This is a genomic window from Marinobacter sp. OP 3.4, assembly GCF_036224885.1.
Lineage (GTDB): Bacteria > Pseudomonadota > Gammaproteobacteria > Pseudomonadales > Oleiphilaceae > Marinobacter.
The window spans coordinates 56,938-113,228 of the sequence record NZ_JAVVLT010000096.1; the positions used below are offsets into that span (position 1 = coordinate 56,938).

Here is a 56,291-nt window from a genome sequence, read left to right on the forward strand (position 1 = left end):
GGTGAGGGGGGCATCGGGCTCTCAGATCAGGTCCACGGGGACTGGCTCGGAGCGCTGGCTTTCCAGGCCATTGCTGTCCAGGGTGCTGACGGCGAACTCATAGGCACCCGGCTTGAAGTCGTCCAGCAGCAGGCTGTTTGCGTCCGGGCCTTCGACCACCAGGGAGTCGAATTCGTCCTGGTGGCGTAGCCGGTAGTAGACACGGTAACCCCTGATTTCACCGGGATACAGCTTGCTACCGTCCTCCCGGGTGAGGGGGCCGTCCCACTGCAGGGTGGGGCGCTGGGCCACCGGGTCCGGTTCTTCAGGTTCCGGTTCCGGCTCCGCGACCTCCGGATCGTCATCGGTAGCGGGTTCCTCCGGTTGAAGGCCATTGCCGCCGTCGGCGTTATCCGTTTCCGCGTCGTCCGGTACCGGCACCGGGATGGGGTCGGCAAAAATGGGATTCTCGACCACAACGCCCGGCTGGGCGATCTGCGGGGGAGCGTTGCCTTCATCGGCAACGGCCTTGTCCGACTGATTGGAACCGGCGTCGGTCTGGTCCTGCTGGTTTCGGGCCGTTCCGGAGTCCTGGGTATGGTCCTTTTCGCTGGCGGTCTGTGTCCCGGCGTCTGCCGGTTCCGCCGCGCTGGAGGTTCCCGAATCACCGCCACAGCCGGCCAGGACCAGACTGAACAGTGCCGCCAGACTCCATGACAGTATCCTGCGTTCTTCCTGAAGCGCCATGATGTTTCCTCGCACGTTGTGCCCGCACCCGATAGTCGCCAGCCTGTTAATGAGTGGGCCGGCCGGGGCGGGTTGCCGGTGCCTCGCCGAGACCAGAAGAAGGCTCAGCGCCCTGTTTCACCGGTTATGGTCGGGATGTGGGCCTCCCGGATGCCACTGCGCACGAAAATACCTTCGGATTATGGGCGACCCGAATGCGGGCTCAAGTGACCATTTGGTAAATTGCTGGCTGGTTCACCGAATTGCCGTTTGAGGATCGACGGCTGGATTAGTATGAATACTCTAACTTCCCTCCCTAAGCTATGACTGACATTGCCGGAGAGTCTGATTCCTCCGGTTCGGGTTATCAGACACAGATCAAGGGGAGTTCGATATGAGCAGACTACATAGCTGGCAGGAACAACTTCAGGGCATGGTGGACAAGGGCATCGATGCCGCCGAGAACACACAGAAGCAGATTTCTTCCAAGCCCTTCGACCTGGCGGAGCGCATTGAAACCGAAGTTCGCCAGTACCGGGTCAAGAATCTTCGCAAACGTTACAATGGCGCGAGCGGCAAGGTCTTCGACCAGCTTCGGACGTTCAATAGCCGTGTCGGTAACTTTGCCGCCGACCTGGTGGCAAAGCTGGAGAAGGAAACGGCGGATACCGCCAAGTCCGTGAGCAAGACGGCCGATGAGATTGCGGAAGACGTATCCTCCACCGCCAAGTCCGCCGCAAGCGACGTTTCCACCACGGCGCAGAAGGGAGCTAATCGGGTTTCCCGTGGTGCCCAGTCCACCGCGAAGGACGTTTCCAATGCGGCCGATTCCGCGAGCAAGGAAGTGTCCAAGGCGTCACAGAGCGCCCGCCGGACGACATCCAGCAACCGCAGTGCCCGGAGTCGTTCCGCAAGCACGAAGAGCACAAGCAAGGCCTGATTGAGGTCGGTAGACCTAGTGATGCAACAAAGGCCACCGTGACGGTGGCCTTTGTTTTGTCGGGGGAGGGGGCGGCTAGCGGTTTTCCCTGGTGGCGTCAGGATCCAGGGGCAGTGTCCTGTCCTGCTCGGTAATCACTTCCAGTCGCTCGATGTCCTCGACGTAGCTTTCGCGGATCTCCTCCATTTCCCGGTTCTGGGCGTCAATCTCCGCTTCCAGCTCCCGGATCTGCTGCTCCAGGCGGTCAATCTTGTCCAGGGTGGATTCGGGGATCTCCCGGCCGGACCGTTCCAGGTCGGCGGCCTTGGATTGCTCGGAGTCCAGTTGGGACTCGATAACCGAAATATTGCCCTGCTTGAGCTGGTTCAGCCCTTCCAGTTCATCGATCTTGCGGTGGAGGGCGCGCACCGCATCGTCCGGGTGCCGATAGCGGCGCAGCAGGGCCTTGTCCCGCTCCAACTGTTCCGCAGCCTCCTGCTGCCGGCGTTCTTCCTCGGCCCGTTGCTGCAGCTCTTCTTCCGTGGGGGCGGGAGCAATGCGATCGACCACCCGGCCCTGGCTGTTGAGGATCTCATAGCCGCGGGTGGAGGCTTCCTGGGGAACGGTATTACTGATCACCATCTGCCCGTTGTCGTCCTTGTAGCGGTACATCCTGGCATCGGCCAGGCTGGTGACCAGCAGGCAAGTGGCAGCGAGAAGGCAGGTTGTCAGTTTCGTCGGTCTCACCGGTGACACCGTTGTTGGTTAATGGCGTACATCAATATCTGTATGCAGCAAGAGCATACCAGACATGGCGAGCGTATTTCCGAGCTATGTCACAGGCCAGGAAAACCGTCTGGCTGTCCTCTCAGACTCACACGCCGTATTGTGCCCGGTAGGCGGCAATACGGTCCGCATGGCCGGAGAAATCCGGATGTCCCTCGATGTACTCCAGGACCTGCTCCAACCGGATGATGCTTATGACCGGTATGCCGTAATTCTGTTCCACCTCCTGGATGGCGGACAGGTCACCCTGGCCCCGCTCCTGGCGATCAAGGGCGATCAGCACGCCGGCGGGGGTGGCGCCCGCCGCCTCGATAATGGCCATGGATTCACGGATGGCCGTGCCGGCGGTGATGACATCGTCGATAATCAGCACCTTGCCCCGCAGCGGCGCGCCGACAATGTTGCCGCCCTCGCCATGGTCCTTGGCCTCCTTTCGGTTGAAGGCCCAGGGGCGGTTATCCCCCTGCCTTGCCAGTGCCATGGCGGTGGTGGTGGCCAAGGGAATGCCCTTATAGGCAGGGCCGAAAATAATGTCATAATCCAGCCCGCTCCGGGTGAGAGCGGCGGCGTAGGCCTCACTCAGCCGTAACAGGTCGTTGCCGTTGTTGAACAGTCCGGCATTGAAGAAATAGGGGCTGGTGCGACCTGACTTCAGGGTGAACTCACCGAAACGGAGCACCTCCCGGTGAATGGCAAACTCTATGAAATCGCGCTGGTAGTCGTGCATGACAAGGCTTCTGGCGGGGTCTGGTTCTTTCAAATACGTATAAAACCGGTATCATACACACAAACTGAATCAGGGAATACGTATGCGTGTAGTATCAATCAGCGTCAGTGGCCTGGAACAGGCGATTGACAGGGGCTTCTTTGACTGGATTGCCGACCAGGACGCCGACGTAATCTGTGTTCAGGACCATCGCATGCGGGTCTATGAGATAGAGGACCGGAACCTGATCCCCGAGGGCTACGAAGCCTACTTTATCGACGGCGAACTGGATGAGCACGGTGGCGTGGGTATCTATACCCGCCATTTCCCCAAGGCCATCATGTATGGCTTTGCCAGTGAACAGGCGGACCGGGAAGGCCGTTTCATCCAGGCGGATTTTGACCGCGTCAGCGTGGCCAGCGTGCTTGCCCCCTGTGCCCTGGGTCGTGAGGAGGAACTGCTGGGCGACGAGAACGACCTGACCGTCCTCGATCACAAGGACGAGTTCATGGACGCATTCGGCATGCACATGCAGAAGACGCTCCGTAAGCGGCGCCAGTTCATCTTCTGCGCCAACCTGCAGACCGCCCAGCATGTCACCGATGCCAGTCCCATCTACCACCAGCTCGATGTGTCCGGCTTCCTGCCCCATGAGCGTGCGTTCCTGGACCGACTGTTTGACGAACTGGGCGCCATTGACGCCTTCCGCGAGATCAACAAGCAGAGCAACCAGTTCACCTGGTGGCCGGAATGGGACGGTGGCGAGCGAAAGAATGTGGGGCTGCGTGCCGACTACCAGATGCTGACACCGGGCATCCGCAAGACCATCCGCGACGGCTGGATTGATGAGTCCACCCGTTTCTCGGACCATGCCCCGCTGATCATGGACTACGATATCGATATCGGTTTCTGACTGGTCGTCGGAAACAAAAAAGCGCGCCGGAGCAATCCGCCGCGCTTTTTTTATGATCGGCACACCAGTGTCCCGTGCGGTTATTCCGCCAGCGCCGATTTCTGGATTTCGAACAGCTGATTGATGCCCTGTTTGGCCAACGTCAGCATGCTGTCCAGCTCTCCCTGGTCGAAGGGTGCACCTTCGGCAGTGCCCTGGATTTCGATGAAACCACCCTGGTCGGTCATGATCACGTTCATGTCGGTTTCCGCCGCGGAGTCTTCCGGGTAGTCCAGGTCCACCACCGGGGTGCCCTGGTATACGCCGACGGACAGGGCGGCGACCATCTGCTTGAGGGGGGATTTGGACAGTCGTCCTTCCTTTACCAGGTGGTTCAGCGCATCCACCAGGGCCACGCAGCCACCGGTGATGGCGGCGGTGCGGGTGCCGCCATCCGCCTGGATGACATCACAGTCGATGGTGATGCTGTGTTCGCCCAGGGCTTCCAGGTCCACCGCGGCCCGCAGGGAGCGGCCGATCAGCCGTTGGATTTCCACAGTGCGTCCGCCCTGCTTGCCCCGGGCGGCCTCCCGGCCCATGCGGCTGCCGGTGGAGCGGGGCAGCATGCCGTATTCGGCGGTGATCCAGCCCTGGCCAGCGCCGCGCAGGAAGGGGGGCACCTTGTTTTCCACGGAGGCGGTACAGATAACCCGCGTGTCGCCGAATTCCACCAGTACGGAACCCTCCGCGTGACGGGTGAAGTGGCGTGTGAGCCTGACGTCTCTGGGCTGGTCGGGCTGTCGTCCGCTCGGTCGCATAGCTAGTCCTTCTGTAAAGCTGGAGAATTGATTGAGGCCGGTCAGCGAAATGGGCTGCCGGTAGCGGGGAAAAGGACGGGGAGTATAACACGAGCAGTTCTCGGGGACCCGTCCGGCGCGATTGAATGTCGCCGAGGAAAGGGCGGGATTTTCCGGTATCCGAACTGATAGACTGTTACCCAATGTAACCGACCGACCCGGAGCAACCATGATCAGAAGCATGACGGCCTTCGCCCGCCAGGAGACCCAGTCAGAATGGGGCGTGCTGACCTGCGAGATCCGCACCGTGAACCACCGTTACCTGGAACCGTCCTTCCGGCTGCCGGAAGCGCTGCGGGAGCTGGAGAACGGTTTCAGGGATCACCTGCGCAAAACCCTGGGGCGCGGCAAGGTGGATGTTGGCATGCGCCTGCAGGCCTCAGAGACCGCCGACACCGGGGTAGTGGTGAATGACCGGCTGGCGGAATCCCTCAACGAGGCCATCAACCACGTCAACCGGATGCTGGACAACCCCGCCCACATCAGTGCTATCGACGTGCTGCGCTGGCCCGGGGTGCTGGAACGGGAGGAGCCCGACCTGAGCCCGGTCAAGGCCGCGGCGGATGAGCTGTTCCGTCGTGCCGTGGAGGATCTGGTGCAGGTGCGCGAACGGGAAGGGGAGCGCCTGCGCCCGTTGTTCGATGAACGCCTGTCCGCCATGACCGCACTGGTTGGTCAGGTGCGGGAACGGATGCCGGAACTGCTAAAGGCCCAGGAGGAAACCCTGCGGGAGCGTTTCCGCGCCGCCTCGGTGGAACTGGATCCGGACCGGATCAGCCAGGAGATGGTCATGCTGGCCCAGAAATCCGACGTGGCCGAGGAACTGGACCGCCTGGACGCCCACCTGATCGAAGTCTCGGATACCCTCCAGCGCAACGACGCCATTGGTCGCCGGCTGGATTTCCTGATGCAGGAACTCAACCGCGAGGCCAATACCCTCAGCAGCAAGTCCATCGATGCGGACGTTACCCGGATTGCGGTGGATATGAAGGTCTACATCGAGCAGATGCGGGAGCAGGTGCAGAACCTGGAATAGCCCTGCCGGGCTTCATCGGGTCACGATGCATTTTCCACAGAGGCGGGCCGCCGGCCCGGTCACAGACCGGGAATTCCGGCAGGGTGGGCGAGGCGCCCCCGAATCCGTATAATTGCGCACTCTCTAACCGGGGCGCCCGAGGCGACCCCAAGTCCGTTAAGCAGCAGCGCAGCCCTATGAGTCAGCCCGTCGAGAAAGGCACACTGTACGTCATCTCCGCGCCCTCCGGTGCCGGCAAGACCAGTCTGGTGGGGGAAATGATCAAGGCGGACGACCGCCTGGGCGTCTCCATCTCCCACACCACCCGTCCCATGCGGCAGGGGGAGAAAGATGGCGTCAACTACCATTTCGTCAGCCGTGAACAGTTCGAGGCCATGATCCTGCGCAATGAGTTCCTGGAACATGCGGATGTCTTCGGCAACTACTACGGCACCTCCCAGGTGTGGGTGGAGCAGACCCTGTCCCGGGGTCAGGACGTGATCCTGGAGATCGACTGGCAGGGTGCTGCCCAGGTGCGCCGGCTGATGCCGGACTGCGTCAGCATCTTCATAGTGCCACCGTCCGCCGCCGAGCTGCGGCAACGCCTGACCGGCCGGGGCACCGACGCCGAGGACGTGGTGGAGCGACGTCTGGCGGAGGCCGCCGAGGAATGCCGCCATGCCCTGGAGTTCGACTACCTGGTGGTGAACGACGACTTTGCCCGGGCACTGGATCAGTTGCTCTCCATTGTCACCACCCAGCGGCTACGAATGGAGCGCCAGGAGGTTCGCCACGCGGCGCTGCTCTCGGAGTTGATGGCCAGTGATCAGGGCGGCCACAACTGAATCCTGCTGTGTACATTATGACCGCTTGGCAGTAAACTGTGCGGTCTGCTGGAAAAGCCCGGTAAGCCGGGCCACATCGTAATCGTTTATCTCAGTCGGGGAAGATAATGGCACGAGTTACCGTTGAAGATTGCCTGGAGAACGTGGACAACCGTTTCCAGCTTGTTATGCTGGCAACCAAGCGCGCGCGCCAGATTGCCACCAAGGGCTACGAGCCGCTGTTGCCGGAAGAGAACGACAAGCCGACCGTGATCGCCCTGCGCGAGATCGCCGAAGGCAAGGTGTCCCGCGACCTCCTGCGCGAGGAAGAAGAGGACTGAGCCCGGTCCGGTGACGGGGCCCGCGGTTGGCCGCGAAAAAGACCATTGAAATTCGCCCCGATGGATTTATAGTGGGAAAAGAGCACAGTTTTCCCGGCGGGGTACAGGAAGAACCCGAATGTTCGCATTCGGGTTTTTTTGTCCCCCGTCTCCAGAACATCCTACGGAGGCGCGGTGTCGCAAGTGGCTGCAGTAGCAGAGCATCATGAACCGACGGTCGAAGACCTGACCGTCAGGCTCAGCGATTATCTGGACAGCAGTCGCATCAATCAGGTGCGACGGGCCTACTATTATGCCGAGCAGGCCCACGAGGGCCAGATGCGCCGCAGCGGTGAGCGCTATATCACCCACCCCCTGGCGGTCGCCACCATCCTGGCGGACATGAAGCTGGACCACCAGAGCCTCATGGCCGCCATGCTCCATGACGTTATTGAAGACACCGGTATTCCCAAGGACGCCCTGATCGAACAGTTCGGCGACCCGGTGGCGGAACTGGTGGATGGCGTCTCCAAGCTTACCCAGATCGAATTCCGCTCCCGCGCCGAGGCCCAGGCCGAGAATTTCCAGAAGATGACCCTGGCCATGGCCAGGGACATTCGCGTGATCATCGTCAAGCTGGCGGACCGGCTCCACAACATGCGCACCCTGGGGCCCATGCCCTATGAAAAGCGTCAGCGCATCGCCACCGAAACCCTGGATATCTACGCCCCCATCGCCAACCGGCTCGGTATGCACCGGGTGTGTACCGAGCTGGAGGACCTGGGGTTTGCGTCCCTCTATCCCATGCGGGCCAAGTACATCTCCAAGGCGGTGTCCAACCTGCGGGGCAGTCACCGGGAGATCATCGACGATATCCGCGGCAAGCTGGAGGACAAGCTCCAGGAGCGGGGCCTGCCGGGGCGTATCCTGGGGCGGGAGAAGCACCTGAACTCCATCTACAACAAGATGAAGTTCCGCCACAAGTCGTTCCACGAGATCATGGACGTGTATGCGTTCCGGATCATCACCGACACCGAGGACGACTGCTACCGCATCCTGGGGGCCGTGCACAGCCTGTACAAGCCGCTGCCGGGCCGCTTCAAGGACTACATCGCCATGCCCAAGGCCAACGGCTACCAGTCGTTGCACACCACCCTGTTCGGCATGCATGTGAACATCGAGATCCAGATTCGCACCGAGGAAATGGAGCAGATCGCCAACGACGGCATTGCCGCCCACTGGATGTACAAGCACGAGCAGTCACCGGTGACCTCGGTGAACCAGAAGCGGGTGGACCGCTGGGTGCAGGGCCTGATGGAAATGCGGGAGCGGGCCGACGACTCCCTGGAATTCATCGAGCACGTCAAGACCGACCTGTTCCCGGATGAGATCTACGTGTTCACGCCCAAGGGCAAGATCCTGGAACTGCCCTCTGGTGCCACCCCGGTGGATTTTGCCTACTCCATCCACACCGATATTGGCAACGCCTGCGTGGCCTGCCGCATCAACCGCAACCTGGGCTCCCTGAGCCAGCCGCTGCAGAGTGGCCAGACGGTGGAAATCATCACCGCCCCCAACGCCCGGCCCAATCCGGCGTGGCTGAGCTTCGTGGTGACCGGCAAGGCCCGTAGCAGTATCCGCCATGCCCTCAAGGTGCAGCGCCGCACCGAATCCGTGGAACTGGGCAAGACCCTGCTGAAGAAATCCCTCCACGGCTTCGGCCAGAAGCTGTCGGAGCTGGGCCAGGAGCAGATCGATGCCGTGGTCCGGCACAACCAGGTGGAGGATTTCGACGACCTGCTCAGCGATATCGGCCTGGGCAACCGCATGGCCTACCTGATTGCCCGCCAGTTGGTGGCCGGCGATGTGGGGGCTGAAACCAGCTCCCTGGATGTGGGCACCGTGTCGGACAGCGGCGATCGCAACAGGCGTGGCGCGGTCACCATCCGTGGTACCGAAGGCCTGCTGGTGCGCTTTGCCAGCTGCTGCAAGCCCATCCCCGGCGACCCGGTGGTGGGGGTCATGGATTCCGGCCATGGCCTGGTGATCCACAGCGACACCTGCCGACGGCTGCCGGAAAGCTCCGAGGACCGGGCTCACCTGACCCACCTCAAGTGGGCCAAGGACATCACCGACGAGTTCTCCGTCGAGCTGAGGGTGGAACTGGAGCGTCAGCGGGGCGTGATTGCCGAGATGGCCAGCGCCGTGGCCATGGCGGATGGCAACATCGAGCGCATCAATGTGGAAGAGCAGAACGCCCGGCTCAGCATTGTCAGCCTGGTGCTGCACGTCAACGGACGCCGCCACCTGGCCCGTGTCATGCGCCGTATCCGCAATATCCGGGCGGTGACCCACATTACCCGGATCCGCCACTGACTCCCTGATCACTTTTTTGCAGTCCCGGTGTTATTGACAGTGTCATCACCCCGGCGGCAGCATGTTCTTTTAACAGCAACGCAGGATTAACCTGACATGAGCAACAAATCCATCATCCAGACCGACTCCGCCCCGGAAGCCATTGGTACCTACTCCCAGGCCGTCAAGGCGGGGGATACCGTTTACCTGTCCGGGCAGATTCCGCTGGATCCGGAAACCATGGAAGTGGTGTCCGGCGACTTCGCCGACAAGACCCGCCGGGTGTTCGATAACCTGAGGGCGATCTGCGAAGCGGCGGGCGGCGAGCTCAAGGACATCGTCAAGCTCAACATCTACATGACCGACCTGGCCAATTTCGCCACCGTCAATGAAGTCATGGCCACCTATTTCCAGGAACCGTACCCGGCCCGGGCAGCCATTGGTGTGGCGGCCCTGCCCAAGGGCGTGCCGGTGGAGATGGACGCCGTCATGGTGATCAGCTGATCACCATGACGTTCACCGCGGGCGTCTATCCTGCCCTGAGGGCCCGGATCATGGGCTGGTAGCCGGCCCGGTAGTCCGGATAGGTAAACTCGAAGCCGGTATCCAGCAGGCGCTGGTTCCGGCACCGCTTGCTTCCCCCCCGTCCGCCACGGCGCCCGTCCGGGCCCGGCGGTTGGCAGGGCACCTGCTCACGGATCCAGGCGACCACGTCATCCAGTCGTGCCGGCTCACAGTCCGTGGCCAGGTAGCAGGTGTCCAGTTCCACGCCCGCCAGCGCTTTCCCGATCAGGTGGACGCACACGGCGGCAGCGTCATCCTCGTGAATACGGTTGGTGTAGGGGCCTGGTGAATCCGGGTTCAGCTCACCGTTCCGCACCGCATCCAGGAACCGTCCCCGGCCCGGGCCGTAGATGCCGCTAAAGCGGATAACCGTGGCCGGCACGCCACTGTCCAGGGCCAGTCGCTCGCCCTCCAGCACCCGTTCGCCACTGAACCGGCGCGGCGCCACCGGACTGAGCTCGTCCACCTCGGAATCGTCGTCCTGGCCATACACGCTGGTGCTGCTGATAAAGAACAGCCGCTTCAGGTTACTGGTATCCGTCACCGCCAGCAGGTTCGCCAGTCCGTCCACATAGGCGCCACGATAACCGGCGTCGTCGTAGGTGGACGGCGTCAGGCAGTAGAGGATGATGTCCGGGGCTTCCGGTACCGCCCGGGCCAGCCCGGCCCGGTCCAGCAGGTCCGCCGGTGCCGGGTGCACGCCACGGGGGATGGCGCTGGCGGTGCGGCGGATGCCCCACACCTCGCCGATGTCCGTGAGGTCACTGGCGACGGTTCCACCGAGGGAGCCGCAGCCGGCCACCAGAATATGGGGTGGTGTATGGTCTGAAGAGATTGCCATAGTCAATTTCAATCCTTATGCTTGATTCCATAAAGAGCAATTGGAGCCTGTCATGACCCTGACCGAATTACGTTACATTGTCACGCTTGCCAGGGAAAAGCATTTCGGGCGAGCCGCCGAACGCTGTCATGTCAGCCAGCCCACGCTCAGTGTTGCGGTCAAGAAGCTGGAAGAGGAACTGGGTATCCCCCTGTTCGAGCGCAGCAAGAGCAGTATCCGTGTCACCGAGACCGGTCAGCGGATCATCGAGCAGGCCCAGCGGGTGCTGGACCAGGTCGGCGTGATCCGGGACATGGCCCAGGACGGCAAGAACCAGCTCAACTCACCCCTGCGGGTGGGGGCCATCTATACCATCGGCCCCTACCTGTTTCCCCACCTGCTGCCGGAACTGCGTCGGGCCGCCCCCGACATGCCGCTGTACATCGAGGAAAACTATACCGGGAATCTTCGCCAGAAGCTGCGGCAGTCGGAACTGGACGCGATTATTATCGCGCTGCCGTTCGAGGAGCCGGAGGTGGTGACCCTGCCGCTGTACGACGAGCCCTTCGTGATCCTGCTGCCCGGTGGCCATCCACTGGCCCGGGAAAAATCCCTGACCGCCGAGCAGCTCTCCAACGAACAGCTCCTGCTGCTGGGCCCCGGCCATTGTTTCCGCGACCAGGTGCTGGAGTCCTGCCCGCCGCTGGTGGAAGCGGTCACCGAGCGCAATGCCGGCGCCCGTGGACCGTCCCTGGTGACCGAGGGCAGTTCCCTGGAAACCATCCGCCACATGGTGGCGTCCGGCCTGGGGATTACCATACTGCCGTTGTCCGCCGCCACGTCCATGGCCTACGACGAGGACATCCTGGCGGTGCGGCCGTTTGCGCCCCCGGTGCCCTTCCGCACCGTGGCGCTGGCCTGGCGGGTGACCTTCCCGCGGCCCAAGGCGATTGATGTACTGTCCCTGGCGGCCAGCCAGTGCCGGGTAATCGAGAAGGCGGAACAGCAGCGACCGGCCCTGGTCGCCGGCGCCTGACCCGTGCCCATGGCATCACTGGAAGACCTGCCCGTCACCACGCTCAAGGGCGTGGGCGATGCCCTGGCGGGCACCCTCGCCAAACTGGGTATCCATTCGCTGCAGGATCTGCTTTTCCACCTGCCCCATCGTTATGAGGATCGTACCCGGATCATTCCCATGGGTAGCCTCCGGCTGGGGGACACCGGGGTGGTGGAAGGCACGGTGATGCGGGCGGACATGATGATGGGGCGCCGCCGCAGTCTGCAGGTGACCCTGAAGGATGACACCGGTTTCCTGGTGATGCGTTTCTTCCACTTCTCCGCAGCCCAGAAGGCGCAGCTTGCCGAAGGCGCCCGGGTGCGTTGCTATGGCGAGGTACGGCCGGGCAGGGCAGGGTTCGAGTTCTACCACCCGGAGTACCAGGTCAACCCACCGCCCATGCCGCCCCCCGGGGAAGCTACATTGACACCTGTGTATCCCCTGACCGAAGGCATCCAGCAACCCCGGGTGCGCGGTCTCTGTCGCCAGGCCCTGGGCTACCTGAAGCGTTACCCGATCCGGGACTGGTTGCCGGAAGCCCTGCTGGCGGACTACCAGCTCCCGGATATTACCTCGGCAGTCACCCTGGTCCACGCTCCGCCGGCGGATGCGCCGGTTCACCTGCTGATGGAGGGGCGACATCCTGCCCAGCAGCGTCTGGTGATGGAGGAATTGCTGGCTCACCAATTGAGCCTGCTGCTGGTGCGCCAGCAGATCCAGCAGCGCCAGGCCCTGGCCCTGTTGCCCACCGGTGACCTGGTGGACCGGTTCCTGGACCAGTTACCGTTCAGCCTGACGCCGGCCCAGGCGCGGGTGGTGTCCGATGTTCGCCAGGACCTGAGCCAGCCGGTGCCCATGTTACGGCTGGTGCAGGGGGATGTGGGGTCGGGCAAGACCGTGGTGGCGGCCCTGGCGGCTCTGCAGGCGGTGGCGGCTGGCGCCCAGGTGGCCCTGATGGCCCCCACCGAGATCCTGGCCGAGCAGCACTACCACAATTTCGTGCAGTGGCTGGACCCCCTGGGGCTTGAGGTGGTGTGGCTGTCCGGCAAGGTGAAGGGCAGGGCGCGTGCACAGGCCCTGGAACGGCTGGCGACGGGCGACGTGAGCCTGGTCATTGGTACCCATGCCCTGTTCCAGGGGGATGTGGCGTTCGACCGGTTGGGGCTGGTGATCGTGGATGAGCAGCACCGCTTTGGCGTGCACCAGCGTCTGGCCCTGAGGGACAAGGGCGCAGAGGGGGAGATGGCCCCCCACCAGCTGATCATGACGGCCACGCCCATACCCCGGACCCTGGCCATGAGTGCCTACGCCGATCTGGACACCTCGGTGATTGATGAACTGCCCCCGGGCCGTAAACCCATCGAGACCATTGTGATCCAGGATGCCCGCCGGGACGAAGTCATTGAGCGTGTCCGCAAGGCCTGCGAGTCTGGAAGACAGGCCTACTGGGTGTGCACCCTGATCGAGGAGTCCGAGGCGCTCCAGTGCCAGGCGGCGGAAGTCACCGCGGAGAACCTGAAGGAACGGTTGCCGGGGCTGGAGATCGGCCTGGTCCATGGTCGCCTCAAGGCCGCTGACAAGGCCGGGGTCATGGAACGGTTCAAGAACGGCGACCTGGACCTGCTGGTGGCCACCACCGTGATTGAGGTGGGGGTGGACGTGCCCAATGCCTCGCTGATCATTATCGAGAACCCCGAGCGGCTGGGGCTGGCCCAGCTCCACCAGTTGCGGGGACGTGTGGGCCGGGGGCATCAGGCCAGTTTCTGCGTACTCATGTACCAGGCTCCCCTGTCCCAGAATGGCCGGGCGCGGTTGCAGGCCCTGCGGGACAGCCAGGACGGGTTCGTGATTGCCGAGAAGGATCTGGAGATCCGTGGCCCGGGGGAAGTGCTGGGCACCCGGCAGACCGGCATGATGCAGTTCCGGCTGGCGGATTTTGAGCGGGACCGGGGCTGGATCGATACCGTCAGGGAGATCGCCCCGTCTATCATGGAACACCCCCGGTCAGTGGATGCGCTGGTAAGACGGTGGCTCGGTGAACGTGTACGCTATGGTGATGTCTGACCGGTGAATACCTGTCAGGGGGGCACGAAACCAACAGTCCGGGCCTGTCATCCGGCATCCTATGAGCCACAATATAAGAACAGGTAACCCACTAAACAGGTAACCCACTACAGGCGGCGGGAGAACAGCATGGATATGCCCGGTGCAATCCGGAAACTGCTTGAAGAATCTACTATTACCACCAAGCCTGAAACCATGGCAGTGCCGGCGATGGCACCCGTCCTGAGAATGGTGCTGCTGGGTGACAACCAGGGCCAGGTGCAGGTGATCAGTCGCACTGACGACCTGCTGGACCTGGCGGACCTGAACCAGCAACTGGGCCGGGACCTGCACCTGGTGTCGCAGAATGACTATGCCCGGGTGCGTAAGCAAACCGGTCTGCATGAGATCCCGGCGCTGCCCGCTTTGACCGGGTGGCCCACCATCGTGGACAGGCGGGTTCGGGAAACCGACCGCGTGGCCATCGAACCGGCGGGTGATAACGCACGTCTGGTGCTGACCCAGGCGGAGTTCCGGGAACTGGCGGGGCAGGTGGAAGAACGTGCCTTCTGTGTGCCGGTGTCGGATATCCGGGTCAACCTGGAGTCGCCCGAGCGGGACCGGGAGCAACTGTTTTCAGCCATCCAGCGTTTCACCGGCCTGCGCATCCGCCAGCGCCTGGAAGATACCCTGGAACTGCCACCGTTACCGGAATCCGCCCAGCGGATCATCCATCTGAGGGTCAACCCCAATGCCAACATGGGGGACCTGGTGGAAATTGTGGAGAGCGACCCGAGCCTGGCGGCCCAGGTGGTCAGCTGGGCCTCGTCCTCATTCTACGCCGCCGCCGGGCAGGTGCGTTCGGTGCATGATGCCGTCTCCCGCATCCTGGGCTTCGACCTGGTGATGAACCTGGCCATGGGGTTGTCTCTGGGGCGCACCCTGAACCCACCGACGGACCATCCCCGGGGCTTCGTGGGTTACTGGCAGCAGGCCATCTGGCAGGCCCAGGCGGCGGGGGTGTTGGCTTCGCTGATGCCCCGGGACCGTCGACCGGCCTTTGGTCTCGCCTATCTGGGCGGGTTGCTGCACAACTTCGGTTACCTGGTGCTGGCCCAGGTGTTCCCGCCCCATTTCCGGTTGGCCTGTCGCCACTGGGAGGTGAACCGCCATCTCGACACATCACTGGTGGAGCATCACCTGCTGGGAGTTACCCGGGAACAGCTGGCCGCCGAACTCATGGCCAACTGGGGCATGCCGGAAGAGGTAATCGTAGCCCTCCGGCACCAGAAACACCTGGATTACCGGGGGCAGCACGAGACCTACGCACAACTGCTGTGGCTGGGGCGCCAGCTCCTCAATGAGCGGGGGTTGGGCATCGGGCCCAGGGAAGTCATTCCGGATCAACTCTACACCCACCTGGGCCTGGACCAGGACGACGTGGCGGAGAAGTTTGATGACCTGGTGGCGTCCAGGGATTCCGTGGTGGCCATGGCCGGGATGATGAACAACGGTTGACGGTATTATCCGTCCCCTGTTTTCGGCGTACCGAAAAAAGCCGGCCCTAAGGCCGGCAAGCTCACCCGCTTGTTGCAGATCACGGCACGCTCGAGTCATACGTGCCGACTACACTCTGGACGCTTGGTTACGCGGCCAGGCACGAACAGGGTTTGATAATAACTGTAGACAATTGGCCAGTGTTTGCTCAGTGGAGGCGGCCCGGAGATCACCTTTCAGCTTGCTATCCGTTACAAAGCGTATAAAAGTGCTTTATTTTCAAGTGACCCGCGACGACGCCCTGTTACAAAACGTTACAAAAAGATGATACCGGGTCTCGCTAAATCGTAAAGACACGGGCCGGAAGGCTCAGTCAAAGGTGTGGTGGCGAATCGCCGTGGCGGCGCGGCGGATGGCGTCCGAGTGGTTCTTCTCAAGGGCGAAGCGTTCCTCGTCCATCTTCCGTACAAAACGGGTATCAGTTTGCTGCCGGGCCCGGTGGGTGGGCATGTGCTGGATCTGGTCGTGGATCTCGAGGAAGATCCGATAGGGTGACTGTTCCAGCAGTTCCGGCGCCACATGGTCCAGCAGGCCCTTGATCCTCAGGCAGGCCTCGGAATACTCCACCTGGTCTTCTTCCACCGCCATGGCCAGTATGCGGATGCTCTCGATCATGCTCTCACGCCGTTCCGCCTGGAATGCCTGCTGGCGTGCCTGCTTGCGGTGGTGTGACCGGAGCAGTCGCCCATGCCTGACAATAAAGACCAGCAGCAGGACAATGGCGGCCAGGCCAAGCACAATCAGACTCCATTGCAACCACTGCGACATAACAGGCTCCGGTAAACGGGAAAGGGGCGCGAATTCACCAAACGGCACGCTAGGGTAACCAATCAACCGGTGGAAACACCAGCCTGGATGCATCCGACGGTCTTTCCCGGGTGGGCGGCAAGAGAAGCCATGCCGGCGTGTGAACTCCGTCATCACGACCACGGGCAGGCAATGGTTATGATGTGGACCCGATGATACTCCGGTCAAGGACAATGCCATGACAATCGTGGACAGGGAGCTCCGGCCCAGGGACAGCTGGATGCCGGCCATTGCCATGCTGACCGTCGCCCTGCTGGGGGTGGCGGCGCTGCTCAATGGCATTGGCCCCGTCGGTGTCATGGCGGGTGCGCATTCCGGCGGTGGTCACGTTGTGACCCTGCCTGCCCTGGCACCGGAGGAACAGGTTGCCTTTGCCGGGGTGGACCAGGCCATCGAGCGCCTGCACCTGACAGACGCGGAGCGCCCGGAGCAGTTTGAAGCCTACGAAAACCTGCTGCTGGCCGTGACGGAGAGTTTGCCGGCCAAGCCGGATGAGGCAGCCCTGGCGCGGGTCCGTGAACTGCTGGACAGGAGCCTGCCGCCACCGGCGGCCCGGGACGTGGCCGGAGTACTACCGTCATTCCTGGCCTACCGGCGGGCCGAGGAAAGCCTGCTGGAGCTGACCCCCGGTGCCCCACGAACCGCCGAAGGTGCCTACCTGCACCTACAGCTCCAGGATGCCTTGCGCCGGACTTTCCTGGGGAACGACCTGACGACGAAGCTGTACAGCGCCAGTTATCGCATGATCGATACGCACCTGGTCCGGCAGATGCTAATGGAGCGGGAAGACCTGGAGGAAGCTGAGAAACGACGCCTGATACGGGAGCAGATGGAAGCGCTCAGCGTTGGCCAGAACACGGGGGATTCGGGATGAATCGACGGATCTCCCCGGTGGCGTGGCTACTGCCGCTACTGGGGGCGGTGGCCACCGGTGTCATGGTGGCCGTGCCCTATAACTACGCGGGGTTCTATCCCCTGACCTGGGTGGGGTTCGTGCCGTTGCTGCTGGCGGCCCATGGCCGTGGCTACCGGGCCCATTACCTGCTGGGGCTGGTCGCCGGCCTGGCCATGTACCTGGTGGCAACACCCTGGATGGCGGAGTTCCTGCAGCGCCTGAAGGACTATCCCCTGGCACCCGCCCTGGCCGGCGCCACCCTGTTCTGGCTGCTGACCTCACAACTGCCGGCACTACTGATGGTCAGCTACCTCTGGCTGCAACGCCGGCTGGACCACCATGCGCTATGGGCTTTCCCCATATTGCTGATGCTGTTCTATGGCTGGTTCCCGGTATTGTTTCCGCTGCAACTGGGTGAAAGCCAGAGTGCCTTCCTGCCCGCCATTCAGGGGGCGTCTCTCACTGGTGTCTACGGCCTTGATTTCATGATCGGTGTGAGCAACGCCCTGGTGGCCGCGGCGATACTGCTGCGCCTGGGGCGGGAGCCAGCACTGGCACGTCACGGCAGCGCCCTGACGGCCGGTGTCGGGGTATTGGCACTTATGGTGTGGCTGGGCTTTGGCTGGTGGTCCCTGGCGCACTGGGATGACCGTGTCGCCCAATGGCCCAGGCTGCCGGTGGGCGTGGTACAGCCCAACGAAACGCCCAGTGCCTCGGTACCGGATCCGGAGACAGGCTACGCCAGGGCCTGGCCACCGGAAATGGCGGTGAGCGAACAGCTGGTGGCCGCCGGGGCGGAGGTGGTGCTCTGGCCGGAAACCCGGTACAAGGGCTATTTCGAAGTGGAGCACCTGCCTGGCGCCTACCGGCGCAATGTGTCCGCGCTTGGGGTGCCGCTGATCTTCCATGATGCGGAGCAGCAGCGTGGGGAGGGGGACTTCCGGGAATACAACACAGCGTTGTTCCTGGGGGAGAACGGCGAGCTGGCGGCGCGGTATCGAAAGCACCGTCTGGTGGCCTTCGGGGAGACCCTGCCACTGTCCCGGGAGTTTCCCTGGCTGGTGAACTGGGCCGAGGACTATCTGGGGGATTTCTTCGCCAACCTGACCCCGGGAACGGAGCGGGTGGCCTTCCCGGTCAACGGTGCCCACCTGGTGCCGGCCATCTGTTATGAGAGCGCCTTCCCCGGTCATATCGCCCGTTCGGTGGCGGCGGCCCCGGCCAGTCCGCTGCTGGTGGTGCTGTCCAATAACGGCTGGTTCGGTGACTCGCGCCAGCCCTACCAGCACGCCGGTGCCACGGTCCTGCGGGCCGTGGAAAGCCGGGTATCCCTGGTCCATGTCATCAACAATGGCCCTTCCACCATAGTATCCCCCTCCGGCCGGATCCTGGCGGCCACGCCCTTCCGGCAACGGTCCGGCCTGGTCAGCGAAGTGCCCTATACCCCGCCGGGAGAGCGTTTCAGTTCCTGGTTCACCCACTGGCCTGAGTGGTTCGTGATGGCGGCCCTGGGGCTGCTTGTGGCGGGAAGCCTGGTCGCTCGCCTGCGCCGACGGTTCCACGGCTGACCCCGGATTGCCTGTGCTGTGAAGCAGGTCCCGTTACCCGATGGTCGGCAGGCCCCGGGCCCGTTAGGGCGGGGTATATTGCCGGTCACGTTATAGCCTCTCCAGTGGGCGCGCCCCTACACTTTTCCTGCCTGAAGCAGTAAGCAACCAGCTTCCCCACTCAGCGGTGAAGCGATACTGAGACAAAAAATACAAGCAGGAGATTCGTCGTTATGTTCAAGAACAGCGTAAAGCAGTTCGGCCTTGTGGCCGTCACCTCATGCGTGGCATTCAACGTCTGGGCGATCGGTGGCGGTGGCGGTTCCAGCGCCGACAAGATGATTATTGGTGACTCCATCTTCGCGCTGTCCGGGGATATCCACAGCTACCTGGAAGACGACCTGGACGAAAGCATTGACACCCATGCCCGCAGTGGTTGCCAGGTGAACGGTGGCAGTCTGATTTGCAGCAGCCGCTATACGATTCCCAACCAGTACGACAATGCCGACAAGGATGGCATCGAGACCGTGATTATGAACGGCGGTGGCAACGACTTCCTGCTCGGTGACGGCGCCGACTGCGAGACCCAGGCCTGTGTCGAGGAAGTGCTGACCGGCATTGAGCAGACCCTGGCGGGCCTGTTCAACGACATGCAGAACGATGGCATCCAGGAGATTATCTTCCTGGGCTATTACGATACGGACGATGAGGATAATGTCGCCATCAATACCATGTCCATGGCCTACAAGGCAGCAAACTATCCCCAGATGGGTGTTGACTTCATCGACACCCGCCCTGCCTTTGCCGGCAATGAGGGCCAGTACATCAGTTCCGATGGCATTCACCCGACGGCCGCCGGCTCCCGCGTACTGGCTGACCTGATCCTGCAGGAACTCGACTGATCTGACACCTGAAACACACAAACGCCGGTGGTCGGTAACGATCACCGGCGTTTGTGCTACTGTCCCCTGTAAACAGGTTGACCGCTCCAGAGTGAAACCAGTCCGGGATCGATCCATGCCAAAGCTATTCGCACCGGTCGTGTTGGCGGCCCTGTTATGGTCGGGCCAGGGTGCCTGTTCCGAGCTGGAACAGGTGACCAACTACCTGGGAATGACCTTCAACAAGGTGCCGGCTGGTACCTTCATGATGGGCAGTGCGCCGGATGCCCCGGGCCATGAACCGGACGAGATACGTCGTCAGGTTACCCTCACCGAGTCCTTCTACCTGCAGACCACCCCGGTTACCCGTGGCCAGTGGCTGGCGCTTGTTGATGGGGTGCCCTCCGCCTTTCCCGAGTGTGGTGACGGGTGTCCGGTGGACGGTCTCAGGCCTGAGTGGGTGGACTGGTATATCAATGCCCTGAGCGAGCAGGATCCGGAGTGGGACTACCGCCTGCCCACCGAGGCGGAGTGGGAGTACGCCGCCAGGGCCGGCACCGAGGGGCCCTACTACACCGGGAACTGCCTCACCCACCAGCAGGCCAATGTGTCCGGCAAATCCGTGCTACCGGGATGCGAGAGCTTCCCCGGCTCCGACGGACCGGGACCCGTGGCACAGTACGCCCCCAACCCCTGGGGATTCCATGACATGCTGGGCAATGCCTGGGAGCTCTGCGCGGACTGGTACGGCCCCTACGAGAAGGGGCCAGTGACGGATCCCAGGGGGCCAGAGGAGGGCCGGCACCGGGTAATCCGTGGTGGAAGCTGGCACTTCCAGGCCATCCATGCCCGGGCCGCCAACCGTTTCCGGGCCATCAGTGACATTGCGGGGTTCCGACTGGTGGCGGTGCCTGAGTAATCACTCGCGGTCGATCTCGGCCTTGAGGTACTGGGGCAACCAGTTTTGGGCGGCTTTCACCTCCTCTTCGGTGAAGTAGGTCGCCATCAATCCCTCGACCTGCTGGGCCTTCTCATCCTCTGTCAGCCCGGCGGCGAGAATGGTGTCCCGCTGTTGGGCGAACTGGTCATAGCGGTTCTGCCAGTCCTGCCGGTCACTGCCGGTCAGGTCCCGTGCGGCGACCAGCCCCAGGGTCTGCTGTTCCAGGTAGTTACGGGTGTCCTCGCTCAGCCCCATGGATTGCCAGTCCTGGCGCTCCGACCTGAGGTTCTCGACCGCGTCGGTGCCCTCACTGTTCACCAGCAGGGCACCGGAACGCAGGTCGTCCCGTAAGCGGTTGAGAGCCTCCTGGCGCTGCTCCCGGCTGAGCTCCGGGTCGGCACGGACTTCCTCCATGGCAATCAAATAGCGCTGGTGGGCATCTTCGCCGGCAAACAGCTGGCTGGCGGTGAGTGGCCCCATGTGCTCCCGGCGCAGTGCAATGGTGCGTTCCAGCTCCTCCCGGGGGCCAAGGTCCTCCAGTTCAGCCCACTCGGCCTCCGCTGCTGTCAGGGCCTTGCGGTAGTCGATATAGTCGCCCAGGATTCTTGCAGCCTGGGCCCCGGTGTCACCCGCCAGGCCCGCTTCCACATAGAGTTTCAGGTCCTCCAGGGTGTCCGGACCGGCATTCTCCAGGCCCTGGAAGGCCTGGCGCAGGGACACCAGGGCTATCTCGTCCAGTACCAGGTCGCCGTTCCCGTCAATGGCAATATTGGCGAGGGCGTGCTGGAGCCTGTCCAGACTGATTTCCGGCTCGGCGGAGTCAGCCTGTTCCGGAGCCGCCTGTGATGGCGTCGCACTCTCCGCCGGAACGCCGGCAGAGGCCACGGGCTCCTGCCACTGGCTGGCAATGGTCCGGTCGGGGCGGACGGTGTCCCCCGGCGAAGTCCAGGATGGCGTGGACCTGGGCGGATCAGGCCAGAGCATCCACACCCCCAGCAGGATCAACGGCGAAATCACGGCTGCCAGCCACCATCCATCACGGTTTCGTGCCACATCCCTCTCCCATTACTATTGTTATGTCCACTGCCCTTGTGGTGTCACGTCTGGACTGCTCGGCCCATTTTACTTCCAGATCCACGATGGTAGGAGGTCCCATACCGGGTGACTATGACATGAGTAGCAGTTAAGTCATTAAATGGGGGCAACCAACCGGCGGCTATTGCGACAGACTGGGAAAGGCTGGGACCGGAGGACCATGTTATATTGAGGCTTTTCCACACCCAGCCACTGTTAGCGAGGAGCCCAGTCAGTCCATGGCCAGCTTTCTGATTCTCAAGACCGGATCCACCTACCCGACCATCCGCCAGACGTTTGGCGATTTTGAGGACTGGTTTCTGCGACACCTGGAAGGGGTGGCGGACCTGGTGGTCAGGGATGTCACCCGGGAAGGGCCTCCGGACTCCGTGACCGACTGGCAGGGAGTTGTCGTTACCGGCTCTCCCGCCATGGTGACCGAGCGGGAGTCATGGAGTGAGCAGACCGCTGCCTGGCTGAGGGAGGCCGTTGGGCAGGACGTGCCCGTGCTTGGTGTGTGCTACGGTCACCAGCTCCTGGCCCATGCCTTTGGCGGTCGGGTGGGTTTCCGTGAGCAGGGCAGGGAATCCGGGACCTTCCAGATAGGGCTGAATACCGATGGCGAACGGGACCCATTGCTGGGCCAGTTGCCGACTGAATTTCCCGCCCACCTGACCCATGCCCAGTCGGTGCTGGAACTGCCCGCGGCAGCCAGGCTACTGGCCCGGTCGGACGGAGAGCCCCACCAGGCCTTCCGCATCGGGCAACATGCCTGGGGCGTGCAGTTTCACCCGGAGTTTGACGAGCACATCATGAAGGGCTACCTGGAAACCCAGGCCCGTGACCTGGAAGGGGAAGGGCAGGACCCTGCGGCCCTGCTGGCCAACGTCAGGCAGACCCCGCAGGCCACCAGCCTGTTGCGACGGTTTGCGGACTACGCCCGTTCCCGGGACAGCGCCTGAGGCGGCTTCCGTCCGGCCCTGGTGCGGGTGTCCGCATCGTTGTAGGTACTTATTGATCCGAAATTGGTTAGCTACGTATATTAATCACATACAGTCATTGCGGCGATCTGCATGTGATTGTTGGACGATAGTTTCTGGCCGGCTCCTTGCCGGCCTTTTTTATGGGCGGGCACCGCAGTCGAATGATGACTGTCCAAAGTAGAAGGAACCTGGCAGCTTGCCATTCCGGGAATGGTTCAAGGATATCAGCCTTGATTCCAGTAGGTGGCGGCCACGAATTCGCCCTTGGCGAGGCCCCGATCCAGCAGGATGGAACGGGCGGACAGCGCTTCGGCCTTCTCCCCGGCAAAGAACACATGACGACTGGTCTGCGGTAGCGCCATGGTCGAGAGCGCATCAAGCGGGGTTTCACCGCTGCTCCGCAGCACCCAACGGACATTGACGCCCTTGGGATGGGAGAGTGGCTGGATGTCATCCTGTTCCGGTACGAAAATCACCGCCTCCCCCTGCAATGTCTCCGGTGCTGCGGCCAGCATCCGGGCGATGGCGGGCAGGGCGGTTTCGTCCCCGATAAACGCCCGCCACTGGGCGTCTCGCTGCCCGTTCTCTCCGCCCGGCCCGGTCAGCGCAATTTCATCTCCCGGCTGCACCTTCTCCGTCCATTCAGTCACCCGGCCACCTTCATGGAGGAAGACATCAAAGCTCAGCGTTGCGGCTTCTCCCCGGCAGACAATATCCCGTGTCGTATAGACGGGGCGGTGCCAACTACCGGGGCCTCCGGGCCACTGGGTAACGCCCCGCTCATTGACCTCGGGCCATCCCGCGCCTTCCGGACCAAACAGCAACCGGAAATGCAGCCCACCATGGGCGAAACGGGCCAGATCCGGCCCATCCAGGGTAACCCGCCGGTAGGACGGGGACAGGTCCAGGATCTCCACCACCCGCGCAATGGAAAGGTTCGCCGGCTGCCGGCCAGCGGAGGCACCCTCCCACGACGGCGCGAGGCCATGGGCGGTAAGCTGCTCCGTGAGCAGATCACGAAGCATCTGCAGGTTCCCCGCATTCGCCGCTGCAACCCGAACGCTCGTGCCCGACTTCTCGGGGCCAACGCGAATCTCGCCGTGGTCAAGAGACACCAGAAGCGTTCCGCCTTCATCAGCCACCGGGAGTTCCCAGGCGGTCGCCATCTGCCGAAAAGCGGGAATGGCCTGATCTACGGGAAAGGCGAGAAAGGTGGAGGTACGGTTCATGGATGCGTCGCTATATCGGGAGGATGTTTGGAGTCCAGCGGGATCGCTTTATAACTCTGGGGATAATACGCAAGAAACAACGTAAATGAAAATCAATGCTATTGGGGGGCTGGCCGTAAGACTGCGGGTGCAGTCATGCGCATTTGACCATGGGTTTCCGAACTATAGTTTCGGAGAGGGGCTCGTCCTGAATGGTAGGTTCAGGCCGCAGTTTTATCGAACTGGCGTTTGTAGTGCCGCGTCTGGAAGGGAAGCAAGGCTTTCATAAACGGACGCAGATCGTGATCGAGGCCCCAGGATTTTGCCAGGCCATCGACACGTTCGCGAGACAAACGTTCCGGCAACTTTGCCTTGGTTTCAGCGGCAACGGTTTGCAGCCCTTTCTTCTGCTCGGCACTTAGACGGTTGAATCTGGAGAGACGATCAACCAAGTAGCCGGCCAGGCGTCGCTCCTCCGGAGGTAACCCCGAAAGTCTCGGGACATAACCCTGATGCCAGACCTCAAGAGCTGCTTTCACAACTTCTTGGTCTATCACACGGTCGAGTCCTTTATGTGCGACGTGAAGCAAGGAATTCATGAGGGATCTGCGTTGGCTATTTTGTATACGTTTTTATAACGTGGGCAATGTTTCCTGCCAATCTGTCCAGGTTGCCGGGATAGTACTTACGGGCCTCTTCAGCCCGGCATTTGAACTCATCGATGGATGGGCCATGATCAAACAGCGTGTGTATATCATCGATGTCTTGGTCGCCATAGCGCCCGAGTTTCGATACAGCCAGGTCCATTTTCTGTGGAGCCAAGGAAAGTTTGAAGTTGCCCGCAAGCCGCGCCCAAGATCACGCGGTGCTAAATTGCTGTTGGGAGGGGCCCTGAGCGTGGCTCCTGCGATGATGTGCTCTCCTTAATGGTAAAAGGACCGTTAGTGGGCTATGGTGGCGGGGAGTGTAAAAAAAGGTGTAAAATTTCACCTCACTTTGGGTACCAGCATCGCGAAAGGTAAAAAATGAAACGAATCTTGGCTCAAGCCCCTCTCGTGCACGCGGTCATACATCTGCGATTTTCTGACGTCCCGGCGCTTACGGCGGCAACTCCAGAGCTGCTTCATGAGCTGCACGTTAATATGATTGAAAAAGGCTTTTCAGAAAACATCGAGAGCCAGGCAGAGCTGGTGGATGTAATGATTGATCCTACGACCCAACAGGTTCGACAGCGAAAGCAGCAACGAAAGCGCTACCTCTACAGAGCAGCCGGTGAACAGGATATTTTCGAGATCTCTCAGAACACCATCGTTTTGAAGAGTACAAATTACTCAACTTTTGAGATGTTCAGCGGGACGTTTAAAGAGCTATTAGGTATCTGTCGTGATGTTATTCCGGGCTTGGAAAAATCACTGTTAAAAAGTATCGGGTTGAGATACGTCGATGTAATCGCACCTTCCAACGGTAGGCAATTGCGAGAATTTATCTCGGAAGATATTCTTCCTGCGCATCTCGAAGCACTTGACGGAAGAAGGCATATCCATGGATTTACAGTCAAACAAGCGGAGACTTCTCCCGGTCAAACTATAAAAGTTGGGTTTGAAGAGCTGCCGAGTAATGATGGAAAAATTCAGAAAGTGTTGCCAGATAATCTGGTGGAAGCTGATAAGAGATGTGCGTTGCTCATTAAGGGGTACCGAGAATGGCTGAATGTATCTGGTGAGACCTATGGGATTCTTGATGTTGACCATATAAAGAACTTTAGCGGTAGTCCAGTGTTCGATATAGAGAGTATTGTTGCGTCTCTTGAGCCTCTGTACGAAGATGCAAACAAAGTGTTTTGGGGCGCAATTTCCGAAGATGCTAAGGAGGCTTGGGGGTATAAGGAGGTAGAAAGTGTGGAGTAACGTTAATGGCGTCGCCACGGCGGCGGTAGCGGGAGCCTTCCTCTTCTCATCGCATGCAGCTGATTCTGAGGTGTTTCTGGATGAGCTGACCGAGCCAAGAGCTTATGTCGTAAACTTTGAGGGTGACTATTGGAGTAGTGCCAATTTTGAAGAAGGCAATAATCTTAATGAGGAAGGGGGAGGGGAAGAAGGTGCTCTAGGTATTGGCGATGTCATCCGAGCAACAAAGATCTCACTTGGTCTACCAAATAAGGATATTGCGCAAATCTTTGGTGTGACCAGACAGACACTCTATTCATACTCAAAAGGACAAGATTCGGAGCGAACTGCAAATACTCAAACTCGCCAAAGAGTCTTCCAACTGAGACCTATAATTCAGGGCTTGGCTCAGATTCTTCCCAAGAGCCCTGGAGCGATGGCTAAAAATTATTCGATAAATGGTGTTACCCTGTTTGATCTTTTAGTGCAGGAAGAGCTCGACTCTGAAGCGATTACTAATGTGGCAGCCGCCATCGGTGAGAAGCTTAATCAGATTTCAGATTACAGCTCTCGATCTTCGGTATCTGGTGACGAGTCGCTTCACGAGCTAACCCGTCATACGTAAGGAGCGCTTTGTCGTGAGTTCGATGGGGCAAAGGCTTTTGCATGAGGTTGGGCTTCGTCAGGGTACCTATTTTCGAGTTAGCGATGTAGGTCATGATGTTTGTTTGGCATGGCTGAGCTCTCTCGCCAGACCAGATCTTCGAGGGCGTGCGAAGCTGATGCCGGAAAATGCGATTTTGGCCGTAATATCTCAGGATTGCGATATTGCCTGCCGAACAGACGGCATGGATCCCTGCGTGGAGCTGTATGTGTTGCGTCCAATAAGGGATCGCGACGTTTTTCATGGTAATCAGTTTGTCCAGAGTGTCAGGAAGCTGCAGTTGAACATAGAAGGTCAGTGGTATGAGGCAAAGGCCGAAGCTGCCGTTACTGTAGACAAAGGTGAGCTATTAGAGGTTTTGAGAGGCGTCGAGCTGGCGAAAATGCCGGAGATTGATCGCCAATGCTTTGTACGATGGCGCACAAATCGTTACTCAAGGACGGCGCTACCGGATAAATTTAACGAACATTTGTTCAAGGTCCTGCCTGAAGCTCTATCACGTCTAGATGGTATAGCGAAAGTTGAGGGGGATGAGGGTAGGAGCTATATCAGGGCTTTGTATGTCTGGCTTGACCCAGTATCTGAGGCTGATTATTACGATTTTGAGCTCTTTGCTCTGCTTCGAAACGATGTCGGCGATGAAGTATTAGCTGCAATCCAAGATGCTGTTGAAGAGTTCGCCGAGAGGTTGAGCGACATTTCCGGATTTAATGACCTTAGTGAGATGTATGCTGACCGTGATGGTCAAACCGCTGTTTCTTACCTCACAAACTTTGTGAAGCTTAATGTAGATGCCGAATCGCTCAAGTCTGGTGACTTAGATACTGGCGTCGATCCAGTCTAGAGTTCTTGGCTCTCTGTTGGCCAGATTTTTCCTGTTTGCTTACAAAACAAGGTTTTAGGAGTAACAAGGCCCGCACGTTGCGGGCTAAGTCATTCAAAATAGTGGTGGGCCCAGCTGGACTCGAACCAGCGACCAAAGGATTATGAGTCCTCTGCTCTAACCAACTGAGCTATAGGCCCAAAGACGTTGTTCCAGCAGTTTAACCAACTGAGCAATAAGCTCTTTCTGGAATTTTTGCCCTGCCGGAAACAAAGCGGGCGCCATTATACCGTTGAGGCATGGCGCCCGCTACTGTGTTGGCCGGTTTAACCGTTGCCCTGGTCGTCGATAAAGCCGCGCAGGTGGTCAGACCGTGACGGGTGACGCAGTTTGCGCAGGGCCTTGGCTTCGATCTGACGGATCCGCTCCCGGGTGACGTCGAACTGCTTGCCGACTTCTTCCAGGGTGTGGTCGGTGTTCATCTCAATACCGAAGCGCATGCGCAGTACCTTGGACTCCCGGGCGGTAAGGCCGGCGAGGACGGAGCGGGTGGCTTCCCGCAGGCCTTCGGCGGTGGCGGAATCCACCGGCGAGAGGGCCTGGATGTCCTCGATGAAATCCCCCAGATGGCTGTCTTCGTCGTCGCCGATGGGGGTTTCCATGGAGATCGGCTCCTTGGCGATCTTCAGCACCTTGCGGATCTTGTCCTCGGGCATCTCCATTCGCTCGCCCAGCTCTTCCGGGGTCGGCTCGCGGCCCATCTCCTGCAGCATCTGGCGGGAGATGCGGTTGAGCTTGTTGATGGTCTCGATCATGTGCACCGGAATCCGGATGGTGCGGGCCTGGTCCGCGATGGAGCGGGTGATGGCCTGCCGGATCCACCAAGTGGCGTAGGTGGAGAACTTGTAGCCACGACGGTACTCGAACTTGTCCACCGCCTTCATCAGACCGATGTTGCCCTCCTGGATCAGGTCCAGGAACTGCAGGCCACGGTTGGTGTACTTCTTGGCAATGGAGATAACCAGACGCAGGTTGGCCTCCACCATTTCCTTCTTGGCGCGACGGGCCTTGGCCTCACCGATGGACACGCGGCGATTGATTTCCTTGATGTCCGGGATGGCCAGGTCCACTTCGCTCTGCACGTTGGCAATGCGCTTCTGCAGACGGACGATCTCGTCCAGGCGCTCGCTGATGGCGGCGGCGTAAGGCTTGCGGGAGCGGGCGATCTTCTCGGCCCAGTCCAGGTTGGTCTCGTTGCCGGGGAAGGACTTGATGAATTCCTTCCGGTCCATGCGGCACTCACGCACGCAGATCTTCATGATGGCGCGTTCATTCTCACGCACCAATTCGTTGGTGGAGCGAACGACGTTCACCAGTTCCTCAAACGCCTTGTTGCCCAGCTTGAAGGGGGCGAAGACCTGACCGAGTTCGTTCAGGGCCTCCTGGGTCTTCTTGTGGGCGCGACCGTGCTTCTCCAGATTCTTTTCGGCAACGGCCAGCTTTTCCCGCAGCAGTTCGAAGCGCAGGCGGGTTTCCTCGGGATCCGGGCCGCTTTCCTTCTCTTCTTCGGAATCGTCGTCATCGTCGTCGCTGGACGAGGTGTCATCGTCGGAGGAGGTGTCGGTGGTGTCCTCGCCCATGAAAGGCTCGGCATCGTCCGGGTCGAGGAAGCCGGATACGATGTCGCTGATGCGGCCTTCATTCTCGATAATGCGATCGTAGGCCTGGATCACGGTGCCGGCGGTGCCCGGGAAGTGGGCAATAGCGGCCATTACATCGCGGATGCCTTCCTCGATGCGCTTGGCGATAACGATCTCGCCTTCCCGGGTCAGCAGTTCCACGGTGCCCATTTCACGCATGTACATGCGCACCGGGTCGGTGGTGCGGCCGGCATCGGATTCAACGGCGGCAAGGGCAGCGGCGGCTTCGGCGGCAGCGGCTTCGTCGGCGGTGGAGTCGCCCTCGGTCATGAGCAGGGTGTCAGCGTCAGGGGTTTCCTCGCTGACCTGGATGCCCATGTCATTAATCATGCGGATAATGTCTTCTACCTGATCCGGATCCGCGATATCCTCAGGCAGGTGGTCATTGACCTCGGCGTAAGTCAGGTAACCTTGCTCCTTTCCTCGGGCAATGAGGTCTTTCAAACGGGATTTCTGAGAATTGCCTGACATAGACACCCTGTGAACTTGATGGTAAAAAGGAAAAAAGTTAAACAACCATTATAGCTGTCGCGGGAAACGACTGCCACCGGATGGTTAGATGGTGATCAGTGGTTTCGGTTTCAAGTCGTGGCCGAAAAAAATCCTTTGCTTCCAACCTTCTTTTGCCAAACCCCCTGATTTCATAAGCACTTTCTCAAGCACTGTCAGTGTTTTTGCTGATGCGCTGGAAGTATGCCTTGAACTGCTGTCGTTCTTCTTCTGATAGCTCCGAAGCTCTGACGAGATTTTTATCTCGTAATGCGCTTGAGTGCCGCTTTCTGCGGCTCTCGTCATTAGGTGAAAGCATAGATTGAGCGCTGTCTATCGCCTCGTGGCGCGATGGTATATGTTCAATGCCGTCAAACAGTGACTGAAAACGCTGTTGCTCGTCTGGCGAGCGTGCCAGCCGCTGATAAACCTGCGCCCGGGTTTTAAGTTCATTCTCTGTTAGCCAGTCAGCAAACGCGGCAGCCCGGTCGAGCTGGCGATCCTGGCGGCAAAAGTCCTTCAGTTCGCTGGCCATTTCTGGAGCTTCAAGCATGGCCGCGCACAGCATGTGGTTCTTGCTCAGGCGCACTGGTACCCGTTCCTCGGAAACGCCCCCTGCGGAAGGGCCGTTCTGCCGGTAGCCATCACGGTTACCCTTGTTGTTCTGCCATACCGGTCGGGGTGGCCGGCACAGCCGCATCATCTCCTGCCACATGGCATTGCGCAGGCTGCCCATGGGCATGCGGCTCAGCAGCGGTTCCACCCGGGAGCGCAATTCCCCCTGGTTTTCCGGCAGGCTCAGGTCGAGACCTTCCTGCATCCGGTCGAACAGATACCGGGACAGGGGTTTCGCCTGGCCGATGCGTTTTTCGAAGGCCTCGGCCCCTTCCTTGCGGATCAGGGTGTCCGGGTCTTCCTTGTCTGGCAGCATCAGGAACTGCAGGTGAATGCCGTCGGTCAGCAGCTCCAGAGCGTTCTCCATGGCCCGGTCCGCGGCCCGGTAACCAGCGGTGTCGCCGTCAAAGCAGAACACCAGGTGCCGGGTCTGCTTCAGCAGCGCGGCCAGGCTGTCCTGGTTGGTGGCGGTGCCCATGGCGGCCACCGCGTAGTGGATGCCGTACTGGGCCAGGGCGATGACATCCATGTAGCCTTCCACCACCAGCAGTTTGTCGACGCGGCGCAGTGCCTGGCGCGCCTCGAACAAGCCGTAGATCTCCCGGCTCTTGTGGAACGCGTCCGACTCCGGCGAGTTGATGTATTTGGCCTTGTCATCCCCCAGGGTGCGGCCACCGAAGGCCACCGTCCGGCCCCGGGTATTGCGGATCGGGAACATCACCCGGTTGCGGAACAGGTCCCGGGGCCGGCCATATTTGTCCGATACCGTGCCGGTCTCGATCAGCGGCTTGCGCAGTTCGTCGCTGGCGGCGTTGTACAGGGCCGTGCCGGCGCCGGGGGCAAACCCGATCTGGTACATCTCGATGACCTGCGGGTCCAGGCCCCGCTCGGTCAGGTATTCCCGGGCCAGGGAGCCTTCCGGGCTGGCCAGGCGATTGCGGTAGAACTGGTTGGCGAAGTCCAGGGCATCGGTCAGGGTCTTCGCCTGTTTGATCTGTTCGCTGGCGACCCGGTCATAGGGCACTTCCAGGCCGGCGCGGCGGGCCAGTTCCTCCACTGCGGCGGTAAAGTCCAGACCCTCGAACTCCCGCACGAAGCTGATGGCATCGCCATGGGCCCCGCACCCGAAACAGTGATAGAAGCCCTTGTCCGGCCGGACATTGAACGACGGGGTCTTCTCATCGTGGAAAGGGCAGCGGGCCTTGTAGTTGGCGCCGGCCTTCTTGAGGGTGATGCGGGAGCCAATGAGCTCGGCAAGATCCGTCCTGTCCAGCAGGTCTTCGATAAAACGCTGGGGGATCAGTCCGCTCATGCCTACTCCGTCTTGGATCTGAAAGGCTGTTGCTGTACCGGTACTTATTATCCAGAAAAGCTTATCGGGCACAGCGCAAAATGCCGTCGGAGCCATGCCCCGACGGCATTTCAATGTGCGCTCATCTCTCGGTTTTACCAGTATGGAGCCGACAGATGTGTCGCGCCATGAACGGGTTCAAAACCCTGACGTGCAGGGCCTGGACCGCTCTTAGTACAGGCGCTCGAACTTGCGCTGTTCCCGCTGAAGCTTCTTGAGATGACGCTTGACGGCAGCGGCAGCCTTGCGCTTGCGAACAGCGGTCGGCTTCTCGTAGTGCTCGCGACGACGCACTTCGGAAAGCACGCCTGCTTTCTCGCAGGAACGCTTGAAACGACGCAGCGCTACGTCAAACGGTTCATTCTCTTTCACTTTAACAGCTGGCATTAACAATCACCTACCTTGAATTCGGTTAGAAATATCGGACAAAAATCGGCCAGTCCTATTTAAGGCCGGCAATGATAGCGCCTGGACTACGCCACCGTCAATTACCTGGTGAAATTATCGGCAGGCTTTTATTGGACAGGGGAGCCTCCTGAAAGGTCCGGATCTACCGATGGATCCGGGCCGGCATTCAGGACTTTTCCGGGGGTTCCCTGCTAGAATGCCGCCAATTTCACCACCAAGTTACCCGAGGTACCGGCCCCATGCTGATTCTGGGCATCGAAACTTCCTGCGACGAGACTGGCGTGGCCCTCTATCACAGCGAGCGCGGCCTGCTGGCGGACGCGCTGTTCAGCCAGACCGACATGCACGCGGACTACGGCGGCGTGGTGCCGGAACTGGCCTCCCGGGACCATGTCCGCAAGCTGCTGCCCCTGTGCGATGAGATCCTGGGCAAGGCGGGCTGTCAGCGGCGGGACATTGCGGGAATTGCCTACACTGCCGGGCCGGGCCTGGTGGGGGCATTGATGGTGGGCGGTTCCGTGGCCCATGCCCTGGGGCTGGCCCTGGATGTGCCGGTACTGGGGGTTCACCACATGGAAGGCCATCTGCTGGCGCCGATGCTGGAGGATAACCCGCCGGCGTTCCCGTTCGTGGCCTTGCTGGTGTCCGGTGGTCATACGCAACTGGTAAAGGTGGCCGGAATCGGCGAGTACCAGTTGCTGGGGGAGTCGGTGGACGATGCCGCCGGCGAGGCCTTCGACAAGGCGGCCAAGATGCTGGAACTGGACTACCCCGGCGGCCCTCGCGTCGCCGCCCTGGCGGAACAGGGGCGGGAAGGCGTGTACCGATTCCCCCGCCCGATGACCGACCGCCCGGGCCTGGAGTTCAGCTTCAGTGGCCTGAAGACCTTTACCCTGAATACCGTTACCGCCGAGAAGAAGGCCGGTAACTGGAACGACCAGACCCGGGCCGATATCGCGCTGGCCTTCGAGAGCGCGGTGGTGGATACCCTGGTGATCAAGTGCCGACGGGCCCTGGAGGCGGCGGATTGCGACCGCCTGGTGATGGCCGGCGGCGTCAGCGCCAACCGGCGGCTACGGGCCGCCCTGGAAGCCATGGCGCGGAAGAAACAGGCGACCGTCTTTTATGCGCGCCCCGAATTCTGTACCGACAATGGCGCCATGATCGCCTATGCCGGCTGCCAGCGACTGCTGGCCGGTCAGCGGGACGGCGACCGTATCGTGGCGAAGCCCCGCTGGCCGATGGATACCCTGCCGGGGCTCGCGGAAGAGCGTTTGGAGGGTTTGAGCTAGAAGCGGCTTTCCCGCCCCTGGGCCAGGCGGATCAGGTTGTTGCGGTGGCGTATCACGATAACGATGGCCAGCAGGCCGAACATGGGCAGGGTGTCCGGTTCCAGCAGGGCGCTGATCACCGGTCCGGAGCCCAGGGCAATGATGGAGGCCAGGGCGGAAATCCGCCAGCGCCACACGATCAGCAGCCAGATCAGGGCCAGCAGGATGGTGGTGAGCGGTGCCAGCACCAGGCCGCAGCCCAGGGCCGTGGCCACGCCCTTGCCGCCCTGGAAGCGGTACCAGAGGGGTACCATGTGACCGGTGACGGCGCACAGGGCCACCATGGCCTGGGCGAACACTGAAAAGCCGAAGGTCTGGGCCAGCCATACCGGCAGGGCGCCCTTGAGGGCGTCCAGCAGCAGGGTGAGGGCCGCCGGCAGCGGACCGCCACTGCGGTAGACATTGGTGGCGCCGGGGTTGCGGGAACCAAGCACCCGCGGGTCCGTCAGCCCGGACAGCCGGCAGATGGGAATGGCAAACAGTATCGACCCCGCCAGGTAGGCGAGGGCGCAGATGGCAATAAGCAGGAGTGGCTGGTTGGCTACGTCCATGGTCTGTGGGGCTGCTGAAGTCCGAAACCCACGACCTTATCCCGTTGGCGACGGCGGTTCAATCGGATTCTGGAGAGACAAGGGTTTGACCGACAGTGTATTGATCGAAGGCCTGGCCGTGGAGACGGTGATTGGCGTCTACGACTGGGAGCGGGAGGTCCACCAGGAGCTGCGCCTCGACCTGGAGATGGCCTGGGACAATCGCCCGGCAGCAGCCTCCGATGACGTGGGGCAGGCGCTGGACTATGCTGCCGTAAGTGACCATGTGCAGCGGTTCTTCGAGCAATGCCAGCCGGCGTTGCTGGAGACCGCGGCCGAGAAACTGGCCGGCGACCTGATGGCCACCTTTGCCATCCCGGCAATCCGCCTGACCCTGTGGAAGCCGGGGGCGGTGCCCACGGCCCGTCAGGTGGGCGTACGCATCCAGCGGGGTGACTGGTGATGGGCGATACCGTGGAAGTGTTCATCGGTGTGGGCAGTAACGTGGACCGGGAGCGCCATATCCGCGCCGGCCTGGATGCCCTGGCCCGGACCTTCGGTGAGTTGCAGGTGTCGCCGGTCTACGAGAGCGAGGCGGTGGGATTCGATGGTTCGCCCTTCTTCAACCTGGTGGTGGGGCTGACAACCGACAAGACGGTGGCGGAATTGAGCCAGTGCCTCAAGGCCATCGAGTTGGACCACGGGCGCAGGCCCGATGCCAAGCGTTTCAGCCCCCGTACCCTGGACCTGGATATCCTCACCTATGGCGATCTGGATCGGCCCAGGGATGGTGTTGATATTCCCCGGGCGGAAATTCTCGAGAATGCCTTTGTACTTCGGCCCCTGGCGGAGCTGGCGGGGGATCGTATCCACCCGCTGGACGGGCGCAGCTATCGGGAGCTGTGGAACGCCTATCGCAGTGGCCAGAAACTGTGGCCAGCAGACTTCCGCTGGCGCTAGTCTCCTCTACCAACTATCCCGGAGCGGCCCTGTCATTCGCCCCGGAACAGGCGCATCAGGCCGGCGGTTGAGCTGTCCAGGCCGTTGTCGCTGATCCCGTCATTGAGCTGCTGCAGGATGGGCTTGCCCAGTTGCTTGCCAAGTTCCACCCCCCACTGGTCAAAGGAATTCAGGTTCCAGACCACCCCCTGTACAAAGGTGCGATGCTCGTAGAGGGCGACCAGGGCGCCGATGGTTTCCGGGGTGGCCCTGTCGAATACCAGGGTATTGGAGGGCTTGTTGCCGGGGATCACCTTGTGGGGCACCAGCCGCTCCACCTCCTCCGGCGGCAGCCCCTGGTCCTGCAGTTCCGCCCGGGCCTCGGCCTCGGTCTTGCCCTGCATCAGCGCCTGGCTCTGGGACAGGCAGTTGGCGAACAGGGTGGCGTGGTGGTTGGCCACCGGGTTATAGCTCTTCAGGGGGATAATGAAATCCGCTGGCGACAGCACCGTGCCCTGGTGCAGTAGCTGGTGGTAGGCGTGCTGGCCGTTGGCGCCGACACCGCCCCAGATCACCGGGCCGGTGGCGTAGTCCACGGGGTGACCGTTGCGATCCACGCGCTTGCCGTTGCTCTCCATATCCAGTTGCTGGAGGTGGCCGGGTAACTGCTTCAGGTATTCGTCGTAGGTGAGGATGGCGTGGGTATCCGCGCCCCAGAAGTTCACGTACCACACCCCCAGCAGGGCCATCACCACCGGCATGTTGTCCTCCAGCGGCGCCTGGCGGAAGTGCCGGTCCATGTCACGAGCCCCGGCCAGCAGCCGGCGGAAGGCGTCCATGCCCAGGGTCAGGGCGATGGGCAGGCCGATGGCGGACCACAGGGAGTAACGACCGCCCACCCAGTCCCACATGGGGAAGATGGCGTGCTCCTGTATGCCGAATGCCTTGGCGGCGGGGCCATTGGCGGTTACCGCCACGAAATGCTGTCCCAGGTCGGTCTCGCTGGCGCCGGCATCCAGCAGCCACTGGCGGGCCAACTGGCTGTTGGCCAGGGTCTCCTGGGTGCCGAAGGACTTGGACTGCACCAGGAACAGGGTGCTCTCCGGCCTCACCTGCCGCAGCACCTCACTGATATCGGTGCCGTCGATATTGGCCACGTAGTGGCAGCGCACGCCGTTGCGGGTGAGGGGCCTGAGGGCCTCGGTCACCATGCAGGGACCCAGGTAGGAGCCGCCGATACCGATGGACACCACGTTCGTCAGGGCATCGCCCCTGAACCCCGTCAACTGGCCCTGGTGGACCTGTTCCACAAAGGTTTCCATGCGGTCGAGGGTGGCCTGTATCTCCGGCAGGATATTCTCGCCGTTGACCCGGATATCGCTGTCAGCGTCGGCCCGCAGGGCGGTGTGCAGGGCGGGGCGGTTCTCGGTGTTGTTGATGGCAGCACCGGAGAACATGGCCTCGATCGCCTCCGGCAGGCCGCAGGCCCGGGCCAGGCCGGTCAGCAGGGGCAGGGTGTCGCCGCGGATGCGGTTCTTGGCGTAGTCCAGCCTGAGGCCAGCGGCCTCGATGGAAAAGCGCCGGAATCGCTCCGGGTCTTCCTGGAACAGTGCCCGCATATGGGTTGTCGCGAGTTCGGCCTGGTGCTCGCGAAGGGCCTGCCACTCCGGTTTACGGACCAGGGATGAACTTTCCTTTGCCATGTCGCTTCCTTTCGCTACAGGGAGTCAGCGTTCAACTGACAGGTTGTCTATCAATCGCGTGGTTCCCAGGAACGCCGCCGCCAGCACGGTAAGCTGGCGGTCTCCGGGTACTGCCGGTTTCAGGGTCAGGCTGTTGACGATATTGAAGTAATCCGGGCGGAAGCCTTCGGCGGCCAGGGTGTCGCGGGCCGAGGCTTCCAGGCCGGCAAAGTCGTCGCTGCCATCGGTCAGGGCCCTGCCAGTCTCCGAGAGGACTCGATGCAAGGCCGGTGCCACCTTCCGTTCCGCGGTGGACAGGTAGCCATTGCGGGAACTCATGGCCAAGCCATCACTCTCCCGGATGGTGGGCAGGCCAATGACGTCCACTGGAATGAACAGGTCCCTGACCAGTTTGCGGATCACCGCGAGCTGCTGGTAGTCCTTGTCACCGAACACGGCCACGTCCGGCTGCACCATGTTGAACAGCATGGTGACCACGGTGGCCACGCCATCGAAATGGCCGGGGCGGCTGGCACCACAGTGGCCTTCGCTCACCTCCGGTACCGAGACCTGGGTCTGGCGGGCGAGGCCGTCCGGGTAGACTTCCTCCACCGTCGGAGCAAACAGCAGGTTGTTGCCCTCGGCTTCCAGCCGGCGCTGGTCTTCCGCCAGGGTGCGGGGGTAGGCGTCCAGGTCCTCGCCGGCGCCGAACTGCATCGGGTTGACGAAGATGCTGGTGACCACCACATCCGAGGCCTCCAGGGCCCGGCGCACCAGGGCCAGGTGACCCTCATGGAGGTTGCCCATGGTGGGTACCAGTCCCACCCGCTTGCCCTGGGCCCGATAGCTGCGGATAACGGCCCGCAGTTCCTTGATGGTATGTACGGTACGCATTACTTGAACGTATGCTCCTCGCCGGGGAAGGTGCGTTCGCGGACGGCCTTGACGTAGGCCTGGATGGCGCCGGGAATGCTGCCGCCTTCGGCCAGGAAGTTCTTGACGAACTTGGCCTTGCGGCCTTCCGGAATGCCTAGCATGTCATGGAGAACCAGTACCTGGGCGTCGGTGTCCTTGCCTGCACCAATACCGATCACGGGCGCGGCCACCGCCTGGGTGATGCGGGCGGCCAGGGGCGCCGGAACGCACTCGAGCAGGATGATATCGGCGCCGGCCGCCACCAGATCGCTGGCGTGCTCGATCATCAGCTCGGCGTGTTTCTCGTCGCGGCCCTGGACCTTGTAACCACCGAACTTGTTGACGAACTGCGGGGTCAGGCCCAGGTGGGCACACACTGGCACACCGCGCTCGCTGAGGGCGGTGATGGTGTCCTTCATCCAGTCGGTGCCCTCGAGTTTCACCATGTGGGCGCCGGCCCGCATCAGTTCGGCGGCGTTGTCCAGGGCGTCCGGGATGGTGCCATAGGTCATGAACGGCATGTCGGCCATGATCAGGGAGCCACGGTTGCCAGCGGCGACACAGCGGGTGTGATAGCAGATTTCCTCAAGGGTAACCGGCAGGGTGCTGTCATTGCCCTGCAGCACCATGCCCAGGGAGTCGCCGATCAGGATGACGTCCACGCCAGCTTCACTGACAACCTGGGCGAACGCCGCATCGTAAGCGGTGAGGACCGCAAAAGCCTCGCCCTTGTCCTTGTAGTCACGCAGGGTATTGATGGTAACAGCCATAAAAAGACGCCTTTGCTGGAAAGTGGCGGGTTGAGCGTTCTGTTCCGGGGCCTTACGGCACGTTGCCGTGGTCCAGGGTTTTTCAGAGGCTCCCTAAGGTTAATGGCGGGGCGGGGGCGAGGCAAGGGGCGCGCCGGCCACCGGCTCCAGTCGCTGCAGATGGTTATCGGTGCAGTCGTCAAGCAGTTGCTGGCAGCGGCGACCATCGGGCAGGGTGGCATTGTGGTCGATGTCCAGCATCGGGCGCAGCACAAAGTCCCGCTCGGTGATGCCGGGGTGGGGCACTGTGAGGCGGTCGGTGGTGATCACCTCGTCGCCATAGAGCAGCAGGTCCAGGTCCAGGGTCCGGGGGCCCCAGTGGCGCAGGCGTACCCGGCCGTGGTCCTGTTCCAGGCGTTGCAGGTGATCCAGCAGGTCATGGGGGGGCAGGCTGGTCTGCAGGAGCGCCACGCCGTTGACGAAATCCGGCTGGTCCTGGGGGCCCATGGGCCGGCTGCGATAGAAAGGAGACTGGTCGAGCAGAGTGGACCGGGGCAGGGTGGCCAGCCCGGTCACGGCCCGGGCCAGTTGCTGCAGCGGGTCTTCCAGGTTGCTGCCCAGGCCGACCCAGGCCCTGACCCCGTCGTTCATCCGTCCTGCCTCTGGGGGGCGGGCTTGCGGCGCCGGCGGCGCTTGCGGGGCCCCTGTTGCCCCAACTGGCTGAGCATGCGCTCTCGCTCGCGGTCGTCCGCCGCCTGGAAATCGGTCCACCACTGGCCCAGGCCGGGTTCGATCTCGCCGGCGGCCTCGCGGACCAGCAGGAAATCATAGGCGGCCCGGAACCGGGGGTGCTCCATCAGGGTATAGGCACGTTTGCCCTGGCGCCGGGGCAGGCGCATCTGCAGTTCCCAGATTTCCTTCATGGGGCCGGAAAATCGCTTGGGAATGGAGGTGGCCTGCACCTGTCGGCCAATCACCTTGCTGATGGACTGGTGCAGGGCCGGCTGTACCGGCTCGCCATTATCCTGGCGGCGCTGCCATTCCGACTGCAATGCCGGCCACAGCATGGCGGCATACATGAAGTAGGGCGTAACCGACTTGCCTCGGCGGAGCCTGTCGTCGGTGTTCTGCAGGGCCTTGAGGATCAGCATATCCGGCTGGCCCTCATCAATGGCCCGGACGGTTTCCGGGAACAGCGGCGCCAGCAGGTCATACTGTTGCAGCAGGTACCAGGTGGCCTCGCCGTAACCGGCGGAGAACAGCTTGAGGACTTCCTCGAACAGCCGGGCCGGGGGGATGTGGGTCAGCAGCGGTGCCAGCTCGCGGATGGGGGCCTCGGTGACCGGTTCGATGGTGAAGCCCAGCTTGGCGGCGAATCGTACCGCCCGCAGCATGCGCACCGGATCTTCCCGGTAGCGGGTTTCCGGATCGCCGATCAGCCGCAACTGGCGATTGTTCAGGTCGTCCATGCCGCCGGCATAGTCGATGACGGTGAAGTCGCGGATGCAGTAGTAGAGGGCGTTGACGGTAAAGTCCCGCCGCAGGGCATCCTCCTCCTGGTTGCCGTAGACGTTGTCCCGCAGCAGCAGGCCATGCTCGTTGGTCCGGCGATCGTCATCATCGTCGGCGTCGTCTGTATTGGCATTGCCACGGAAGGTGGTGACCTCGATGACTTCGCGCCCGAACAGCACATGAACGATGCGGAAGCGCCGGCCAATCAGGCGGGAGTTGCGAAACAGCTCGTGTACTTCCTCGGGCGTGGCATCGGTGGCGATGTCGAAATCCTTGGGCTGTTCCCCCAGCAGGATGTCGCGGACACCGCCGCCCACCAGGTAGGCTTCATAGCCGGCCTTGTTGAGCCGGTTGAGCACTTTCTTGGCGGGCTCGCTGATCATTGAGCGCGAGACGTTGTGCTGGTCCCGGGGAATTTCGCGGCGCTCGTAAACCGGCTCCATCGAGGCTTTGGGAGCAAGCAGGGCGCGAACTTTTTTCTGTATGTTTCTCAGCATTGAAATCCATGAACGGCGTATCGGCAGCCCGGATCCGGGGCGTGCCTTGGTTTGACGTTGCCTGGGCTGGTGCCGGTTTGTGGCGGCCACCATCCACGCAGGAGGGAGAGTTTAACGGTTTGCGCAGGATTTGCCCATGTTGGTGTCCGTTTCGCGGGGGAGCGGGGCAATGGCAGACAACGAAAGGCCAGATAATCAAAAGGCGGGAACGCTTGCGCGAACCCGCCTTGGAAGAGTAGACGATCTGCATTGTTTTTGTTGTTTGCGGTTTTTGTTATTGGCAGGCCAGTTGCCTGCTATGACCTCAGGTGAGGCCCGAATCCTGTAAACGGAACGCTTTGAATACAGAGAGCGGTAGTGACTATATGATCACCTTTGGCAGCGGCAGCGACGTCTGGAAGACGTTTCTTCTCTACTACTGCGGCTCTCATAAAGCCAAGGCACCACTAAAAAGCTCAGCACCCAAAACACTCAGTTCACTCACGCCCTGTGCTTGTTTTTGTTACCGGGCGCTTTTTCTGCAGCTTTTTGTTCTTGTTGTTGGCGCTGCCCTGTCACATTGTTTTTGTTGTTGTGCGCTCTAGTTAATGCAGTGCGTGTGCCAGTTTCATGAAATCCTTTAAAAACAAATAGTTAAAATTTTCTAATGGGTTTTAGGAATAAAAAAATGCCGCTTAGTGTTACTCACGTCTCGGTTATCCATTATGTCGTGTTTCGTGCGGTAACACCGGGTAACACCTCGGGTGTTACCGGCGGGGTAACACTCGGGCAATAGAGGGGTAACATCGGGGTAACCGTGCAGGGCCCTGGCGAACAGGGAGGGAGCTAACGTGGGGTGGTGGCAGGAGGGGCCGGTCAGCTTTTCTTGCGGGGAATGCCCAGGCGCTGTCGGCGTTCCCACAGCGACTTGCGGCTGATGCCCAGCTTCTGGGCCAGCTCGGTCTCGCTCATGCGGTCCTGGTTCTCCAGCACGAAATGCTGGAAGTAGTCCTCCAGGGACAGGTCGCTGCCGCCATCGGACTCCCGGGAAGGCGGCGGTGTCTGCTCGTTGTCACCCTCCACCAGGCTGCTGGGGATGGCGTAGTCATCGCCGGTTTCAATGTCCAGGTCGAGTTGGTCCGGGGTAATGACATCGCCGTCTGCCAGGATGGAGGCCCGCTCGATGGCATTCTCGAGTTCCCGCACGTTACCTGGCCAGCGATGCCGCTCCATGGCCTTCATGGCTTCCGGGCTCAGGCTGAGGCCGGGCTTGTTCATCCTGTCCGCCTGCCGTGCCAGGAATCGCCTGGACAGCCCCAGCACATCCCCCTGGCGTTCCCGTAGCGGCGGAATGCGAATCTGCATGACGTTCAGGCGGTAATAGAGATCTTCCCGGAACTCGCCGGTGCGGGTCATGGCCTTCAGGTTACGGTGGGTGGCGGCGATCATCCGCACGTCAACCTGGCGGCTCTGGGTGGAACCCACCTTGCGGATCTCACCCTCCTGAAGCACCCGCAGCAGCCGGGCCTGGGCTTCCGGGGGCAGTTCGCCAATCTCGTCCAGGAACAGGCTGCCACCATCGGCGGCTTCGATCAGACCGGTACGGCCGGATACGGCGCCGGTGAAGGCGCCCTTTTCATGGCCGAACAGTTCCGATTCGATCAGGCTCTCGGGGATGGCGGCGCAGTTCACCGAGATCAGCGGATGGTTGGCCCTCGGCGACAGCAGGTGCAGGGCGCGGGCGGCCAGTTCCTTGCCGGTGCCGGACTCGCCCTGGATCAGCACCGTGGTTTCCGTGGGAGCGACCTTGCGGATCAGGGTGAATACCCGCTCCATGGCGGAGCATTCACCGTACATGATCTCCGCCGGATCACCGCTGTTGACGCCGGATTCGCCTGCATCGGCGGTATCGCTGTCCGGCTGGCCGATGTTTTGCGCGAGGATGCCTTCCACCGCGGACAGCATCTCGTCGTGGTCGAAGGGTTTGGCAATGTATTCCACCGCCCCCTTCTTCATGGAGTCCACCGCCGAACGCAGGCTGGCGTAACTGGTCATGATCAGCACCGGGACGCCGGGCGCGTGGCCGATCAGGCTGGTGCCGGCCTCACCGGGCAGGCGCAGGTCGGAGATGATCAGGTCGAAGGCGTTCAGGTCGTATTCGCCGGTGGCGCCTTCCACCGACTCGGCCACGGCCACCTCGTAGCCATTGTGCTGGAGCAGCTTGCGCAGGGCAGCGCGGATAATCTCTTCGTCTTCTACAATCAGTATGCGGTGCATCGTATCTGTCATGACCCTTGGTAGTCCCCCTCACTGCCGTTGTCGATTTCGGGCTCGTAGGCGGGCAGTTTCAGCCGCACCAGAGTACCACGCCCGCTCTCCCTGTCGGCGGGACTTTCCACATTAATGGTGCCGTAGTGTTCCTCGACAATGCTGTACACCAGTGACAGGCCAAGGCCGGTGCCCTGGCTGGCGCCCTTGGTGGTATAGAAGGGCTCGAAGATATGATCGAGCTGTTCAGGAGGTATGCCTGACCCTTCGTCGGCGATTTCGATAATAGCGGAGTATTCGTCACGGTTTCCACTGACCCGGATCCGGCCGCCCTCCGGCGAGGCATCCCGGGCGTTGGCCAGCAGGTTGACGAAGACCTGCACCAGCCTCTGCTCGTCGCCCAGGACCAGCAGATCCTCCGGGCACTGGTTGATGTAGTCAAGCCCGCGCCCCCTGTCACTCAGGGACAGCAGGTTGACGGATTCGTCCACACAGCGGCGGATGCCTACCGGTTCGTAGCGGTTGGCCTGGGCGTGGTTGCCGGTGCGGGCGAAGTTCATCAGCGACTGCAGGATATTGGAGATGCGCCGGGTCTGTTGCTGGATCTGATCCGCGGTCTCCAGGATGTCGGGATTGTCGGTTTCCAGCTTCAGGTTCTGGGCCAGGGACGAGATGCCGGTGACCGGGTTGCCCACCTCGTGGGCCACCCCCGCAGCCAGCCGGCCCACGGACGCCAGCCGTTCACTGTGCATCAGTTCGTCTTCCAGCAGCCGGGTTTCGGTCTGGTCCTCCACCAGGATAATGCTGCCCCCCTCCGGGTGGTCCGGTCCCGCCAGGGCGGCCTTGTGCAGGTTCAGCCAGTGGGGGCGGCCCCTCAGGTCCAGGCGGTGTTTGTAGCGTCGCAGGTCCGGGCCGTGGACGAACTCTTCCATCAGGTCCCGCCAGTGGGGGGGCAATGCCTGCAGGCGGGCGCCGACCACCTCGTCGGCGGAAATGCCAGTAAGTTCCGCGATGGCCTGGTTCCACATCAGGATCTCGCCGTCGTCCCCCACCGAGCAGGCGGGAATGGGCAGGTTCTGCAGGGTCTGCCGGTAGTGCCGGCGCAGGTTGTCCAGTTCCCCGGCGAGTCCGGTCAGGCGGTTCTCGTATTCCCCCAGGGCCCGCTCCACGTACTGGATGTCCTGGGCGGTGCGGCTGCTGGCCATGGGTTTGAAACCCAGGTGGCGCTGCACCAGATCCTGGGCCACCGACGGGCCCATCAGCCCGGACAGGTTGATCTCGATCTGGTCCCTGAGCCGGCGGAGCTGGTAGGGGCGGTATTCCACCGGGGGAAGTTCCAGCTGTTCCTGGGCCCGGACCACTTCCCGCTTGGCCACGTTGTACCCCAGGGGTTCGGCCAGGTGTCGCACGAATTCCGACGACGAGGTGGCGATCAGTTCCCGCCGCTGTGGCCGGGACAGGGCCCCGAGGGAGCAGGCCTGGGCCGCGCTGATTTCTTCCGGGCTGGTCCGGCTGACAATGGAGACCAGGGCAAAGGTGACGATGTTCACGCCCAGGCTGATAAAGGTGAAGATGGGCCAGTTGTCGTATTCCAGGGTGACCGGCAGCACCGTGATCCAGTCCAGCGGATCAGTGGCCCGGGACAGCGGCAGTACCAGGGTGGTGGCCCACAGGGTGAGTCCGGCGACCAGTCCGCTGATCAGGCCCTTGCGGTTGCCCTCGGGCCAGTAGATCACCCCCAGGGCACCGGGCAGCAGTTGCAACACCCCCGACAGCGACAGGATGCCCAGGGTGGACAGGTCCAGTTCACGTCCCAGCAGTTCATGGAACAGCAGGGCCGCGAAGATGATGACGGCGATCAGGAAACGCTTGGTCCAGCGCAGCCAGCGGTAGATGTCGTCCTGGTCCCGGGGCGTGCGCAGGGGTAGTACCAGGTGGTTCAGCACCATGCCGGCCAGTGCCAGGGTGCTGACGATCATCAGGCCGCTGGCGGCGGACAGGCCGGCCACGTACATCAGGATGGTCAGCCACGGGCTCCCCAGGGCCTGGGCGGTGGTAATGGCGAACATGGCGGGCCCGTCGGTCACCGGCATGGCCATGCCACCCCAGAGGATCAGGGGTACCGGCAGGCCCAGCAGTAACAGGTACAGCGGCAGCCCCCAACTGGCCCGGGACAGGGCACGGGGGCTGGGGTTCTCGCTGAAGATCATGTGGTACATGTGGGGCAGTACCAGGGCGCCGGCGAAGGACATCAGCATCAGGGCCCGCCAGCTGCCGTCCTCGATCTTCAGGGTGAGGGCGCTGACCCCGGTGGAGGGCAGCGCCAGCCATTCTTCCAGACCGCCAAGGCCGTCGAACACCGAGAACAGGATGGTGCCCCCCAGCAACAGCATGGCCCCCAGCTTGACCAGTGAGTCGAAGGCGATGGCCACCACCAGGCCCTGATGGCTGCCGGAGGTCTGGTCCCGGCGGGAGCCGAACAGCATGGCGAACAGCACCACGATCAGGCTGAACAGGATGCTGATGGCGTTGGGCGACGCGTTGGGGGTGAGCAGGCCGGCACTGTCGGACACCGCCTTGATCTGCATGCTGAGCAGGGCCATCAGCGACATGCCGGAGGTGATGGTCACCAGGGTGCCGGCCCACTGGCTGCGGTAGCGGAAGGCGAACAGGTCCGCCAGGGAGGTAAGCTGGTAGGCCCGCCCGATGCGCATGATCGGGTTGAGCAGCACCGGCGCCAGCAGGAAGGCGCCACTGATGCCCAGGTAGTAGGCCAGGAAACCATAACCATACTCGGCGGCGACCCCCACCGCACCGTACACGGCCCAGGTGCCGGCATAAACGCCCAGGCTCAGGGTGTACACCAGCGGGTGGCGGACCCAGCGACCGGGCAGCCGGCCACGTTCGGTGGCATGGGCAATACCGAACAGTGTCAGCAGGTAGGCCAGGCTGATCAGCAGCAATACCGGCAGGCTAAAACTCATTGGGGTCCCGTTGCCATTCCAGCCACACGCCGACGGCGATCAGGCTGCTCCAGAAAAGGTAGGGGGAGTACCAGGCGTTGTCCGGCGAAACCCACCAGTCCAGGATGTTGGGTGAAAAGATGTAAACAGCCAGAACCAGTAGAAAAACCAGGCGATAGATATACATCAGATGTTTATCCGGGCCGTTGATCTCCGGGGTTATACCATGGGCCGGGGGGCACTGTCAGGTTGGTTGCCACTCCCGCGCAGACTCCCGGGATCACGGTTCCCGGCTGTGTTCCAGGGGGATGGCATCCAGTGACCAGTGCTCCGTGGCCCAGGCCAGCACCTGCGAGGGAGTATCGGCCGCCAGTGCCCGGGGTGGCCGCTGGCCCAGTGACGCCAGGGCGTGCCAGAGGTTGCGGGCCGGCTGGCTGTCATCAACCGCCGGGGCATGGTTCTGTTTGCTCAGCTTCTGGCCTTGCTGGTTGAGCACCACGGGAATATGGGCCCAGCCGGGAACGGTGCCTGCCAGGGCCCGGAAGATCTGGCGTTGCTGGGCGGTGGTTTCCAGCAGGTCGGAACCACGGACCACATCGGTCACGCCCTGGTCGATATCGTCCACCACCACCGCAAGCTGGTAGGCCACGAACCCTTCCTTGCGGATGATCACCGGGTCGTCCACTTCGGCGCGCACGGACTGGTGCTGCCCGCCCAGGATACGGTCGTGCCATTGGGCCTGTTCGTCGTCCAGGGCAAAACGGATGGCCAGGGGACGCTCGCCCGGGGTGTTGCCTCCGTCACGGCAGTGGTAGGGGTGGCGACCGTCGTTGGCTTTCAGTTCCTTGCGGGAACAGCCGCAATAGTAGGCCCTGCCCCGGTTCACCAGGTGGTCCGCCAGTTGCCGGTAGGTGTCCAGCCGTGACGACTGGTAGCGGACATCATCGTCCCAGTGAAGGCCGTGTGCCGACAGGCTGTGCAGGATCTGTTCGGTGGCTTTGGGGCTTTCCCGTAGCGGGTCCAGGTCCTCGATCCTTACCAGCCACTCACCGTTGCGGGTGCGGGCCTCCAGATAGCTGGCCAGGGCGGTGACCAGTGAGCCGAAATGAAGGGGGCCGGTGGGCGAGGGGGCAAAACGCCCGCGATACGCCGGAATGGTCATGGAGGGAGTTCCTGCGTGAGGGCCGTTCGACCCTCACGTTGCTGGGGACTGGCGCAATCAGAGGCCGGTCTGGCGCTCGCGGATTTCCGCCAGGGTCTTGCAGTCGATGCACAGGGTGGCCGTGGGACGGGCCTCCAGGCGACGGATGCCGATTTCCACGCCACATTGATCGCAGAAGCCGTAGTCGTCCTTGTCGATGCGGTCGATGGTCTTGTCGATCTTCTTGATCAGTTTCCGTTCCCGGTCACGGGTGCGGAGTTCCAGGGAGAACTCTTCTTCCTGGGAGGCGCGATCGCTGGGGTCTGCATAGTTGGCCGCATCTTCCTGCATGTGATGCATGGTGCGGTCGACCTCTTCCATGAGCTCCTGCCGCCACTGCATCAGCAGGTTGCGGAAGTGTTGCAGCATCTCGGGGCTCATGTATTCTTCACCCTTCTTCGCTTCGTACGGGGTGAAGTTGGTAAAGCGCTCGCGTGTCTGTTCTGCAGTATTTGCCATGTGACCTGGCCTCTTTATGAAAACTCCAAAGGGACGCAGTGTTATTGCTTGTGTCTGCGCCCGTCTGAATCAGGAACCACCCGGTTCCTCGGGAATCTGCGGAAAATAGCAGATCTGTTGCGGGGGCGCCAGCCTTCTTGTATCCACAATGTGCATCGTATCAATTGACCATGGAGACGTCATGAATTTCCCCGAAAACCTCGTCGAAGGGCGGCTGCTGAAACGGTACAAGCGGTTTCTTGCGGATATACGACTGGATGATGGCGAACTCGTGACGGCTCACTGTCCCAATACCGGCTCCATGATGGGGTGCCAGCCCGACAATGCCCGGGTCTGGCTGAGCCCGGCCACCAACCCGAAACGCAAGCTGCGTTACACCTGGGAACTGGTGGAAACCGCGCCCGGCGCCCTGGCCTGCGTCAACACCGGCCGACCCAACGCCCAGGCCCGGGCGGCGGTGGAGGCGGGCACCATAGTGGCTCTGTCCGGCTATGGTTCGGTGCGTCCGGAAGTTCGCTATGGCGAGGAGAAGAGCCGTATCGATCTGCACCTGTCCGGGCACCCGGAGCTGGCGGACGCCTGGGTGGAGGTGAAAAACGTTACCCTGTGCGAGGACGGTGTGGGGTACTTCCCGGACGCGGTGACCCTCCGTGGCCAGAAACACCTGCGGGAGCTGATGGCCCAGGTTCGTGCCGGGGAGCGGGCGGTGCTGCTGTTCTGCGTCAACCACACCGGGGTGGCCGAAGTACGCCCGGCAGACCATATTGATGCCGCCTACGGCGACCTGCTACGTCAGGCGGCCGATGCCGGGGTGGAACTGATGGCCTGGCAGGCGGATCTGGTGCGGGACAACAACCCGTCCGGGAGTCTGGCGCTGGTGCGGGAGCTGCCCGTTGTGCTCGAGTCGTGAAGCTATAGCCGGGCCTCAATGGTGCCGTCGGTGATCCGCAGGGGCACCGAGGTCAAGCTATCCCCCTGGCAGGGCCCGGCAATGCAGTCACCGGATTCCGGGGTGAACAGGGCACCGTGGTTGGCGCAGTGGAGAAAACAGTTGTCCGGGTCCAGGAACCGCTCCGGCATCCAGTTAAGGGGAATGCCCAGATGGGGGCACTGGTTGCGATAGGCGAACAGCCGGCCGCGGCGTCGGAACAGGAAGCAGGGCTCCTCACCCAACTGGAATTCATGGAACTGGTCATTGTCGATGTCGGCCTCCGCACAGAGCGGTTGCCAGTCATTGCCCGCAGCGCAATCCGCCATCAGGCGCCGTCATCCATCCCGAAATGGGCGCGTATGCGGTGGGCCAGTTCTCCGGCGGCCAGGGCTTCATCCGTGTGGATATGGACGGTATGGGACTTCTCCACCTCCGACAGCGACTCTTCCCATTGCTTCTGCTGTTCCAGCAACTTCTCGTCCGCTTCCGAGGCGTCGCCCCGGCGCTCCCGAATCCATTCCCGGCGGGTGGCTTCCGGGGCCTCGCAGTGGATCAGTCCGAACGGCACGCCCAGGCCTTCCGCCACGCTGGCCAGCAACTCCCGCTCGTTTTCCCGCAGGCAGGCGGCATCCACGATCACCCCGAAGCCACACTGGAGCAGTTGCTTCGACAGGTCCGCCAGTCGGTGATAGGTCTTGCGGTTGGCCTCTTCGGTGTAGAGGTTTTCGCCGACGCCGGAGCGGGAGCTGTCCAGCGGTCCCATGCCGGCCATGCGTTTGCGTTCCACATCCGACCGCAGGCGCACCAGGCCCAGTTCACAGGCCAGGGCATGGCTGACGGTGGATTTGCCGCTGGCGGACAGGCCGGTGGTGGTCAGCAGGTAGGGGTTGGGGATGGCGGTGTAATGCTCGGCCAGGTTGACGTAGTCCCGGTACTTCTGCAGCAGGCCGTCCTTCTCCTGCTCGGAGAGGCCGTCGTTGCCGCGGGTGAACAGGGCGATCTTGGCCCGCACCATGGCACGATAGGCCTTGTACAGGGGGAGCAGGGCCAGGCCGTCGAAATCGCCGCGCCATTCCAGGTAGGCGTTCAGTGTATGGCTGGCGAGGGCGAACTCCCGGCGGGACTCCAGGTCCATCAGCAGGAACGCCAGGTCATTGATCACGTCGATCCAGCGGAAGGGCTCGCTGAACTCGATGCAATCGAAGACGGTTACCTTGCCCTCGTAAGTGGTGATGTTGGCCAGGTGCAGGTCACCGTGGCACTCCCGCACGAAGCCGTCTTCCCGGCGCTGGGCAATCAGGTATTGCTGGCGCTCGAAGGTGCTGCGGGTCCAGCCTTCCAGGCCCTCAAGCTGGTCGAGCAGGGCCTTGTCGCCTTCCAGGAACGGCCGGATCTGGTCGAAGTTGTCCTGCATGGCGGAGAAGACCGCTTCCGGTGTGCCCAGGGGCTTGTCCTCCGGCACCGGCGTCAACTGGTCGTGGAAGCGGGCGGCCTGCTCGGCCAGTTCGCTGAGCAGTTCCGGTGTCAGTTGGCCGCGTTCCTGCAGGCCATCGAAGAGCTGGTCCTGGCGGAACTGGCGCATGCGGATGGCGTACTCGAAGGGTTCACCGCTGCCGTTGAGGACCGGTTCCTCCGGCGAGCCGGTAATGGGCACGACGTCCAGGTACAGGGACGCCGCCAGACGCCGGTTCAGGCGCACCTCCTCCTCACAGAAGTGGCGCCGCTTCTCCAGGGTGGAGAAATCCAGGAAGCCGAAGTCCATGGGCTTCTTGATCTTGTAGGCATAGTCACCGGTAAGGATGACCTGTGAGATATGGGTTTCCAGTACCTGGAACTCCGTGACCGGGTGGTCATACAGCGCCGGGTCTTGCAGGTTGTCGATCAGGATTGCAGCCGGTGCGTCGCTCACAGTGTGCTCCTTGGTCTGTTGTGGGGCCGGGTGTCCGTGACGGCACTATCATAACGACGACATTACACAAATAACACCGACAGCGGATGACGGCCGATGGTGTAGTTTGGTTATAATCCGCGGATGCCCAAGAAATCTCCCCCCAAACGCAGAAAATCCCCCGCCCGCAAGTCACGCCCAACCTTCAGGCAGCGCCTGTGGTCCTTCGGCTGGCGCCTGGGCCTGATCCTGCTGGTGTTGCTGGCGGGCTGGACGGTCTACCTGGATGCGGTGGTGACCTCCCGCTTCGAGGGGCGCCGGTTCGAGGTGCCGTCCCGGGTCTATGCCCGACCGCTGGAACTCTACGATGGTGCCAGCCTGAGCCGCACATCGCTGCGACAGGAGCTGGAGCTGGCCGGTTATCGCAGCGGTGACGGCCGTCAGTCCGGTACCTGGCAGCAGAACGGCAGCCGCTTCATTATCGCCACCCGTGGTTTTGACTTTGTGGATGGCGAGGAGCCCCAGCGGCGCCTGTCACTGACCATTTCCGGCAACCGGGTATCGGGCCTGCGCGTACTGGAGGGTGATCCATCGCCGGTGGTCCGCCTGGCCCCGGCGGAGATCGGTGGTATCTATCCGGCCCACCGGGAGGACCGGGTGCTGGTGAGCCTGGACGATGCCCCACCCCTGTTCGAGGAGGCACTGCTGGTCACCGAGGACCGTGATTTCTATGACCACTTCGGGCTCGCGCCCCTGTCCATCGCCCGGGCCATGGTGGCAAACATCAAGGCCGGGCGGGTGGTGCAGGGGGGCAGTACCCTGACCCAGCAACTGGTCAAGAATTTCTACCTGACCCGGGACCAGACCCTGATCCGCAAGGGCAACGAGGCCATCATGTCGTTGCTGCTGGAGTGGCACTACGACAAGCGGGACATCCTGGAGACCTACCTGAACGAGGTCTACCTGGGGCAGGCTGGCAGCCGCAGTATCAATGGTTTCGGGCTTGCTTCCCAGTTCTATTTCCGCAAGCGGTTCCAGGACCTGGCGCTCCATGAATCGGCATTGCTGGTGGGGATGGTCAAGGGGCCCAGTTACTACGATCCACGCCGCAACCCGGAGCGGGCGCTGTCCCGTCGAAACCTGGTGATCGACCTGCTGGAGCAGCATGGCGGCATTGATGCGGAAACCGCCAGCGAGGCGCGGGCCAAACCCTTGGGCGTTACCAGCCGGCCTTCCTGGTCGGAGAACCGGTACCCGGCCTTTATCGATCTGGTGAAGCGTCACCTGGCCCGGGACTACCGCCAGGAGGACCTGCAGAGTGAAGGCCTGAGAATCTTCACCACACTGCACCCGGCCATCCAGGAGCAGGCGGAAACGGCCGTGACCGAGACCCTGGACGAGCTGGATCGCCGATCCCCGGACACCCGGCTGGAGGCGGCCATGGTGGTCACCTCCCGGGACAGTGGTGAAGTCCAGGCCCTGGTGGGGGGGCGTGACGCCACCTTCGCCGGATTCAACCGGGCGCTGGACGCCCGGCGGCCCATCGGCTCGCTGGTGAAGCCGTTCGTCTATCTGACCGCGCTGACGGAGCCTGATCGTTACACGCTGATCACGCCGGTGCGGGATGTGGGCCTGGCCCTGGAGTTCGAGAATGGCCAGCGCTGGGAACCCCGCAACTTCGATCGCAAACAGCGGGGCGAAGTGCCGTTGCACATGGCCCTGTCCCGCTCCTGGAACCTGCCGGCGGTGCGCGTTGGCCTGGATATGGGGGTGCCGGCGGTCCGGGAAACCCTGCAGGACTTCGGGGTAACCTCCGAGATCAGCCCTTATCCCTCGATGTTGCTGGGGGCCGTGGCCATGGAGCCGGTGACGGTGGCGCAGATCTATCAGGGGCTGGCCACCTCCGGCTTCAATACGCCCCTGCGCACCATCCGTGATGTCACCGACGCCCGGGGCGAGGTGCTCAACCGGTATAACCTGGAGGTGAACCAGGTGGCGGATCCGGCGGCGGTGCACCTGGTGCAGTATGCCATGCAGGAAGTCATGCGGGAGGGGACCGGTCGGTCCGCCTATAACACCATCCCGGAGAACCTGGGGCTGGCCGGCAAGACCGGTACCACTGACGATGGCCGCGACAGCTGGTTCGCCGGTTTCAGTGGCGACCTGTTGGCGGTCACCTGGGTGGGCCGCGATGACAACGGTCCCACCTCGCTGACCGGCTCGTCCGGTGCCCTGCCGGTCTGGACCCGGTTTATGGCGTCGGTACCGCAACACGGCTTTTCGCCGGTGGTGCCGGATGGCGTACAGTACCAGTGGGTCAACAGTGAGACAGGTGTGCTCACCGACGATCACTGTGAAAATGCACGGCTGATTCCCTTTATCGTCGGCAGTGAGCCGACGCAGTTCGAGGGATGTGGCAGTGATTTCTCAAGACGCCTGCGTGGCTGGTTTGAAGGATTGTTCGAATGAATCAGGGGTTACGGAAGTTGATGTTCCTGGGGGCTCTCTCAATGGGGCTGGTTGGTTGTGCGTCCGATATCTATGCACCGCCGGGCGGCGGTGACCGCTTGCCGGAGACGGCACCACAGCCACCACAGGTGGAAGAGGAGGATGGCGAGCGGACGGAGCGACTGTCCGAGCAGCCGGAATCCCGGGATGAGGACGAGGATCGGGCGCCCAGCCCGGGCTACCAGGAGCAGGGTGATGACCTCTCCCCGGCGTCGGCCAGCCTGATCCGCAAGGCGGATGACCTGATGGCCCGGGGTGACGCCGAGGCTGCGTTGGGCCAGCTTGAACGGGCCCAACGTATTTCCCCCCGGTCCGCCCAGGTCTACTTCAAGCTGTCCGAGGCCTACGTCCGGACCGGCAACCTGGGAGCGGCGGAGCAGTTCACCCTTAAGGGCCTGTCCCTGTCCGGTTCCGACACCAGGCTGCAGAAAGCCGGCTGGGAACTGCTGGCCGGTATCCGCCGGGAGCGCGGCAACGTCGCCGGTGCCGAGCAGGCGGAACGGCGGGCCGAGCAGCTTTAACAAAAAAAGCCCCCGCGGGGCGGGGGCTAGTCGGAAGGGGTTTACGTTACCGGATTACTGAATGACGTCAGCCGTTGTCTCCGTATTGGCGGTGACCGTCACGTTCTGCGTGCCGACGAATTCGAGTGTCTCGGACGCCTCGTTGTCATCCGGCTGGCAGGTATAGCTGATGGTGTAGTCCCCGGCCGGCAGGAAGGCGGCCTTGTAGCTGTACAGGCTCGCCTGGTCCTCATTCGATACCGTCACCGCCACCAGCGGGCCGCCCTCCTCGTTCACGTTGAGGTCCGTGGGCTCAACATCCGCGCCCTCGTACACATAGACTGAGCCGTAGTAATCGTCATCCACGTCGCAACCCAGTTGCTGTTCAATATTGACAACATCCACCTCACCCACGATGGCCCCTGATTCGGAATTGTCCACCAGGCGGTGGGCCGGTTTCAGGATGTATTTGTCGCTGCCGGAGGGTGCATTGCCGCCAGCGTTGATGATGGACTTCTTGACATCAAAATCGATGGTGAACTCGGCGGTGCCGCCAGCGGGAATGACGAATCCACCCTGCAGCTTCAGGCCGGTCTGGCGACCGGAGGGCAGGAACAGGAAAATGGGGGTCTGGTTTGGATCAGAGGCCTCGACAACGTACGGGTCCTCGCCCAGGTGCAGGCGAATCCATTCGTATTCGCCAGCGGGGAGTTCCTCGCCTTCAAACAGTTCGGCCACCTTGCCGCCCTGGAAGTCCAGCAGGTTGATGTCCATGGCGGTATCCAGCTCAATGGTGACGCTGTCCGAATTCGCCGGCTTCAACTCCACCGATGTAATGTTCAGCTGTGCGGCGGAGAGGTCGGTCACGGGCGCATCGGTCAGGCTTAGCGAGGCCGTACCGGTCGAAGAGTCGCTGTCACTGCTGCCACTGCCACTGCCACCACAGGCGGCCACGGCCGCGGCGAGGGTTGCGATACTGAGGGTTTTAAGAAACGGGTTGTTCATGGGCCTTCCTCCGAGCCGGAATGTAATGTCAGGTTTGTGTGCAATCGTTTATCGGTTGTGGGGTGTTGCGGATTCGTCACCCCTGTTGATCTCACGTGGTCAGTTGGTCGGAGGTTCCCGTTTCAATGTTACATAACGTAAAGAATGGAACGGTTTGTATCCGGCGACATCGGGTCGCCCTCCGTCGGTGGTTTTTCTGGTATAACGCAGGATTGCAGCAACTACTCCAAGAGGCTTCATTGTGGTACTGATGCCTTTCCGGCGATCGCGACGTCAGCGCTTCGAAACCCGTGTACAGCCGCACCTGGGTACGATGTACCGGTTTGCCTATCGCCTGACGGGGCGCCGCGAGGACGCGGAGGATCTGGTCCAGGACGTTGTTGTGAAGCTGTATCCGAAACTCGATGAGCTGGAAACGCTGGACAGGCCAGGAACCTGGCTTAACCGTGTTCTGTATCACCACTTTGTTGATATCAGCCGCCGGCAGGCGCACCGGTCGCTGAAGTTCGAAGGTGAATTTGCCGATCCTGAGAACCTGCAGCCGTGGCTCGAGACCGTGCCGGACCCGGGCTTTGGGCCCGATGAGAGGCTGGAACTGGACAGGCTGGGGCCGGTGGTCAGGGGCTTGCTCGATGCCCTGCCTGCCGACCACCGGACCCTGTTGTTGCTCCATGATGTGGACCGGTGGCGGCTTGAGGATCTCTCCGAGGTGCTGGACCTGCCAGTCGGCACCCTGAAGTCGCGATTGCATCGAATTCGCTCGGCCCTGAGACGGAAACTCGAAAGTAGCGTGGAACCGTCGGAAGCAGACCAACGTCTTGTGAAGTAGTGGATGAACCCGATATGTCCAAACACACGGATTCCGAGATCGAAATGAACTGTGGCGAACTGCGAGCCAATGTGGACAGGTTGCTGTCCGGGGATTTGTCCCGGGAGGACCGTGTACGCCTGTTCAATCATGCGGCTCGTTGCCCGTCGTGTGGGGAGTATCTGGACTGGGCCCACGGGGTACAGCGCCTGGTAACCGAGACTGCGCCGATCGAACCCCCATCGGACGACTTTGAAACACGGGTGTTCGATGCAGCCAGTGGCGGCCGGGGCAAGGTTTCCGTGAAACCCTGGTCTATCGGGTTGGCGGTGGCTGCGGTGGTCGTGTTGGCGGTGGCGCTCTGGCCGATGGCGTCCTGGCAGCCTGGGGATTCCGCGGACGGCACCAGCGCCCCTCTTGCGGTCCTGGAGCCGGAGGTACGCCAGGTTCGCGTGGCGTTTTCCTCCGAGGAGGCGCTGGAGAATGTTCAACTGACCCTGGAACTGCCCGACAATGTCGAGCTGGAGCCGTTCCCGGGCCGGCATACCCTGAGCTGGCAGGTGGATCTCAGCCCCGGCGACAATGTGCTGACGTTGCCGTTGCGGGTACTATATCCCGCCGAGGGGGAGTTGGTGGCACGGCTGGATGACGGCGGTCGCCGTAAAACCTTGCGGACGCCAATTCCGGCCGGGCTGGTGGATCCAGGAGCAACGGAATGAGTGACAAGGTAAAATTCTGCAATAATGGATGGAAGGTCCTTCCCCGGACGTTGCTGCTGTTGAACCTGGCGGCCTGTCTGGTGTCTCCGGCCGTGTTTGCCGACGACGACCTGGGCGTTACCATGCGGATGGTGACCGACGATGACGTGACGGAGAAGGTTACCCGTGAGATCAGCCTGCCCCGACCCACGGAAGCGACGGGTAACGACCGGAACAACCCGGGTAACTCAGGTGAGCAACCTGGTGGAGGTAACCCGCTGAACGAGGACGGGCCTCCGGGCCTGGAGCGTAATCGGCCGGACTTCAATCCGGCCGAGATGCGTGGTGACGCCTCGGAACGGGCCCGGGAACGCCGTTCGGATGCCGGCAGGCCCGAGTCACCGGGCAGGCCTGATGCGCCCGGTAATCCTGGCCGACCGGATAACCCGGAGCGCCCGGATAGCCCGGACAGTGATCGTCGGCCCTGATGGTCCCGGCGGGACAGTCGACAGCGAAACCACACGGCGTTTTCTTCCATTGGTCGAGGCACGGCTTGCAGATCACCGCAGCGATATTCTCCACATTGTTTCTTCTGGGCTGGGCGGTCGTCTGTCAGGCCCAGGGATCGGTTCCCGCTGACGCGGAGGCTATGCTTGAGAAGGGCGTTCAGGCGTTCCAGTCCGGTGATCCCAAACAGGCCAGGCACTATCTCCTGGAGGCCAGGGCGTCGGGGCTGGAAAGCAATGCCCTGACCTACAACCTCGGCGTGGTGAATTACCGGTTGGCGCGATACGACGCCGCAGCCCGGGAGTTCAGGGCACTGCTGGGCACCTCCCACCGGGACCTGGCCCGGTACAACCTGGGGCTGATTGCTCTGGCCACAGACAACCTCACCGATGCCCATGATATTTTCCTGGCCCTGTCGATGGAATCGGGGAATGAGAAAATCCGGGGGCTGTCTGCCCGTCAGCTTGAACGTCTTTCTGATACACCCCCTGCCGGTGAACGGGAAGCGGGCCGATACCCGGTCGGCCTGGTCATGGTGGGTGCGGGCTACGATTCCAATGTCGACCAGTTGCCGGACAATACGGCCTCCGGGCTGGGAGAGGGCTACTCCGATGTCATGTTCTCTCTGGGCTCCGGTAGTGCCTCGACCGGGAATGACTGGATATGGAACGGCCTGGGTTACCACCAGCGCTTTCCCGGTAACCCGGAGTCGAACCTGAGCCTGCTGGAG

General features: G+C 62.0%; 54 protein-coding genes and 1 tRNA gene (1 of these 55 running past the window's edge). 28 read left to right on the top strand and 27 right to left on the bottom strand.

Going from position 1 to position 56,291, the window contains the following annotated elements:
• Positions 1-21 precede the first annotated feature (21 nt).
• Entirely contained in the window at positions 22-726 is a 705-nt protein-coding gene (locus RO069_RS15515) for a fibronectin type III domain-containing protein (protein ID WP_328188765.1), read from the bottom strand.
• Positions 727-1,099: 373 nt separating this feature from the next.
• Between RO069_RS15515 and RO069_RS15520 the strand changes: the two genes are divergently transcribed.
• A complete protein-coding gene (locus RO069_RS15520) occupies positions 1,100-1,645 on the top strand; it encodes a hypothetical protein (RefSeq protein ID WP_328188767.1) in 546 nt (181 codons plus the stop codon).
• A gap of 75 nt (positions 1,646-1,720) precedes the next feature.
• Here the strand turns inward: RO069_RS15520 and RO069_RS15525 are convergent, their stop codons facing one another.
• Positions 1,721-2,371: a DUF4124 domain-containing protein gene (locus RO069_RS15525; protein ID WP_328188768.1), complete on the bottom strand. Its 651-nt coding sequence runs from the start codon at positions 2,369-2,371 to the stop codon at positions 1,721-1,723.
• Positions 2,372-2,498: 127 nt separating this feature from the next.
• Complete coding sequence (gene pyrE, locus RO069_RS15530; RefSeq protein ID WP_328188769.1) at positions 2,499-3,137, bottom strand: orotate phosphoribosyltransferase; 639 nt, start codon at positions 3,135-3,137, stop codon at positions 2,499-2,501.
• Positions 3,138-3,219: 82 nt separating this feature from the next.
• Between pyrE and RO069_RS15535 the strand changes: the two genes are divergently transcribed.
• On the top strand, positions 3,220-4,029 hold the full coding sequence (locus RO069_RS15535) for an exodeoxyribonuclease III (protein WP_328188771.1): 810 nt from the start codon (positions 3,220-3,222) through the stop codon (positions 4,027-4,029).
• Positions 4,030-4,109: 80 nt separating this feature from the next.
• On the opposite strand, the gene rph is transcribed toward RO069_RS15535, so the two are convergent.
• Positions 4,110-4,826 carry a ribonuclease PH gene (rph, locus tag RO069_RS15540; protein ID WP_328188774.1) on the bottom strand — a complete coding sequence of 239 codons (717 nt, stop codon included), beginning with the start codon at positions 4,824-4,826 and terminating at the stop codon, positions 4,110-4,112.
• A 208-nt stretch (positions 4,827-5,034) separates the two neighbouring features.
• Between rph and RO069_RS15545 the strand changes: the two genes are divergently transcribed.
• From RO069_RS15545 to RO069_RS15565, 5 genes are all read left to right on the top strand, one after another.
• Complete coding sequence (locus RO069_RS15545; RefSeq protein ID WP_328188776.1) at positions 5,035-5,901, top strand: YicC/YloC family endoribonuclease; 867 nt, start codon at positions 5,035-5,037, stop codon at positions 5,899-5,901.
• A gap of 176 nt (positions 5,902-6,077) precedes the next feature.
• Positions 6,078-6,725: a guanylate kinase gene (gene gmk, locus RO069_RS15550; protein ID WP_328188778.1), complete on the top strand. Its 648-nt coding sequence runs from the start codon at positions 6,078-6,080 to the stop codon at positions 6,723-6,725.
• 107 nt (positions 6,726-6,832) lie between these two features.
• The gene (rpoZ, locus tag RO069_RS15555) at positions 6,833-7,045 is read left to right on the top strand and encodes a DNA-directed RNA polymerase subunit omega (protein WP_328188780.1); all 213 of its coding nucleotides are present in this window, start codon (positions 6,833-6,835) and stop codon (positions 7,043-7,045) included.
• Between the two features lie 183 nt (positions 7,046-7,228).
• Positions 7,229-9,400 (top strand): RelA/SpoT family protein, encoded by a 2,172-nt coding sequence (locus RO069_RS15560; protein ID WP_328188782.1) that lies wholly within the window; start codon positions 7,229-7,231, stop codon positions 9,398-9,400.
• Positions 9,401-9,496: 96 nt separating this feature from the next.
• A complete protein-coding gene (locus tag RO069_RS15565) occupies positions 9,497-9,883 on the top strand; it encodes a RidA family protein (RefSeq protein ID WP_328188783.1) in 387 nt (128 codons plus the stop codon).
• Positions 9,884-9,908: 25 nt separating this feature from the next.
• On the opposite strand, the gene RO069_RS15570 is transcribed toward RO069_RS15565, so the two are convergent.
• The gene (locus RO069_RS15570) at positions 9,909-10,784 is read right to left on the bottom strand and encodes an NAD-dependent epimerase/dehydratase family protein (RefSeq protein WP_328188785.1); all 876 of its coding nucleotides are present in this window, start codon (positions 10,782-10,784) and stop codon (positions 9,909-9,911) included.
• Between the two features lie 52 nt (positions 10,785-10,836).
• Here RO069_RS15570 and RO069_RS15575 point away from each other — a divergent pair, with 52 nt between their 5' ends.
• The 3 genes from RO069_RS15575 to RO069_RS15585 all read left to right on the top strand — a co-directional run bounded on the left by RO069_RS15575 (position 10,837) and on the right by RO069_RS15585 (position 15,381).
• A complete protein-coding gene (locus RO069_RS15575; protein ID WP_328188787.1) occupies positions 10,837-11,799 on the top strand; it encodes a hydrogen peroxide-inducible genes activator in 963 nt (320 codons plus the stop codon).
• Between the two features lie 9 nt (positions 11,800-11,808).
• A complete protein-coding gene (gene recG, locus RO069_RS15580) occupies positions 11,809-13,884 on the top strand; it encodes an ATP-dependent DNA helicase RecG (protein WP_328188789.1) in 2,076 nt (691 codons plus the stop codon).
• Positions 13,885-14,013: 129 nt separating this feature from the next.
• A complete protein-coding gene (locus RO069_RS15585; RefSeq protein WP_328188791.1) occupies positions 14,014-15,381 on the top strand; it encodes an HDOD domain-containing protein in 1,368 nt (455 codons plus the stop codon).
• Positions 15,382-15,729: 348 nt separating this feature from the next.
• Here RO069_RS15585 and RO069_RS15590 read toward each other — a convergent pair whose 3' ends face one another.
• Entirely contained in the window at positions 15,730-16,188 is a 459-nt protein-coding gene (locus RO069_RS15590; RefSeq protein WP_328188792.1) for a DUF2489 domain-containing protein, read from the bottom strand.
• Positions 16,189-16,405: 217 nt separating this feature from the next.
• On the opposite strand from RO069_RS15590, the gene RO069_RS15595 reads away from it, so the two are divergent.
• The 4 genes from RO069_RS15595 (at position 16,406) to RO069_RS15610 (ending at position 20,469) form a co-directional block, all read left to right on the top strand.
• Positions 16,406-17,101, top strand: a complete 696-nt coding sequence (locus tag RO069_RS15595) for a hypothetical protein (protein WP_328188794.1) — start codon at positions 16,406-16,408, stop codon at positions 17,099-17,101.
• Complete coding sequence (gene lnt / locus RO069_RS15600) at positions 17,098-18,690, top strand: apolipoprotein N-acyltransferase (protein ID WP_328188795.1); 1,593 nt, start codon at positions 17,098-17,100, stop codon at positions 18,688-18,690. Before RO069_RS15595 ends, lnt begins: the two co-directional genes overlap by 4 nt.
• Positions 18,691-18,902: 212 nt before the next feature.
• Complete coding sequence (locus RO069_RS15605) at positions 18,903-19,571, top strand: SGNH/GDSL hydrolase family protein (RefSeq protein ID WP_328188797.1); 669 nt, start codon at positions 18,903-18,905, stop codon at positions 19,569-19,571.
• 115 nt (positions 19,572-19,686) lie between these two features.
• Positions 19,687-20,469: a formylglycine-generating enzyme family protein gene (locus tag RO069_RS15610; RefSeq protein ID WP_328188799.1), complete on the top strand. Its 783-nt coding sequence runs from the start codon at positions 19,687-19,689 to the stop codon at positions 20,467-20,469.
• Here RO069_RS15610 and RO069_RS15615 read toward each other — a convergent pair whose 3' ends face one another.
• Positions 20,470-21,543 (bottom strand): lipase secretion chaperone, encoded by a 1,074-nt coding sequence (locus RO069_RS15615; protein WP_328188800.1) that lies wholly within the window; start codon positions 21,541-21,543, stop codon positions 20,470-20,472.
• A 260-nt stretch (positions 21,544-21,803) separates the two neighbouring features.
• Between RO069_RS15615 and RO069_RS15620 the strand changes: the two genes are divergently transcribed.
• Entirely contained in the window at positions 21,804-22,526 is a 723-nt protein-coding gene (locus tag RO069_RS15620; protein WP_328188802.1) for a glutamine amidotransferase, read from the top strand.
• 245 nt (positions 22,527-22,771) lie between these two features.
• On the opposite strand, the gene RO069_RS15625 is transcribed toward RO069_RS15620, so the two are convergent.
• Both RO069_RS15625 and RO069_RS15630 read right to left on the bottom strand, forming a co-directional pair.
• Complete coding sequence (locus RO069_RS15625) at positions 22,772-23,776, bottom strand: siderophore-interacting protein (protein ID WP_328188804.1); 1,005 nt, start codon at positions 23,774-23,776, stop codon at positions 22,772-22,774.
• Between the two features lie 200 nt (positions 23,777-23,976).
• Positions 23,977-24,312: a hypothetical protein gene (locus tag RO069_RS15630; protein WP_328188805.1), complete on the bottom strand. Its 336-nt coding sequence runs from the start codon at positions 24,310-24,312 to the stop codon at positions 23,977-23,979.
• 468 nt (positions 24,313-24,780) lie between these two features.
• Here RO069_RS15630 and RO069_RS15635 point away from each other — a divergent pair, with 468 nt between their 5' ends.
• Genes RO069_RS15635 through RO069_RS15645 form a run of 3 tightly spaced genes read left to right on the top strand, consistent with a single transcriptional unit; the run spans position 24,781 to position 27,149 of the window.
• Complete coding sequence (locus RO069_RS15635; RefSeq protein WP_328188806.1) at positions 24,781-25,662, top strand: TIGR04255 family protein; 882 nt, start codon at positions 24,781-24,783, stop codon at positions 25,660-25,662.
• On the top strand, positions 25,652-26,266 hold the full coding sequence (locus RO069_RS15640; RefSeq protein ID WP_328188807.1) for a hypothetical protein: 615 nt from the start codon (positions 25,652-25,654) through the stop codon (positions 26,264-26,266). Before RO069_RS15635 ends, RO069_RS15640 begins: the two co-directional genes overlap by 11 nt.
• A gap of 13 nt (positions 26,267-26,279) precedes the next feature.
• Positions 26,280-27,149, top strand: coding sequence for a hypothetical protein (locus RO069_RS15645; protein WP_328188809.1), 870 nt, complete (start codon positions 26,280-26,282; stop codon positions 27,147-27,149).
• Positions 27,150-27,251: 102 nt separating this feature from the next.
• Here the strand turns inward: RO069_RS15645 and RO069_RS15650 are convergent.
• The 4 genes from RO069_RS15650 to rpsU all read right to left on the bottom strand — a co-directional run bounded on the left by RO069_RS15650 (position 27,252) and on the right by rpsU (position 31,670).
• Positions 27,252-27,328 (bottom strand) — tRNA-Ile (locus RO069_RS15650).
• Between the two features lie 126 nt (positions 27,329-27,454).
• The gene (gene rpoD / locus RO069_RS15655) at positions 27,455-29,299 is read right to left on the bottom strand and encodes an RNA polymerase sigma factor RpoD (protein ID WP_328188811.1); all 1,845 of its coding nucleotides are present in this window, start codon (positions 29,297-29,299) and stop codon (positions 27,455-27,457) included.
• Positions 29,300-29,483: 184 nt separating this feature from the next.
• Positions 29,484-31,244: a DNA primase gene (gene dnaG, locus RO069_RS15660; RefSeq protein WP_328188813.1), complete on the bottom strand. Its 1,761-nt coding sequence runs from the start codon at positions 31,242-31,244 to the stop codon at positions 29,484-29,486.
• A 210-nt stretch (positions 31,245-31,454) separates the two neighbouring features.
• A complete protein-coding gene (rpsU, locus tag RO069_RS15665; protein ID WP_007153483.1) occupies positions 31,455-31,670 on the bottom strand; it encodes a 30S ribosomal protein S21 in 216 nt (71 codons plus the stop codon).
• Positions 31,671-31,930: 260 nt separating this feature from the next.
• Between rpsU and tsaD the strand changes: the two genes are divergently transcribed.
• The gene (gene tsaD, locus RO069_RS15670) at positions 31,931-32,983 is read left to right on the top strand and encodes a tRNA (adenosine(37)-N6)-threonylcarbamoyltransferase complex transferase subunit TsaD (protein ID WP_328188815.1); all 1,053 of its coding nucleotides are present in this window, start codon (positions 31,931-31,933) and stop codon (positions 32,981-32,983) included.
• Here tsaD and plsY read toward each other — a convergent pair.
• Positions 32,980-33,573 carry a glycerol-3-phosphate 1-O-acyltransferase PlsY gene (gene plsY / locus RO069_RS15675; RefSeq protein WP_328188816.1) on the bottom strand — a complete coding sequence of 198 codons (594 nt, stop codon included), beginning with the start codon at positions 33,571-33,573 and terminating at the stop codon, positions 32,980-32,982. The two genes, tsaD and plsY, sit on opposite strands and share 4 nt — an antisense overlap.
• An 85-nt stretch (positions 33,574-33,658) precedes the next feature.
• On the opposite strand from plsY, the gene folB reads away from it, so the two are divergent.
• Both folB and folK (RO069_RS15685) read left to right on the top strand, forming a co-directional pair.
• A complete protein-coding gene (gene folB / locus RO069_RS15680) occupies positions 33,659-34,015 on the top strand; it encodes a dihydroneopterin aldolase (protein WP_328188818.1) in 357 nt (118 codons plus the stop codon).
• Entirely contained in the window at positions 34,015-34,512 is a 498-nt protein-coding gene (gene folK / locus RO069_RS15685) for a 2-amino-4-hydroxy-6-hydroxymethyldihydropteridine diphosphokinase (RefSeq protein WP_328188820.1), read from the top strand. The genes folB and folK (RO069_RS15685) overlap by 1 nt, the downstream gene beginning before the upstream one ends.
• A 32-nt stretch (positions 34,513-34,544) precedes the next feature.
• On the opposite strand, the gene pgi is transcribed toward folK (RO069_RS15685), so the two are convergent.
• From pgi to dksA, 10 genes are all read right to left on the bottom strand, one after another.
• Positions 34,545-36,194, bottom strand: coding sequence for a glucose-6-phosphate isomerase (gene pgi / locus RO069_RS15690; protein ID WP_328188822.1), 1,650 nt, complete (start codon positions 36,192-36,194; stop codon positions 34,545-34,547).
• A gap of 24 nt (positions 36,195-36,218) precedes the next feature.
• Complete coding sequence (gene panC / locus RO069_RS15695; protein WP_328188823.1) at positions 36,219-37,067, bottom strand: pantoate--beta-alanine ligase; 849 nt, start codon at positions 37,065-37,067, stop codon at positions 36,219-36,221.
• A complete protein-coding gene (gene panB, locus RO069_RS15700; RefSeq protein ID WP_328188824.1) occupies positions 37,067-37,858 on the bottom strand; it encodes a 3-methyl-2-oxobutanoate hydroxymethyltransferase in 792 nt (263 codons plus the stop codon). Before panB ends, panC begins: the two co-directional genes overlap by 1 nt.
• 99 nt (positions 37,859-37,957) lie before the next feature.
• Positions 37,958-38,488 (bottom strand): 2-amino-4-hydroxy-6-hydroxymethyldihydropteridine diphosphokinase, encoded by a 531-nt coding sequence (folK, locus tag RO069_RS15705; protein WP_328188826.1) that lies wholly within the window; start codon positions 38,486-38,488, stop codon positions 37,958-37,960.
• Complete coding sequence (pcnB, locus tag RO069_RS15710) at positions 38,485-39,792, bottom strand: polynucleotide adenylyltransferase PcnB (RefSeq protein ID WP_442915381.1); 1,308 nt, start codon at positions 39,790-39,792, stop codon at positions 38,485-38,487. Before pcnB ends, folK (RO069_RS15705) begins: the two co-directional genes overlap by 4 nt.
• Before the next feature lie 909 nt (positions 39,793-40,701).
• The gene (locus RO069_RS15715) at positions 40,702-42,102 is read right to left on the bottom strand and encodes a sigma-54-dependent transcriptional regulator (RefSeq protein WP_328188877.1); all 1,401 of its coding nucleotides are present in this window, start codon (positions 42,100-42,102) and stop codon (positions 40,702-40,704) included.
• An 8-nt stretch (positions 42,103-42,110) separates the two neighbouring features.
• Positions 42,111-45,077 (bottom strand): ATP-binding protein, encoded by a 2,967-nt coding sequence (locus RO069_RS15720; protein ID WP_328188829.1) that lies wholly within the window; start codon positions 45,075-45,077, stop codon positions 42,111-42,113.
• Positions 45,067-45,243 carry a hypothetical protein gene (locus RO069_RS15725; RefSeq protein ID WP_328188831.1) on the bottom strand — a complete coding sequence of 59 codons (177 nt, stop codon included), beginning with the start codon at positions 45,241-45,243 and terminating at the stop codon, positions 45,067-45,069. The genes RO069_RS15720 and RO069_RS15725 overlap by 11 nt, the downstream gene beginning before the upstream one ends.
• Before the next feature lie 93 nt (positions 45,244-45,336).
• Complete coding sequence (gene gluQRS, locus RO069_RS15730; RefSeq protein WP_328188833.1) at positions 45,337-46,218, bottom strand: tRNA glutamyl-Q(34) synthetase GluQRS; 882 nt, start codon at positions 46,216-46,218, stop codon at positions 45,337-45,339.
• Positions 46,219-46,275: 57 nt separating this feature from the next.
• Positions 46,276-46,716, bottom strand: coding sequence for an RNA polymerase-binding protein DksA (gene dksA / locus RO069_RS15735; protein ID WP_328188835.1), 441 nt, complete (start codon positions 46,714-46,716; stop codon positions 46,276-46,278).
• 181 nt (positions 46,717-46,897) lie between these two features.
• Here dksA and sfsA point away from each other — a divergent pair, with 181 nt between their 5' ends.
• On the top strand, positions 46,898-47,626 hold the full coding sequence (gene sfsA / locus RO069_RS15740; RefSeq protein ID WP_328188837.1) for a DNA/RNA nuclease SfsA: 729 nt from the start codon (positions 46,898-46,900) through the stop codon (positions 47,624-47,626).
• Positions 47,627-47,628: 2 nt separating this feature from the next.
• On the opposite strand, the gene RO069_RS15745 is transcribed toward sfsA, so the two are convergent.
• Together RO069_RS15745 and RO069_RS15750 are read right to left on the bottom strand one after the other, a co-directional pair.
• Positions 47,629-47,973: a Rieske (2Fe-2S) protein gene (locus RO069_RS15745; RefSeq protein ID WP_328188839.1), complete on the bottom strand. Its 345-nt coding sequence runs from the start codon at positions 47,971-47,973 to the stop codon at positions 47,629-47,631.
• Positions 47,973-49,556, bottom strand: coding sequence for a bifunctional aminoglycoside phosphotransferase/ATP-binding protein (locus RO069_RS15750; protein WP_328188841.1), 1,584 nt, complete (start codon positions 49,554-49,556; stop codon positions 47,973-47,975). Before RO069_RS15750 ends, RO069_RS15745 begins: the two co-directional genes overlap by 1 nt.
• Before the next feature lie 123 nt (positions 49,557-49,679).
• On the opposite strand from RO069_RS15750, the gene mrcB reads away from it, so the two are divergent.
• Together mrcB and RO069_RS15760 are read left to right on the top strand one after the other, a co-directional pair.
• Complete coding sequence (gene mrcB, locus RO069_RS15755) at positions 49,680-52,004, top strand: penicillin-binding protein 1B (protein ID WP_328188842.1); 2,325 nt, start codon at positions 49,680-49,682, stop codon at positions 52,002-52,004.
• Positions 52,001-52,564, top strand: a complete 564-nt coding sequence (locus RO069_RS15760) for a tetratricopeptide repeat protein (RefSeq protein WP_328188844.1) — start codon at positions 52,001-52,003, stop codon at positions 52,562-52,564. The genes mrcB and RO069_RS15760 overlap by 4 nt, the downstream gene beginning before the upstream one ends.
• 54 nt (positions 52,565-52,618) lie before the next feature.
• Here RO069_RS15760 and RO069_RS15765 read toward each other — a convergent pair whose 3' ends face one another.
• The gene (locus tag RO069_RS15765) at positions 52,619-53,548 is read right to left on the bottom strand and encodes a DUF4382 domain-containing protein (RefSeq protein WP_328188846.1); all 930 of its coding nucleotides are present in this window, start codon (positions 53,546-53,548) and stop codon (positions 52,619-52,621) included.
• Positions 53,549-53,798: 250 nt separating this feature from the next.
• Between RO069_RS15765 and RO069_RS15770 the strand changes: the two genes are divergently transcribed.
• From RO069_RS15770 to RO069_RS15785, 4 genes are all read left to right on the top strand, one after another.
• Positions 53,799-54,377, top strand: coding sequence for an RNA polymerase sigma factor (locus RO069_RS15770; protein WP_328188879.1), 579 nt, complete (start codon positions 53,799-53,801; stop codon positions 54,375-54,377).
• Positions 54,378-54,391: 14 nt separating this feature from the next.
• On the top strand, positions 54,392-55,075 hold the full coding sequence (locus RO069_RS15775; RefSeq protein ID WP_328188847.1) for an anti-sigma factor family protein: 684 nt from the start codon (positions 54,392-54,394) through the stop codon (positions 55,073-55,075).
• Positions 55,072-55,542 carry a hypothetical protein gene (locus tag RO069_RS15780; RefSeq protein ID WP_328188848.1) on the top strand — a complete coding sequence of 157 codons (471 nt, stop codon included), beginning with the start codon at positions 55,072-55,074 and terminating at the stop codon, positions 55,540-55,542. The genes RO069_RS15775 and RO069_RS15780 overlap by 4 nt, the downstream gene beginning before the upstream one ends.
• Positions 55,543-55,703: 161 nt before the next feature.
• Positions 55,704-56,291, top strand: partial view of a tetratricopeptide repeat protein gene (locus RO069_RS15785; RefSeq protein ID WP_328188851.1) — the beginning only. Its footprint extends 642 nt past the window's final position; 588 of the gene's 1,230 nt are visible here — the first part of the coding sequence; its start codon is at positions 55,704-55,706; its stop codon lies beyond the right edge, outside the window.

Coding starts and splice junctions, on each gene's coding strand:
- RO069_RS15515 (WP_328188765.1), bottom strand. CDS start 726: ATGGCGCTTCAGGAAGAACGCAGGATACTGTCATGGAGTCTGGCGGCA.
- RO069_RS15520 (WP_328188767.1), top strand. CDS start 1,100: ATGAGCAGACTACATAGCTGGCAGGAACAACTTCAGGGCATGGTGGAC.
- pyrE (WP_328188769.1), bottom strand. CDS start 3,137: ATGCACGACTACCAGCGCGATTTCATAGAGTTTGCCATTCACCGGGAG.
- RO069_RS15535 (WP_328188771.1), top strand. CDS start 3,220: ATGCGTGTAGTATCAATCAGCGTCAGTGGCCTGGAACAGGCGATTGAC.
- rph (WP_328188774.1), bottom strand. CDS start 4,826: ATGCGACCGAGCGGACGACAGCCCGACCAGCCCAGAGACGTCAGGCTC.
- RO069_RS15545 (WP_328188776.1), top strand. CDS start 5,035: ATGATCAGAAGCATGACGGCCTTCGCCCGCCAGGAGACCCAGTCAGAA.
- gmk (WP_328188778.1), top strand. CDS start 6,078: ATGAGTCAGCCCGTCGAGAAAGGCACACTGTACGTCATCTCCGCGCCC.
- rpoZ (WP_328188780.1), top strand. CDS start 6,833: ATGGCACGAGTTACCGTTGAAGATTGCCTGGAGAACGTGGACAACCGT.
- RO069_RS15565 (WP_328188783.1), top strand. CDS start 9,497: ATGAGCAACAAATCCATCATCCAGACCGACTCCGCCCCGGAAGCCATT.
- RO069_RS15570 (WP_328188785.1), bottom strand. CDS start 10,784: ATGGCAATCTCTTCAGACCATACACCACCCCATATTCTGGTGGCCGGC.
- RO069_RS15575 (WP_328188787.1), top strand. CDS start 10,837: ATGACCCTGACCGAATTACGTTACATTGTCACGCTTGCCAGGGAAAAG.
- recG (WP_328188789.1), top strand. CDS start 11,809: ATGGCATCACTGGAAGACCTGCCCGTCACCACGCTCAAGGGCGTGGGC.
- RO069_RS15585 (WP_328188791.1), top strand. CDS start 14,014: ATGGATATGCCCGGTGCAATCCGGAAACTGCTTGAAGAATCTACTATT.
- RO069_RS15590 (WP_328188792.1), bottom strand. CDS start 16,188: ATGTCGCAGTGGTTGCAATGGAGTCTGATTGTGCTTGGCCTGGCCGCC.
- RO069_RS15595 (WP_328188794.1), top strand. CDS start 16,406: ATGACAATCGTGGACAGGGAGCTCCGGCCCAGGGACAGCTGGATGCCG.
- lnt (WP_328188795.1), top strand. CDS start 17,098: ATGAATCGACGGATCTCCCCGGTGGCGTGGCTACTGCCGCTACTGGGG.
- RO069_RS15605 (WP_328188797.1), top strand. CDS start 18,903: ATGTTCAAGAACAGCGTAAAGCAGTTCGGCCTTGTGGCCGTCACCTCA.
- RO069_RS15610 (WP_328188799.1), top strand. CDS start 19,687: ATGCCAAAGCTATTCGCACCGGTCGTGTTGGCGGCCCTGTTATGGTCG.
- RO069_RS15620 (WP_328188802.1), top strand. CDS start 21,804: ATGGCCAGCTTTCTGATTCTCAAGACCGGATCCACCTACCCGACCATC.
- RO069_RS15625 (WP_328188804.1), bottom strand. CDS start 23,776: ATGAACCGTACCTCCACCTTTCTCGCCTTTCCCGTAGATCAGGCCATT.
- RO069_RS15635 (WP_328188806.1), top strand. CDS start 24,781: ATGAAACGAATCTTGGCTCAAGCCCCTCTCGTGCACGCGGTCATACAT.
- rpoD (WP_328188811.1), bottom strand. CDS start 29,299: ATGTCAGGCAATTCTCAGAAATCCCGTTTGAAAGACCTCATTGCCCGA.
- dnaG (WP_328188813.1), bottom strand. CDS start 31,244: ATGAGCGGACTGATCCCCCAGCGTTTTATCGAAGACCTGCTGGACAGG.
- rpsU (WP_007153483.1), bottom strand. CDS start 31,670: ATGCCAGCTGTTAAAGTGAAAGAGAATGAACCGTTTGACGTAGCGCTG.
- tsaD (WP_328188815.1), top strand. CDS start 31,931: ATGCTGATTCTGGGCATCGAAACTTCCTGCGACGAGACTGGCGTGGCC.
- plsY (WP_328188816.1), bottom strand. CDS start 33,573: ATGGACGTAGCCAACCAGCCACTCCTGCTTATTGCCATCTGCGCCCTC.
- folK (WP_328188820.1), top strand. CDS start 34,015: ATGGGCGATACCGTGGAAGTGTTCATCGGTGTGGGCAGTAACGTGGAC.
- pgi (WP_328188822.1), bottom strand. CDS start 36,194: ATGGCAAAGGAAAGTTCATCCCTGGTCCGTAAACCGGAGTGGCAGGCC.
- panC (WP_328188823.1), bottom strand. CDS start 37,067: ATGCGTACCGTACATACCATCAAGGAACTGCGGGCCGTTATCCGCAGC.
- panB (WP_328188824.1), bottom strand. CDS start 37,858: ATGGCTGTTACCATCAATACCCTGCGTGACTACAAGGACAAGGGCGAG.
- folK (WP_328188826.1), bottom strand. CDS start 38,488: ATGAACGACGGGGTCAGGGCCTGGGTCGGCCTGGGCAGCAACCTGGAA.
- pcnB (WP_442915381.1), bottom strand. CDS start 39,792: ATGGAGCCGGTTTACGAGCGCCGCGAAATTCCCCGGGACCAGCACAAC.
- RO069_RS15715 (WP_328188877.1), bottom strand. CDS start 42,102: ATGCACCGCATACTGATTGTAGAAGACGAAGAGATTATCCGCGCTGCC.
- RO069_RS15720 (WP_328188829.1), bottom strand. CDS start 45,077: ATGAGTTTTAGCCTGCCGGTATTGCTGCTGATCAGCCTGGCCTACCTG.
- RO069_RS15725 (WP_328188831.1), bottom strand. CDS start 45,243: ATGTATATCTATCGCCTGGTTTTTCTACTGGTTCTGGCTGTTTACATC.
- gluQRS (WP_328188833.1), bottom strand. CDS start 46,218: ATGACCATTCCGGCGTATCGCGGGCGTTTTGCCCCCTCGCCCACCGGC.
- dksA (WP_328188835.1), bottom strand. CDS start 46,716: ATGGCAAATACTGCAGAACAGACACGCGAGCGCTTTACCAACTTCACC.
- sfsA (WP_328188837.1), top strand. CDS start 46,898: ATGAATTTCCCCGAAAACCTCGTCGAAGGGCGGCTGCTGAAACGGTAC.
- RO069_RS15745 (WP_328188839.1), bottom strand. CDS start 47,973: ATGGCGGATTGCGCTGCGGGCAATGACTGGCAACCGCTCTGTGCGGAG.
- mrcB (WP_328188842.1), top strand. CDS start 49,680: ATGCCCAAGAAATCTCCCCCCAAACGCAGAAAATCCCCCGCCCGCAAG.
- RO069_RS15760 (WP_328188844.1), top strand. CDS start 52,001: ATGAATCAGGGGTTACGGAAGTTGATGTTCCTGGGGGCTCTCTCAATG.
- RO069_RS15765 (WP_328188846.1), bottom strand. CDS start 53,548: ATGAACAACCCGTTTCTTAAAACCCTCAGTATCGCAACCCTCGCCGCG.
- RO069_RS15770 (WP_328188879.1), top strand. CDS start 53,799: ATGCCTTTCCGGCGATCGCGACGTCAGCGCTTCGAAACCCGTGTACAG.
- RO069_RS15775 (WP_328188847.1), top strand. CDS start 54,392: ATGTCCAAACACACGGATTCCGAGATCGAAATGAACTGTGGCGAACTG.
- RO069_RS15780 (WP_328188848.1), top strand. CDS start 55,072: ATGAGTGACAAGGTAAAATTCTGCAATAATGGATGGAAGGTCCTTCCC.